At 28.9% G+C, this 57671-nt stretch carries 52 protein-coding genes and 1 other annotated feature (2 of these 53 only partly in view); of the genes, 3 read left to right on the forward strand and 49 right to left on the reverse strand.

Going from position 1 to position 57671, the window contains the following annotated elements; translation table 11 throughout:
- From ileS to IC173_RS07895, 7 genes are all read right to left on the reverse strand, one after another.
- Nucleotides 1–2178: the 5' portion of an isoleucine--tRNA ligase gene (ileS, locus tag IC173_RS07865; protein ID WP_227432448.1), read on the reverse strand. Its footprint begins 930 nt before the window's first position; 2178 of the gene's 3108 nt are visible here — the first part of the coding sequence; its start codon is at nucleotides 2176–2178; its stop codon lies off the left edge, out of view.
- A gap of 89 nt (nucleotides 2179–2267) precedes the next feature.
- Nucleotides 2268–2500: a binding site (T-box leader), on the reverse strand.
- Nucleotides 2501–2673: 173 nt separating this feature from the next.
- Nucleotides 2674–3201 carry a DivIVA domain-containing protein gene (locus tag IC173_RS07870; RefSeq protein WP_227432447.1) on the reverse strand — a complete coding sequence of 176 codons (528 nt, stop codon included), beginning with the start codon at nucleotides 3199–3201 and terminating at the stop codon, nucleotides 2674–2676.
- A 34-nt stretch (nucleotides 3202–3235) separates the two neighbouring features.
- Complete coding sequence (locus IC173_RS07875) at nucleotides 3236–4021, reverse strand: RNA-binding protein (protein WP_227482889.1); 786 nt, start codon at nucleotides 4019–4021, stop codon at nucleotides 3236–3238.
- 9 nt (nucleotides 4022–4030) lie between these two features.
- Nucleotides 4031–4288 carry a YggT family protein gene (locus IC173_RS07880; RefSeq protein ID WP_054274603.1) on the reverse strand — a complete coding sequence of 86 codons (258 nt, stop codon included), beginning with the start codon at nucleotides 4286–4288 and terminating at the stop codon, nucleotides 4031–4033.
- Between the two features lie 18 nt (nucleotides 4289–4306).
- Nucleotides 4307–4765, reverse strand: coding sequence for a cell division protein SepF (locus IC173_RS07885; protein WP_227432445.1), 459 nt, complete (start codon nucleotides 4763–4765; stop codon nucleotides 4307–4309).
- A gap of 39 nt (nucleotides 4766–4804) precedes the next feature.
- A complete protein-coding gene (locus IC173_RS07890; protein WP_227432444.1) occupies nucleotides 4805–5509 on the reverse strand; it encodes a YggS family pyridoxal phosphate-dependent enzyme in 705 nt (234 codons plus the stop codon).
- Nucleotides 5510–5518: 9 nt separating this feature from the next.
- Complete coding sequence (locus IC173_RS07895) at nucleotides 5519–6154, reverse strand: HlyD family efflux transporter periplasmic adaptor subunit (protein WP_227482890.1); 636 nt, start codon at nucleotides 6152–6154, stop codon at nucleotides 5519–5521.
- Nucleotides 6155–6513: 359 nt separating this feature from the next.
- Here IC173_RS07895 and IC173_RS07900 point away from each other — a divergent pair, with 359 nt between their 5' ends.
- The gene (locus IC173_RS07900; RefSeq protein WP_227432442.1) at nucleotides 6514–7554 is read left to right on the forward strand and encodes a PTS sugar transporter subunit IIC; all 1041 of its coding nucleotides are present in this window, start codon (nucleotides 6514–6516) and stop codon (nucleotides 7552–7554) included.
- Between the two features lie 464 nt (nucleotides 7555–8018).
- Here IC173_RS07900 and IC173_RS07905 read toward each other — a convergent pair whose 3' ends face one another.
- The 8 genes from IC173_RS07905 to IC173_RS07940 form a co-directional block, all read right to left on the reverse strand.
- Nucleotides 8019–9374 carry a PFL family protein gene (locus IC173_RS07905; protein ID WP_227432441.1) on the reverse strand — a complete coding sequence of 452 codons (1356 nt, stop codon included), beginning with the start codon at nucleotides 9372–9374 and terminating at the stop codon, nucleotides 8019–8021.
- A 25-nt stretch (nucleotides 9375–9399) separates the two neighbouring features.
- Complete coding sequence (locus IC173_RS07910; RefSeq protein ID WP_227432440.1) at nucleotides 9400–9669, reverse strand: ACT domain-containing protein; 270 nt, start codon at nucleotides 9667–9669, stop codon at nucleotides 9400–9402.
- A 291-nt stretch (nucleotides 9670–9960) separates the two neighbouring features.
- Nucleotides 9961–11937 carry an Ig-like domain-containing protein gene (locus IC173_RS07915; protein WP_227855388.1) on the reverse strand — a complete coding sequence of 659 codons (1977 nt, stop codon included), beginning with the start codon at nucleotides 11935–11937 and terminating at the stop codon, nucleotides 9961–9963.
- 57 nt (nucleotides 11938–11994) lie between these two features.
- Nucleotides 11995–13926, reverse strand: a complete 1932-nt coding sequence (locus IC173_RS07920; RefSeq protein WP_227855389.1) for a hypothetical protein — start codon at nucleotides 13924–13926, stop codon at nucleotides 11995–11997.
- 182 nt (nucleotides 13927–14108) lie between these two features.
- Entirely contained in the window at nucleotides 14109–15584 is a 1476-nt protein-coding gene (spoIVA, locus tag IC173_RS07925; RefSeq protein ID WP_227432437.1) for a stage IV sporulation protein A, read from the reverse strand.
- 170 nt (nucleotides 15585–15754) lie between these two features.
- On the reverse strand, nucleotides 15755–17050 hold the full coding sequence (locus IC173_RS07930) for an MFS transporter (RefSeq protein ID WP_227432436.1): 1296 nt from the start codon (nucleotides 17048–17050) through the stop codon (nucleotides 15755–15757).
- 162 nt (nucleotides 17051–17212) lie between these two features.
- Nucleotides 17213–18667 (reverse strand): amino acid permease, encoded by a 1455-nt coding sequence (locus IC173_RS07935; protein ID WP_255612845.1) that lies wholly within the window; start codon nucleotides 18665–18667, stop codon nucleotides 17213–17215.
- A gap of 14 nt (nucleotides 18668–18681) precedes the next feature.
- Nucleotides 18682–19821 (reverse strand): M24 family metallopeptidase, encoded by a 1140-nt coding sequence (locus tag IC173_RS07940; protein ID WP_227432434.1) that lies wholly within the window; start codon nucleotides 19819–19821, stop codon nucleotides 18682–18684.
- Nucleotides 19822–20139: 318 nt separating this feature from the next.
- Between IC173_RS07940 and IC173_RS07945 the strand changes: the two genes are divergently transcribed.
- Entirely contained in the window at nucleotides 20140–20790 is a 651-nt protein-coding gene (locus IC173_RS07945) for a TetR/AcrR family transcriptional regulator (RefSeq protein ID WP_227432433.1), read from the forward strand.
- Between the two features lie 74 nt (nucleotides 20791–20864).
- Here IC173_RS07945 and IC173_RS07950 read toward each other — a convergent pair whose 3' ends face one another.
- From IC173_RS07950 to yfmF, 33 genes are all read right to left on the reverse strand, one after another.
- Nucleotides 20865–21884 (reverse strand): NAD(P)H-dependent glycerol-3-phosphate dehydrogenase, encoded by a 1020-nt coding sequence (locus tag IC173_RS07950; protein WP_227432432.1) that lies wholly within the window; start codon nucleotides 21882–21884, stop codon nucleotides 20865–20867.
- A gap of 30 nt (nucleotides 21885–21914) precedes the next feature.
- Nucleotides 21915–22529 carry a glycerol-3-phosphate 1-O-acyltransferase PlsY gene (gene plsY, locus IC173_RS07955; RefSeq protein ID WP_227432431.1) on the reverse strand — a complete coding sequence of 205 codons (615 nt, stop codon included), beginning with the start codon at nucleotides 22527–22529 and terminating at the stop codon, nucleotides 21915–21917.
- A gap of 33 nt (nucleotides 22530–22562) precedes the next feature.
- A complete protein-coding gene (gene der / locus IC173_RS07960; protein WP_255612844.1) occupies nucleotides 22563–23888 on the reverse strand; it encodes a ribosome biogenesis GTPase Der in 1326 nt (441 codons plus the stop codon).
- Between the two features lie 27 nt (nucleotides 23889–23915).
- Complete coding sequence (locus IC173_RS07965; RefSeq protein WP_227482895.1) at nucleotides 23916–25244, reverse strand: DUF512 domain-containing protein; 1329 nt, start codon at nucleotides 25242–25244, stop codon at nucleotides 23916–23918.
- Between the two features lie 236 nt (nucleotides 25245–25480).
- Nucleotides 25481–25681 (reverse strand): capping complex subunit for YIEGIA, encoded by a 201-nt coding sequence (locus tag IC173_RS07970; RefSeq protein WP_227432429.1) that lies wholly within the window; start codon nucleotides 25679–25681, stop codon nucleotides 25481–25483.
- Nucleotide 25682: 1 nt separating this feature from the next.
- The gene (locus tag IC173_RS07975) at nucleotides 25683–26615 is read right to left on the reverse strand and encodes a YIEGIA family protein (RefSeq protein WP_227432428.1); all 933 of its coding nucleotides are present in this window, start codon (nucleotides 26613–26615) and stop codon (nucleotides 25683–25685) included.
- 45 nt (nucleotides 26616–26660) lie between these two features.
- Entirely contained in the window at nucleotides 26661–27593 is a 933-nt protein-coding gene (locus IC173_RS07980) for a YIEGIA family protein (protein WP_227830790.1), read from the reverse strand.
- 54 nt (nucleotides 27594–27647) lie between these two features.
- Nucleotides 27648–28937, reverse strand: coding sequence for a HAMP domain-containing sensor histidine kinase (locus tag IC173_RS07985; protein WP_227830791.1), 1290 nt, complete (start codon nucleotides 28935–28937; stop codon nucleotides 27648–27650).
- Nucleotides 28938–28966: 29 nt separating this feature from the next.
- A complete protein-coding gene (locus IC173_RS07990) occupies nucleotides 28967–29659 on the reverse strand; it encodes a winged helix-turn-helix domain-containing protein (protein ID WP_227432425.1) in 693 nt (230 codons plus the stop codon).
- A 14-nt stretch (nucleotides 29660–29673) separates the two neighbouring features.
- On the reverse strand, nucleotides 29674–30435 hold the full coding sequence (pgeF, locus tag IC173_RS07995) for a peptidoglycan editing factor PgeF (RefSeq protein WP_413926908.1): 762 nt from the start codon (nucleotides 30433–30435) through the stop codon (nucleotides 29674–29676).
- Nucleotides 30432–30893, reverse strand: coding sequence for a transcriptional regulator NrdR (gene nrdR, locus IC173_RS08000; RefSeq protein WP_227824212.1), 462 nt, complete (start codon nucleotides 30891–30893; stop codon nucleotides 30432–30434). Before nrdR ends, pgeF begins: the two co-directional genes overlap by 4 nt.
- A gap of 21 nt (nucleotides 30894–30914) precedes the next feature.
- Nucleotides 30915–31178, reverse strand: a complete 264-nt coding sequence (locus IC173_RS08005; protein ID WP_227432422.1) for a YlmC/YmxH family sporulation protein — start codon at nucleotides 31176–31178, stop codon at nucleotides 30915–30917.
- 104 nt (nucleotides 31179–31282) lie between these two features.
- Nucleotides 31283–32056, reverse strand: a complete 774-nt coding sequence (gene sigG, locus IC173_RS08010) for an RNA polymerase sporulation sigma factor SigG (protein WP_169468424.1) — start codon at nucleotides 32054–32056, stop codon at nucleotides 31283–31285.
- A 91-nt stretch (nucleotides 32057–32147) separates the two neighbouring features.
- Nucleotides 32148–32870, reverse strand: coding sequence for an RNA polymerase sporulation sigma factor SigE (gene sigE, locus IC173_RS08015; RefSeq protein WP_227432421.1), 723 nt, complete (start codon nucleotides 32868–32870; stop codon nucleotides 32148–32150).
- Nucleotides 32871–32894: 24 nt separating this feature from the next.
- Nucleotides 32895–33740, reverse strand: a complete 846-nt coding sequence (locus IC173_RS08020; RefSeq protein WP_227432420.1) for a sigma-E processing peptidase SpoIIGA — start codon at nucleotides 33738–33740, stop codon at nucleotides 32895–32897.
- Nucleotides 33741–34064: 324 nt separating this feature from the next.
- Nucleotides 34065–35339, reverse strand: a complete 1275-nt coding sequence (locus IC173_RS08025; protein ID WP_227432419.1) for an ABC transporter substrate-binding protein — start codon at nucleotides 35337–35339, stop codon at nucleotides 34065–34067.
- A 261-nt stretch (nucleotides 35340–35600) separates the two neighbouring features.
- Complete coding sequence (gene ftsZ / locus IC173_RS08030) at nucleotides 35601–36761, reverse strand: cell division protein FtsZ (RefSeq protein ID WP_227432418.1); 1161 nt, start codon at nucleotides 36759–36761, stop codon at nucleotides 35601–35603.
- A gap of 189 nt (nucleotides 36762–36950) precedes the next feature.
- Nucleotides 36951–37304, reverse strand: coding sequence for a small basic family protein (locus IC173_RS08035; RefSeq protein WP_227432417.1), 354 nt, complete (start codon nucleotides 37302–37304; stop codon nucleotides 36951–36953).
- Between the two features lie 98 nt (nucleotides 37305–37402).
- The gene (locus IC173_RS08040; RefSeq protein WP_227432416.1) at nucleotides 37403–38077 is read right to left on the reverse strand and encodes a DUF881 domain-containing protein; all 675 of its coding nucleotides are present in this window, start codon (nucleotides 38075–38077) and stop codon (nucleotides 37403–37405) included.
- Nucleotides 38078–38081: 4 nt separating this feature from the next.
- Nucleotides 38082–38780: a DUF881 domain-containing protein gene (locus IC173_RS08045; protein WP_227432415.1), complete on the reverse strand. Its 699-nt coding sequence runs from the start codon at nucleotides 38778–38780 to the stop codon at nucleotides 38082–38084.
- A 22-nt stretch (nucleotides 38781–38802) separates the two neighbouring features.
- Nucleotides 38803–39543: a cell division protein FtsQ/DivIB gene (locus IC173_RS08050; protein WP_227432414.1), complete on the reverse strand. Its 741-nt coding sequence runs from the start codon at nucleotides 39541–39543 to the stop codon at nucleotides 38803–38805.
- A 269-nt stretch (nucleotides 39544–39812) separates the two neighbouring features.
- Complete coding sequence (murG, locus tag IC173_RS08055) at nucleotides 39813–41030, reverse strand: undecaprenyldiphospho-muramoylpentapeptide beta-N-acetylglucosaminyltransferase (RefSeq protein WP_227830792.1); 1218 nt, start codon at nucleotides 41028–41030, stop codon at nucleotides 39813–39815.
- Nucleotides 41031–41047: 17 nt separating this feature from the next.
- Complete coding sequence (gene spoVE / locus IC173_RS08060) at nucleotides 41048–42178, reverse strand: stage V sporulation protein E (protein ID WP_227432412.1); 1131 nt, start codon at nucleotides 42176–42178, stop codon at nucleotides 41048–41050.
- 51 nt (nucleotides 42179–42229) lie between these two features.
- The gene (gene murD / locus IC173_RS08065; RefSeq protein WP_227824216.1) at nucleotides 42230–43585 is read right to left on the reverse strand and encodes a UDP-N-acetylmuramoyl-L-alanine--D-glutamate ligase; all 1356 of its coding nucleotides are present in this window, start codon (nucleotides 43583–43585) and stop codon (nucleotides 42230–42232) included.
- Between the two features lie 18 nt (nucleotides 43586–43603).
- Entirely contained in the window at nucleotides 43604–44572 is a 969-nt protein-coding gene (gene mraY / locus IC173_RS08070) for a phospho-N-acetylmuramoyl-pentapeptide-transferase (RefSeq protein ID WP_227432410.1), read from the reverse strand.
- Between the two features lie 40 nt (nucleotides 44573–44612).
- Nucleotides 44613–45986 (reverse strand): UDP-N-acetylmuramoyl-tripeptide--D-alanyl-D-alanine ligase, encoded by a 1374-nt coding sequence (locus IC173_RS08075; RefSeq protein WP_227432409.1) that lies wholly within the window; start codon nucleotides 45984–45986, stop codon nucleotides 44613–44615.
- Nucleotides 45987–46153: 167 nt separating this feature from the next.
- The gene (locus IC173_RS08080; RefSeq protein WP_227432408.1) at nucleotides 46154–48133 is read right to left on the reverse strand and encodes a stage V sporulation protein D; all 1980 of its coding nucleotides are present in this window, start codon (nucleotides 48131–48133) and stop codon (nucleotides 46154–46156) included.
- A gap of 11 nt (nucleotides 48134–48144) precedes the next feature.
- Nucleotides 48145–48492, reverse strand: a complete 348-nt coding sequence (locus IC173_RS08085) for a hypothetical protein (RefSeq protein WP_227432407.1) — start codon at nucleotides 48490–48492, stop codon at nucleotides 48145–48147.
- Nucleotides 48493–48688: 196 nt separating this feature from the next.
- Nucleotides 48689–49252, reverse strand: coding sequence for a TVP38/TMEM64 family protein (locus IC173_RS08090; RefSeq protein WP_413926658.1), 564 nt, complete (start codon nucleotides 49250–49252; stop codon nucleotides 48689–48691).
- 295 nt (nucleotides 49253–49547) lie between these two features.
- Entirely contained in the window at nucleotides 49548–50483 is a 936-nt protein-coding gene (rsmH, locus tag IC173_RS08095; protein WP_227432406.1) for a 16S rRNA (cytosine(1402)-N(4))-methyltransferase RsmH, read from the reverse strand.
- Between the two features lie 29 nt (nucleotides 50484–50512).
- A complete protein-coding gene (gene lgt / locus IC173_RS08100; protein ID WP_227482904.1) occupies nucleotides 50513–51259 on the reverse strand; it encodes a prolipoprotein diacylglyceryl transferase in 747 nt (248 codons plus the stop codon).
- A gap of 369 nt (nucleotides 51260–51628) precedes the next feature.
- Nucleotides 51629–52915 (reverse strand): EF-P 5-aminopentanol modification-associated protein YfmH, encoded by a 1287-nt coding sequence (yfmH, locus tag IC173_RS08105; RefSeq protein WP_227482905.1) that lies wholly within the window; start codon nucleotides 52913–52915, stop codon nucleotides 51629–51631.
- A 14-nt stretch (nucleotides 52916–52929) separates the two neighbouring features.
- On the reverse strand, nucleotides 52930–54195 hold the full coding sequence (yfmF, locus tag IC173_RS08110) for an EF-P 5-aminopentanol modification-associated protein YfmF (protein ID WP_227835296.1): 1266 nt from the start codon (nucleotides 54193–54195) through the stop codon (nucleotides 52930–52932).
- 315 nt (nucleotides 54196–54510) lie between these two features.
- Here yfmF and ychF point away from each other — a divergent pair, with 315 nt between their 5' ends.
- Entirely contained in the window at nucleotides 54511–55608 is a 1098-nt protein-coding gene (gene ychF, locus IC173_RS08115; RefSeq protein WP_227482907.1) for a redox-regulated ATPase YchF, read from the forward strand.
- Nucleotides 55609–56146: 538 nt separating this feature from the next.
- On the opposite strand, the gene IC173_RS08120 is transcribed toward ychF, so the two are convergent.
- A protein-coding gene (locus tag IC173_RS08120; protein ID WP_227835295.1) for an EAL domain-containing protein crosses the window boundary here: on the reverse strand, nucleotides 56147–57671 show its 3' portion. 743 nt of this gene lie beyond the right edge of the window; 1525 of the gene's 2268 nt are visible here — the last part of the coding sequence; its start codon lies off the right edge, out of view; the stop codon is at nucleotides 56147–56149.

Consider the following 57671-nt stretch of genomic DNA (forward strand, 5'->3'; position numbering starts at 1 on the left):
TCTTGAACGTCTTATATACCAGTTAGATAAATCATCATTTATGAAATCTTGTATCATTCTTAAAGTTTTATTTAATTCAAATATCTCTAAATTTTCTTCTACATCTTTCATTAAATTATTGAATTTAGATAGTATCCATCTGTCAAGTTCTGGTCTATCTTTGTATTCTACAAAGAATTCAGTTGGATTTATATCATCTGTATTTGCATATAAAGTAAAGAAGTTATATACATTTTTCATAGTACCTATAAATTTACTTTGGATTTCTTTTAATCCATCCATATCAAATTTAGTTGGAGTCCATGGTGGAGAAACATATAGTAAATACCATCTTAGCGCATCTGCTCCATATTGATCAAACAACTGCATAGGATTTACTGTATTTCCTCTTGATTTACTCATTTTCTTTCCATCTTTATCAAGTACAAGGTCTGGAACTAAGACACTCTTATACGGTGCTTTTCCTAATACAAATGTTGATACTGCAAGTAATGAGTAGAACCAACCTCTAGTTTGGTCTATACCTTCTGATATATAATCAGCTGGGAATAGCTCATCAAAGTTTTCTTTGTTTTCAAATGGATAGTGGTGTTGTGCAAATGGCATAGCTCCACTATCAAACCAGCAATCTATAACTTCTGTTACTCTTGTCATTGGTTTTCCACATTTTTCACACTTCAAGTGTATATCATCTACATATGGTCTATGAAGTTCTACAGTTTCTGGGTTTACATCTTCTATAGCTTTTTCAGCTAATTCTGCTCTTGAACCAACTGAATCTGTATGACCGCATTCACATCTCCATATAGGAAGTGGAGTTCCCCAATATCTAGTTCTTGATATTGCCCAGTCATTTAGATTTTCTAACCAGTTTCCAAATCTCTTTTCACCTACAAAGCCTGGGAACCATTTTACACCATTATTATTTTCTATTAATTTATCCTTAAGCTTAGTCATTTCTATATACCAGCTTGGTTTTGCATAGTACACAAGTGGAGTTTGGCATCTCCAACAATGTGGATAATTATGAACTACTTTTTCTTTACTATATAGTTTATTTTCAGAAGCTAGCCATTTTATTATTTCAACATCTAGCCCATCTTCCATTACAAATCTACCTTCCCAAGGAGTAGTTGTAAATTTACCAGTTTCATCTACTGGCTGTACAACTGGTAAATCGTATCTTTTACCTGTATTGTAGTCATCTTCACCAAATGCTGGTGCTGTATGAACTATTCCAGTACCATCTTCAGTAGTTACATAATCTCCTACTGTAATGAAAAATGCTTTTTTATCAACTTCTACAAAAGGCATTAATTGTTCATATTCTAAGCCTTCTAAATCTTTACCTTTCATTTCTTCTAAAACTTCATAGTCTTCACCTAGTACTTTATTAGCTAAAGGTTTAGATACATAATATACCTCATCACCTTTTTTAACTTTTAAGTAATCAACATCAGCATTCACTGTTAATGAAACATTTGATGGTAAAGTCCATGGAGTAGTTGTCCATGCTAAGAAATATTCATCAGCATCTTTTTTCTTAAATTTAGCTACAACTGTATTTGTCTTTACTTCTTTATATCCTTGTGCAACCTCATGACTAGCAAGACCAGTTCCACATCTTGGGCAATAAGGAAGTATTTTATGCCCTTCATATATATATCCTTCTTTATTGAACTTATTCAATATCCACCATACAGATTCTATATAGTTATTATCTAAAGTTATATATGGATTATCTAAGTCAACTTCATAAGCCATTCTCTCAGTCATTATTCTCCATTGTTTTTCAAATGAGAAAACTGACTCTCTACATTTTTGGTTAAATTCAGCTATTCCATATTCTTCTATTTGTTGCTTGCTAGTAAGACCTAATTCTTTTTCTACTTGTATTTCAACTGGCAATCCGTGTGTATCCCAACCAGCTTTTCTCTTTACTTGATAACCAGACATTGTTTTATATCTACAAACAGAATCTTTAAGTGTTCTAGATAAAACGTGATGTACTCCAGGATTTCCATTAGCTGTTGGAGGTCCTTCATAAAATACAAAACTTGGGTCGTCTTTACCTTTTTCTAGAGTTTTTTCAAGTATATCTATGTCTTTCCAATAGTCAAAAACTTGTGCTTCTGCTTGTTTCACAGAACTGTCCACCAATGGCTTAAATTTTGCCATGTAAATCACCCTTTCCTACAGTTATTATAATTCCAAAGTTTTTATTCTTTTACGTAAATTTGAATAATAAAAAACTCGTCCCCTTTAAACAAAGGGACGAGTTATCAATCGCGTTACCACCCTAATTCTATATGTGAACTTAACAATAGTCACATATAACACTCTAATAGTATAACGGCACTAACCGGCACAGCTTAATAAAGTTTAATCGTTCAGCCTGCAGCTCAAGAGTGATTCTCATCTTTATAAATTCCTTGGTTCTCAGCATACCCAATTCTCTGTAAAATTATCTAAAGATAATTGTCTCTATCAACGCTTTTAAAAATTTATCTGTGTTTATATGAAATTCTATAACAAATAATTTGAATAGTCAATATATTTTTGAAAAATATAATAATTTATATTTTTCTTACATATTTATCCTATTTTTTGTTTTTGTTATAGTATTCTCAAACTTAAACAATAATTCTACCTAAAATCCAGTAAAATTATTGTTTATTCTAAAGTTGTAGCAGCTTCATCATTACTATAATTATACACTGATGTACCTTCAAATGCATTTACACATTTTTCATCTACATCATAAAAAATCTCATCGACACTTCTTATTTCATCTTCTAACAATGATTTGAATTTATTTCTAAATATCTTAAATTCTTTAACTAAAGCATCGTACTCTTTTCTTATCTCTATAACACGATTATTAGCTTGTTCTATAATTTGTCTAGCCTTTAAATCTGCTTCTTCAACGATTATCTTAGCCTTTTTATTTGCTGCACTACAAGTGTCTTCTGCTGCACTTTGAGCAGTTATTAAAGTAGCTTTTAGTGTTTCTTCAATATTTTCATATTTATTTACTTGATCTTGATATAATCCTAATTTTTCTTTAAGAGCTGTATTTTCTCTACATAGAGATTCATAATCTTCTTTGATAATATCTAAAAACTCATCCACTTCTTCATCTCTATAACCTCTTAAACCCTTTTTAAACTCTTTATTTTCTATCTCAATTGGAGTTAGCATTACATTTCCTCCCAGCTATAATTTTAATTAGTCCTTATACAATTAATTTTGCTTGAACTTTTATTCTTCCTTTTTTAGTAATATCTCCTATTTGTGTTACTTTAGCTCTTCCTTTACCTCTAATAGAAATTAAATCATCATTTTTAATTATTTTAGAAGTTGAAGTTATCTTTTCATAATTGACATGGACTTTTTCTCCATTTATGTATTTTGCACTATCTTGCCTAGATATATTGTAAAGACTACTTATGATACAATCTAACCTATCTGAAGATACTGTAAATGATACTTCTTTATATTTTGAAGAACTATTAACAATATTTTCTCTGGAAATTTCCTTTACAATTACACTATTTCTTGAAACTTTCTCTAAATTTATGATTATAAAATCACAAATATCACTACTTACAACTACTTGACAAAAACTATCATGTATAATTATATCTCCAATTTTGTCTCTTTTTATACCTAGATTCAAAATTGCTCCTAAATAATCTTTATGAGATATACTTTTAAATTTAAAATTTCCTTCTATCTGTAAAAATCTAAGAGTATCTTCTATATCCTCATATTCCATGTAAAATGGATAAATAAATACAGTGCTTCTTTCAGCTTGTTCATAACCTCCATCCACACTGTATTTTATTTCATTAGTAGAATTTAATATATCTACAGCATTTCTCACTTCATATGGATTAAGAAACTCAGTAGACTTAACATCATAGTTTTTTATACAACTATTAGCCTTGTCTATTACTTTAAACATTTTATTTTTCAAGTCTACATCCTTTATGTGATTTGTCAATTTCAATTTGTCCATGTTATCACCTTAGAATATAACCAATACTAATTGTCTTAGGAACATCAATAATACTATTGCAATTAAAGGAGAAAAATCTATCGGCCCATTTGTGTATTTGTACATTATAGACCTGATTGGACCTTCTATTGGCTCTGTAAGATTTTCTAAAATCTCAAAAATTTTGCTTTGTCTTCCATTTGGAAACCAAGTCATCAAGCTTTTTATAACTATCATCCATGCTATTATGTCTAAAAGATAATATAGTGCAATTCTTATTGTTCCCATACATTAACCGCCTTTTTACTATTTATTTTGCCAAGGGAAGAATGCTTTGCTTTCTAATTCTTTTTTCATATTTGCATCTATATCTACATTATTAGGAGCTAGTATAAATATTGACTTAGAAACCTTTTGTATACTTCCATCTAAAACATAAACCGCTCCATTCATAAAATTAAATATAGATTTACGAACTTCAGAATTAGTCAATCCTTCCAAATTCACTATAACTGCCCTTCTTTGTTTTAGATGGTCTGCTATAGTTGCAGCTTCATCATAAACTTTAGGTTCAACTATTACAACTTTCATTTGAGAAGTTGTATGTAAATTTACAATTTTATTTGCTTTTGCAGCACTAAATCCTCCATTTATTTCTTCCTCTTGAACTATATCTTCCATACCACCTTCATATTCATCTTCAACATAATCTTCATCTTCATCAACTATCCAGTTCTTAAATTTAGATATTATTCCATTTGACATTATTAACTTCCTCCTTAGAATTTATTCAGATTTGAGTAATTATTTTTTATTGTAATTTCTTTCTCCAAAGATTGATGTTCCAACTCTAACAATGGTAGCCCCTTCCTCTATAGCAATTTCATAATCGTGACTCATTCCCATTGATAAAACATCCATACCTACATTAGATATGTTTAATTCTTTTATTTGTGTTGATAAATCTTTAAGACCTTTGAATACACCTCTTATTTCATCTTCATCTGCTACAAAAGGTGCCATTGTCATTAGACCTTTTATTTTTATATTTTTATATTTTTCTGACACTTCTTTGACAAAATCTATAACTTCTCCTTTGTCAAGTCCATGTTTAGATTCTTCTTTAGATATATTCACTTGTACTAAGCAATCTATTTCTCTATTTATTTGCTCAGCCCGTTTTTGAATTTCCTCGCATAATGCGACTCTATCTAAAGAATGTATCATACAAACTTTATCTATTATGTACTTAACTTTATTTGTTTGCAAAGTTCCTATTAAGTGCCAATTTAGTTTGTCACCTATAATATCATACTTTCTAGCTAATTCTTGAGGTTTATTTTCACCAACAGAAGTAATTCCTTCTTCCATTGCTTCATTAACTAAATCTACATCAACAGTTTTAGTAACTGCTAAAAGAGTAATTTCTTTACTATCTCTATTTACTTTTTTTGCAGCTTCATCAATTTTACTTCTTATTTCAGATAAATTCTCTTTAACAGAACCCATTATTATCACCTACTTTATCCTTATATTTGTGTTTATTTTGTTAGGTCTTAAAATTATTTTGTCATATAGATTAACACTTTTAACTCCATTTATGTCATTTTTATAATAATCCACAAATACAGAAGATTCATTTTCATAAGTTATCCCTTCTAGTATGACAAATTTTACACTTTGTGATTGTTCATCAATTACATATACACCACGTTTATTGTCTTTTGTTTTTATAGAAGTTTTAGGTATTTTTAAACATTCCATCTGATTATATATTATATCAAATTCTTCGACACTTGTATCCTGATTTCCAATAATTTGGTTACTTATTTTTAATTTTACCATTATTTTATTATTATTTTTATATATTTTGTAAACTTTTGCATCTATTTTTTGTTTGTCATATTCAATTACGACATCTTGATTTTTTTCAAATCTTTTATAATCTTCTTTATCAACATATATTGATAAATAACTACTCTGGTCATTAAAGTCTTTTTCTAGAGTACCTTCTGTACTAATTTTTGCATCGACTACTTCAGATTTTAATACTAATGTATCTACATTCTTACTAATAATCATTACTAAAATATTAAATACTAAATATATAAGAATACCAAGTATCACTAATCTGGTATATTTAACCTTTTTCAAAGACTCTCCCCCTATATAATTTCTTTCATTATAAATACTTCTTCTAAAAAAGGTTTATTCCTTTTTTATATGATAATAATTGTTTTTTTTCATATTAAATTTATTTTTTATCAATCTTCCTATACAAGATTGTATTATTTATATATAATTATATTGTAAAGTATAAGTTTAACTTAGATTTTAAACTTGCTTTATATACCTTTATAGTTATTTTTATTTTTAGATACAATATAAAACCAATTAAAATTTAAAATTACTTTTGTTCTGTTGTCATTAATTAGTTAATTATTTACACATTAGGATAACGTTATCATAAGCAAAAGTTTATGTCCTAAAAAAAATACAAGGAGGATTTTCTTATGTCAGAAATTTTATTAGGAACAGGTTTACTTTTATTGGTTCTATGTTGTTTCACAATTTTTAGTTACAAAGCTCCATATGGTATGAAAGCTATGGGAGCTCTTGCAAGTGCTGCTTGTGCTACTTTCTTAGTCGAGGCATTCAATCTTTCTTTACTTGGCGACGTTTTAGGTATGGAATTTTTTAGAAGTGTTGGAGCCGCTAATGGTAGCCTTGGTGGAGTTGCTGCTGCTATACTTGTGCCATTAGCTCTTGGTGTATCTCCAGTTTATGCTGTTTTAATAGGATTATCATGTTTAGATTTTTCTATATTATCTGGATTCGTTGCTGGATACTTTGTTTCTTTCTTAATTAAGTTTATAGAGAAAAAGGTACCACCTGGAGTGGATTTAGTAGTTGTAATCCTTCTATGTGCACCACTATCTCGTCTTATAGCATCAAATGTAGACCCATTAGTTAATAGTACACTACTACAAATCGGACAAGTTTTAATAGAGGCTACTAATATTAGTCCTATAGTAATGGGAATTATATTAGGAGGCTTAATAACAGTAGTTGGTACATCTCCACTTAGTTCAATGGCGCTTACGTCTATAATTGGTCTTACTGGTCTTCCTATGGCAATAGGAGCATTAGGTGCTTTTGGTTCAGCTTTTATGAACTCAACATTATTTGCAAGATTGAAGTTAGGATCTAAAAAAGATATTATATCTGTTGCTATTGAACCATTGACTCAATCAGACATAATTTCGGCAAATCCAATACCTATATATTGTACTAATTTCTTTGGAGGTGCTTTTTCTGGTATCATTGTAGCTTTGATGGGTCTTGTAAATATGACTCCAGGTACAGCTACACCTGTAGCTGGATTTGCTATAATGTTTGCCTATAATCCAGTTAATCAAGTACTCATAACAGCTGGCTTATGTGCCTTATTTAATGTAGCTGCAGGATTTTTAGGCTCGAAAATATTCAGTACTTTTAAAGTTCTTACTGCTGGTGAAATACGTGGTACTGATGTAGAAAAAGAAATTGCTTAAAAATAATAAGATTTATAAATTAATATTTTAAGTTAATATTTTAAATGATAAAGTTTTATATTGTAGGCAATTTTATTAATTGCAAGCGTTTTATTTTTATATTTATTTATGATTATTATGTGTGTTAAATATTTAGATAGTTTTTTATTTTTTTAATTTACTTTTTATTTAGTTTTTTATTTAGTTGATGTATTAAAAATAAATGTTAGTATAATTTATTACTATTAGATATCATAACTTTTAAGGTACATAAAAAGTTCTATTTAATAATTAGATAATATTAAAAAATAAAAGCGATACATGACCTTTTAAAAAGTCTATGTATCGCTTTGTTGTTATCACAATCTCAACAAAAATTTTAAAATTTATTATTTTAATTATAATCTTTCAATATATAGACTCACATAGACAACTTTAATTCTGTCATATAAATCTTTATTTGAATATTATTATATGTAATGTACTTAGTTTTTAAATGAATGTATAGGAGCTGGAATTCTTCCTCCTCTTTGAGTAAACAGTTCAGATGAATTTTTATTTATAGGCATTACTGGTGCTCGTCCTAAAAGACCTCCAAACTCGACCATATCACCTACATCACACCCTGGTGCTGGTATAATTCTAACTGCTGTAGTCTTATTATTAATCATACCTATTGCTGCTTCATCAGCTATCATAGCTCCAAGTGTACCTGCTGTAGTATCTCCTGGCACAGCTATCATATCAAGACCTACAGAACAAATTGCAGTCATAGCTTCAAGTTTATCTATACTTAAAGCACCCTTAATAACAGCATCAATCATACCTGCATCTTCAGATACTGGTATAAACGCTCCACTGAGTCCTCCAACATGTGAACATGCCATAACTCCACCCTTTTTAACTGCATCATTTAAAAGAGCTAGTGCTGCTGTAGTACCATGAGTACCAACAACTTCAAGTCCCATCTCTTCTAATATATTTGCTACTGAATCTCCAATTGCAGGTGTAGGGGCTAATGATAGGTCTATTATTCCAAATGGAACATCTAGTCTACTAGAAGCTTCTTTCGCTACAAGTTGTCCAACTCTTGTAATTTTAAATGCTGTCTTTTTAACAGTTTCTGCAACAACATCAAATGGCTCTCCTTTTACCTTTTCTAAAGCTCTCTTAACAACACCAGGACCACTTACACCAACATTGATAATTCTATCTGCTTCACCAACACCATGGAATGCTCCTGCCATAAATGGATTATCTTCTACTGCATTACAAAATACTACTAGTTTTGCACAACCAAATCCTTTTGCATCTTTTGTCATTTCTGCAGTTTCTTTTATAATTTCTCCCATTTCTTTTACTGCATCCATATTTATACCACATCGTGTAGAACCTACATTTACTGAAGCACATACCTTATTAGTACTTGCCAAAGCTCTTGGAATTGATTTAATTAATATCTTATCACCTTTTGTATATCCCTTTTGAACCAATGCTGAGAATCCACCAATAAAGTCTATTCCTAAATCCTCTGCTGCTTTATCTAATGTCTGTGCGAATTTCACATAATCTTCTTCATCTGTTGCACCTGCAATAATGGATATTGGAGTTACTGATACTCTTTTATTTACAATTGGAATACCAAATTCACGTTCTATATCCTTACCAACTTTTACTAAGTCTTTAGCAGAATTCATAATTTTATTATATATTTTTTCTCTCGCTTTATCTCCATCAGGGTCTATACAATCTAGTAATGAAATCCCCATAGTTATAGTTCTTATATCTAACTGTTCTTCATCTATCATCTTGATTGTTTCAAGTATATTTCCTACATTCACTGTTATCACCTCCCCTTACTATTTACTACAGATTATGCATTGAATTAAAGATTTCTTCTCTTTGAATTTTTACATCTACTGATAATTTCTTTCCTCTTTCAATTAAATCTTCAACCGTTTGCTCAAAAGAATTTAATGCTTTTTCTAAATCAACTACCATAATCATTGTAAAATATTCTTGAAGTATTTTTTGTGAAATATCTACTATATTAATATTTTGCTTGTATAGCTCATCACTAATTCCTGCTACTATACCTGGTTTATCCTTTCCAATCACTGTTAAAATTGCTCTCATAATAATATCCTCCCTTATTTTTTTATAAATCTTACATTTTTACAAATTGAACTAGTTGCTAACATATATTTCATTTATTTGTTGGTAAATCACTTTTTATGTATATATTTAATATATTTTAATACCTATATATTCATTTGTCAATTTTTTTTCAATATTCTATTATTTTTATACTATTTAACCAAACTGTATATTATATATCATTTTATTAATAGTTATATATAGTTTTCATAATAATGAAAGGCATTACTTAGTAGCTTTATAATTTACTAAATAATACCTTTTTAAAAATTATTTTTTTATTTGTATGAATTCTATTACATTTTTTCTTACACTTGGATTTACAGCTAATATAGAAACAATCATAGTTGGAGTTAATATACAAAGTAAAAAGAAAATCTCTCTATTTAAATTATATTTTTTAAATATAGATTTAAGATTCTCATTGTCATTTGCTATTTCATCATAATTATTTACTCCTGATTTTTCATTGTTTATTTCTTTATTTCCGTTTACAAAAGCCTCTCCATAAGAGAAATATTGATTATTATTGCTAAATACTGATTTCTGTTTTAAATTATAATTGCTATCATCTTCTATCATTAAATTTTTACTATTAAATTTATTTTTATACTCATAATCATTTTCTTTATCAGCATTTATATCAGTATTTTCTTTATTATTTTGATGATTTTTATTATCGACACCACCAGCACTTGGTCCTATGTTATCTTCTGAATCATTTGGTTTTCCTCCATTAGAATCATTATTTTCATTACTACCATTGTCAGTATTTTCTTTATTTTCATTATTATCTTCTTCTTTATTTTTATTGTTATTACCCTCATTTTCACTACTGCCATCTCTATCTGGGTCATCTCTACCACCACCTCCACGATCACCTCCATCTATAATAACGTCTCGGTCATCTTCTGGTGTCATCTGACCATTGCCTCCACCCATCACAAATCCTGGTTTTAAAAATATATTTGAATATCCGTCCCTTAATCCACCTTCTACATTTACTCTAAAACATCTCAATTTAAAATCTTCAAAATCAAGTATAATTTGGTTACTAATATAATTTAATTCTTTGCTTACCCAATTTATACCATCATCAGAATATTCTACAAATACCTTCTTGGCATTATATGGCATACTGTAATCTAAAATAGCTGAATAACCCTTTTTTGAGTTTATAAAAGATACTTCTAAATCGTTTATAGGTCCTTTATTTGTAACATGAACATATAAAATAGGCGCAACATTATGATTTAGCACTATATTATTTTCATTTAGATATTCTTCTTTAAATTTTCCTTTTATCACGAACTCTGCATTTTTATTTAAATCAGTATAGTAATTTGATAAATCCCAGTCCACATCTAACCTTTTAAACTTTCCACTAGAAGTTTTTAAAGTTACAGTTTGAGGAAATTTTAAATCTTCTATTTTATCTTCTTTTGTTATCATTATTTCCTCTTCAAAGACTCCAATACCTCTGCAATTACACCTTATAATATTATAATCATCATCTTGAGGTATATCTGGCATTATTGTATTTTGCTCTCCTATAATATAGACATTCTTGATCTCTGATACAATTGACCGTCCTTTTTTATTGTTACTTCTTAACCCTAAACTTTGCTGTTTATTATCATCATTGACAATTACTGAAGTATCCTCTATTTCGACTTCTCCCTTAGAATAAATTCCTATAGCATTTTCTCCATCAACTTCAATCGTTTTACAGTCTACTCTAACATTATTTTCCGAATAAATTCCTATAGCGTTTTCTCCACTTGCTTTTATGTTTCCAACCTCACCATAATATGTATCTATAATTAAATCAGCTTCTTCTTCTGCATACAAAGCAGTTCCATTTAAAGCAGTTATATTATCTATCCCTATCCTTAGCTTTCCTCCTCGTTCTACATGAATTACACCGTCTGTTTCACCTTCTCCAATTATATTTAATTCATTCCCATTGATAAAAAAGTTCCCTTTATCTTTTATGAGTATTTTATACTTATTGGTATCTATTGTAATCTTAGTTCCATATGGAATACTAAGTTCAAAATAACCATCTATTACCATATCACAAGAAAGAGTGTAAACTATTTTTTTATTATTATATTCATTTTTCAAAATCCAACTTTTAAAATCATTCAGACAATTATTTTCTTGGGAAAAACTCTTATTTGGAAAAAGTGCAAAAATCATAATTAACGAATTTATAAGAATAAAAGCTTTGTTTGTTTTGCTCATATTTTTCTCCTACTAATTCTCTTATCAAATAAAATTGAGTTATTTTAAACAATTTTACTATTTAAATTTTATAAATTTATTTATATGCTTTATGATACCAGGATTTACTGCTATTATTGAACATAGCATGCTTAAAACTACAATTCCAATTCCAATGATGATTCCACTATTAAAATTTTGAGTTTTATTCTGTGATTGAGAAGGAGAGTCTAATTTATCATTAAACTTACCTACTTCAGAAGTATCTTCTCGATTTAAGGCATTATCGTCATTAAATGTATTTTGAGGAGATTTATAATTTTCATTATGACTTTCTGTTAATATTTCCTTTAAACTACTTTCAATTTTATTTTTCATGATTAAATCATTGCTTTTAAAGTTTTTGTCTTGATTGTTAATGTTTTTATTTGTTTCATTCTCTGTCTTAATATCTTTTTCATCTGACTTATCTTTTTCTTCATCTTGCTGAAGTTTATTGTCTTTTTCTTCATCATTAGATTCTGTATCTTTATTAGAATCTTCAGGTCTTTGCTTATCAATAGCTTCATTCTCATTATTGTCATTTGTATCTCCAATAATCTCAGAATCTTCTCTATCTGGGTCATCTCTACCGCCACCACCACGGTCTCCATCAATATCATCATTTTCCCGTTCATCATCTGGTGTCTCTTGGCTATCACCACCTCCCATTATAAATCCTGGTTTAAAAACTATATTTGAATACCCTTCTTTTAATCCTCCTTCCACTCTTACTCTAAAACAACGCAGCTTAAAATCTTCAAAGAAAAGTATAGCTTGGTCTCTAATATCCTCCTGTTCTTCAGATATCCAATTTATTCCGTCACTTGAATATTCAACAAAAACTTTACTTGCACTATATGGCATGTCATAATACAAAGCAGCTACATATCCATTTCTTGTATTTTGAAATTCCAATTCCAAATTATCTATTGGTTTTTTCTCTATAACAGATATATTCAAAATAGGAACAACATCATCATTTATTATAATTTTTTCTTTATTTAATGTTTCTGTTTTAAACTTTCCTGTTATACTAAAATTTTCTTCTTTTTTTAGCTTTTCATAATAATCAGTAAAATCCCATTCTACATCTATATCTATTTGATTACTACTAGATGTTTCTAATACCATATCTTTGGGAAATTTTATATTTTCTATTTTATCATCTTTACTTACTTTTATTTCTTCACTAAATACATTAATTCCCCTATGACAACATTTTACAATATTATATCCAGAATCTTCAGATATGGCTGGTATAAACTCATTATAACTATCAATTATATAAATATTTTTACTTTTTGATACAATTGATTTAACAGTTTTATCTGAACTTCTTAATAATCTAGTTTTGTTGTCATTATCATAAGCTCTTACTGATGTACTTTCCAACTCAATATCACCTTTACAATATACTCCTACAGCATTTTTCCCTCTTACCTCTATATCTTTATATGGCACTCTAATGTCATTTTCAGAATAAATTCCTATAGCATTATTTCCATTTGCCCTTATATTTCCAATACTTTCATAGTATGAACTAAATCTTAAATAACCTCCTTCTTCAATATATAAAGCAGTTCCGTTGGTAGCAATTATATTATCTATACCTATATTTAATCTTCCTCCTTTTTCTACATGTATTACTCCATCTTCTCCACCCTCTCCTACTATATTCAATTCATTTTCTTGAATTATAAAATTCCCTTGGTCTTTTATTAAAATTTTATATTTATTAGTATCTATTGTGAGTTTAGCTTCATCTGGAGTGAAAAACCTATATTCTTCATCTATCACCATATCACAAGAAAGAGTGTAGACCATCTCTCCAGTATTGTTTTTATTTTCTTGATACCATATTTTAAAATCTTCAAGGCAATTATCCTCTTGTCCAAAGACTTTATGTGGAAAACTTATAAAACATAAAAATATTATATTTACAAAAATAAATATCTCATACTTTCTCATACTACACCTCTAGAATTTTTTTAGCTTAAAACAGCCTTGTCTAAAAATATACTTTACTCATTATAATTTTTCCACAATTATCAATTATTGTCAATTTATATAAAAACTTTTATTGATTTTTATAAATAAAAAGCTACTTGTTAAAGTAAACAAATATTTTACTTTAACAAGTAGCTATATTTTTATAACAAAATAGTTATGATATTAGAACTTCCTTCATTTACAATTTTTTGTAGAGTCTTTTGCATCTTGACTCTTATTTCCTCTGGCATAGTATACAATTTACTTTGAAGCTGTTCTTTTACTAAATCATGAAGTGACTTCCCAAACATATTTGATTCCCATAAATCTGCTGGTTGCTCTTCAAATACCTCCATAAGATATTTTATCATCTCCTCACCTTGATTTTGATTTCCAACTATAGGAGAAACTTCTGTAGATATATCTGCTTTTATAATGTGAAGTGATGGTGCATTAGCTTTTAACTTAATACCATACTGTTTTCCTTGTTTCATTATTTCTGGTTCTTCCAAGCTAAGTTCTTCTAAAGAAGGGGCTACTACTCCATATCCTTTTATCTTAGCATCTATTAAAGCGCTTTCTATCTTATCATACTCATTTTTAACTTTAGATAGTCTAGTTATCAGGCTAAGTAATTGATAATCCCCTTCAATTTTAAATCCACTTTTTTCTTCAAGGACATTATAGAATAAATCTTGCTTTGTTTGTAAGTCAATGTTTATGACACCTTCCCCTAACTCTACATGGTCAACACCTGTATCATCTAAAAAATCTAACTCAGAGAAACCTTGCATAATTCCTTCTATATCTCTTATTTTACCTATATCTATAATGCTCTGTTTTAATGTTGTTATTATACTACTTTTTATCCAGTGATTTCTCTCAAGACCTTCCACCCATTTAGGTAAGTTTATTCTTATTTCTGTAAGTGGGAAATCATATAGTACAGTTTCCATAACTTCTTCTATATCCTCATCTTCCATTTCAACTATATTCATTGGAAGGACTGGAACTTCATATTTTTCCTCTAATTCATTTCTAAGCAGACTTGTTTCTTCACTTCTAGGACTTAACGTATTTAAAACTACAGCAAATGGTTTTTTAAGATTTTTTAATTCTTGTATAACTCTCTCTTCTGGCTCTACATAGCTTTTTCTATCAATACCAGTAACTGAGCCATCTGTCAAGACAACTATTCCTATTGTAGAATGGTCTTTTATAACTTTTTTAGTCCCTATCTCTGCTGCTTTCTCAAATGTCATAGCTTCTTGTGACCAAGGAGTGGATACTAATCTTTGCTTTCCACCTTCCTCATGACCTAAAGCTCCTTCAACTATGTATCCAACACAATCTACCATTCTCACTTTTAAAGATACTGTGTCTTTTATTTTAATTTCTACACCATCTGCTGGTACAAATTTTGGCTCTACTGTCATTATAGTTTTGCCTGAACCACTTTGAGGTATCTCATCTCTTGTTCTATCTTTTTTGAACTCATTGTCTATATTTGGGATAACCAACTTTTCCATAAACTTTCTTATAAAAGTTGATTTTCCTGTTCTTACAGGCCCCACTACTCCAATATATATATCCCCCTGAGTCCTTTTGGATATATCTTCGTATATGTTATTATTCATATTATTCCTCCTATACATCTAATCTTATTAAATTATATTTAGATTTCGAGGTTAATATTCTTAAAATAGAAAAATAAAGACCAGCAATATTAATTTAGTTTACATATAGAAATTTGCAAATTTCAATGTAAATTAAATTATAATGCTAGCCTAAATAGTAATGTATTATATTAACTAACTTTAGTAGTATTTTCATTTGACTTACTATTCATTTCAATAAGCTCTTTACGTCTTTCTTTAGTCATATTCATCCATATAAATGTAAACACCAATCCAATTATGGCTACTATAGTAAGAACAATGAAGTAGTACTTATATCCAGTTACACCTGGAAATGCATCTAATATCTTTCCTGCTGCTAGAGGACAAAGTACTTCTGGAAGATATCCTAATGTAGCAACTATACCTATAGCAGTTCCTGATATTGATAGTGAATAATTACCTTCTTCAAGTAATGAATAATGTAAACCTTGAATTGCATACATAGATACATATATTGCAACACATCCAATCAATAGTACATAAATCATAGAAGATTTCGTTGGTGTAAAGATTACACCTAAAAGTCCTGCAATCATAAGTATAAATCCATAAGATATAATCTTTGATGAACCAACTTTATCTCCAAGCAATCCAGAAGCAGCTGATGCTACTGGTCTACAGTACTGAGCTAATATTGATATTGCAGATGCAAATACTACAGTAGCTCCAAATGCTTCAGTTGAATACGGCGTAAAATAATAAAATGACATATTAGCTGAATATGAGCAAAACATTATTATTGTTATTATCCATGTATGAGGCATTTTTATTACTGTAAAGAAAGCTTCTTTATCAAATTTGGCTGATACCTCTTTTTCATTATCTTTTAACTTAAAAAATACTAATAATCCAACTATTACATTTATAGCTGAATACAGTACTATAATAGCTGTAAGACCAGATTTATCACTTACTTTTGATGAAATATATCCAAATAATATTAAGACTATAGATAAATGAATTGCATTGGTAATTCCACGACCACTTTCCATAAATCCAAAAGCTTTTCCTTGTTCATTTTCAGATGCTAACATCCTGACAGCTTTTACAAGAGCTGGCCAAAAAGTAAGTATTGTTGTTATTCCCCATAAAGCATGGATTAAAAATACAACAATATATGGAGGATAAAGCGTTAATACAAGACCAGATACCCCTGTAATAATTAAAGAACCTGAAAGTAGTTTTCTGGCTGAAATACGGTCTGCTAAGAAACCACCAAAAAGGTATGATACCATTGCAAGTAGACCATAAATGCTTCCTAAACTCCCCATTTGTGTATTTGTAAGATTAAATGCTTGTGCAAAAGTGTCATAGTAATAATTCTTTAAATATGGTAAAGCATATATAAAGGCTCCTGCTACAAAGAGTATTATCAAGACTTTGAAATTTTTCCAAATGCTTGGTTTATTCACTTCAACTGACATATTTCCTCCTTATGTAAATACTCATAAATTTTTATGACAACTAATTATTGATTTTTTAACATTTCAATATATTATAGATTTATTGATATGTTAAGTTAATTTATCCATAATTTTTAGTGAACTAAAGAGATACGCTTTTAGTTCACTAAAATAATTATATTTTTATTTATAGGAATCTCCAGAATTATTAGATACCTTCTTTTCATAGTTCTTCCATATCATTAAACCTGTTATTATAACAAAAAGACCTCCACCTATCATTTCAATCTCATAGACTATATTATCCTTTAAAGTCTCCATAACTGGTGCTGTTGAGAAAAGTATCCCTACTACAGTCACTACAAGTACCATTCTGGCTATATTGATACAAACTGAATCACTTTTTGCAATTGAGTATGGTCTTTCTTCGTTTGGTCTTGTCTTTCTAAGTCTTATATATGACGTAAAAAGTAATACATATGGAAACAAGGCTGTTAATGCTGTCATAGTTACAAGGACATTATATATATTATCTACTGACGGCAGTAAATTTGTTCCTATAAGAAGTAGACTCACTATTATAGCTTGAATTACTACAGCATTTGATGGTATATTGTGTTTATTTGTAACAGTTAATTGCTTAGGAAATACACCTTCTTTTACATTGCCAAAAAGCATCTTTACTGGACCTGCTATATAAAGTATTAGTGCTCCAAGTACTGATAAAGTTATCCCAAATGCTACTACTCTTATAAACCAGCTTCCTATTCCTAAATCTTGTGCAACTTTAGCTAGCGCATCTAGTATTCCTGTTGATGCTGCAATTTCATCTGGAGGAAGTATCATTGTTATTGCTACTGAACCTAGGATATAGATTCCTCCTATTAAAACAGCTACTGTCAATATAGCTTTAGGGAAGTTTTTCTTAGCATTATCCATTTCGGTTATGAAATTAGCAGTTGTTTCAGCTCCTGATAGTGCAAATATTATAGCAGATATAGAAACTAGTGAATTAGCATCTATCTTTGGTATTATATTTTGGATTGTATATACAGATGCTGATGGAGCTTTTTTGAGAATAACTACAGACATAAATGCCATCACTATAAGTAATATAGCAGGAATTGTAGAACCTAATGCTCCTGTATTTGTAAAGAATTTTCCAAATGCCATTCCACGAGTACTTACTAAGGATAACATCCAGAATATTATGAGTGAAAGCACTAAAATAAACATCTTATTGTTTGATAGAGCTGGATTTCCAAGCATATAAGCAATATTTATAGCTAAGAATGTCAAGAATGAGGAATACCAAAATATCTTTGATGTCCAATTTAACCATGACACCATAAATCCCCACTTCTCTCCATAAGCCTGTTTAACCCATTCTCCAAGTCCACCATCTTTTGGATATGTTGCAGCCAACTCTGCACATATAAGTGATGCTGGAACAAAGAATATAAAAGCAAACAATAGCCAAACTGGTATCGAACCAAGACCCAACCCAAAACTAGAGGCAGTAGATTTAGCTATCCATCTAATCCCAAATAATGCTGATATATTCATAAATACTAAATCCCAAAATCCAATCTTCTTTTTCACTGTAATTCCTCCAATTTCAAATTTACTTAAATTCATACATATGTACTAATTTAAATATCAAGTATAAGCTCTTCAACACTTCTTGGATAATTAGTTATAATTGTAGCACTATTTTTACCTACTATTGCTGTATCTGAATGTCTAAATCCTCCAATTCCAGGTATATATATTCCTGGTTCCATAGAAAATACCATTCCTTCTTCTAATATTAATTCATTGTCAAATCTTAAATATGGTTCCTCATGTTCTGATAAACCTAAACCATGACCAATTCTGTGATTTGAATATAACTCTAGACCATGCTTTGCAACAACAGCTCTTGCTGCTTCATCCACCATTCTTGCTGGTATACCAGCTTTTATTGTATCTAATCCAGCTTGTTGAGCTTCTACTGCAATCTTAAATACTTCCTTTTGTCTTTCTGTTGGCTTACCTATAATAAAAGTTCTTTCATTTTCTGCTCTATAGTTTTCATACCAAACCTGTCTACTATGTATTACTATATCTCCTCTTTGAAGTATCCTAGTATTGGAGTCTAAATGTGGTTGTGCTGTTCTATCGATGCCTGAACAAGTCCAGTTTGCAAATCCGATATATGTATCAGGATAATTTTCAGATACATATTTTAGTAAAGCATTATCCCCTGCAACGTCAAATTCCAATTCACTCATCCCAACTCTAACATTTTCCAAAGAACCTTTTATTCCTATATCAGATAAGTAACCAGCTATCTTTAAAAATTCTATCTCTCTTGCATCTTTTACATATCTCATTTCAAATATTTTACTTCCAACATCTTTAATAGCAAATGATTTCTCAGTTATATATTCTGAAAAGCTTGCAGATACTATATCTTTTTCTATCCCAACAGTTATTCCTTTAGGATATCTATTTAAAATTATATCTAAGTAATGTTTATGTGATATTCCATGTTCTTTCATCTCTGGTATTTCATAATATACATATACATTATCAACTTTTGCAACTTCTTTAGCATGTAGCTCCTCTAATCCAGGTACTATTAATTCTATTTTATCTTGAGTTACTACTGTTACAATTGGTCTAGAGTAAGTTATTGCTTTAAATCCACTAATATAAAATTGGTTGTCTGGTTCAAATATTAGGGCAATTTCAATGTTTTTTTCATTCATATACTTTCTTAATCTTTCTAGTCTCATATTATTTGACATAGTGCACCTCTTTCTCAATATTTAGATAATTTATTCAACACAACAAAGATAAACATATTATTTTAAAATTATTAACATTTTTATTAATTGTTGTATTTGTATGTAAATTAAATTTATTTGTGATTATTTTATCATAATCATGATTATTTTGTCAATCATGATTTAATTTTAAAATATTTTTTATATTATTATGATTTTAAATTATCTAAAATATAACAAGTATACATTATATTTTGGAATATTATTCTTGATTTATGGTAAATTTAATGATAAAATCACGATTATATAAACTATATTGATTATTTGTAGGTGAATAAAATGACAAATAAAGAGTTACAAAAGAAAAGGATATTGATGTATTTCATAGAAGCTGCTCAAAACATTATGGAAAATGAAGGAATAGAAAATATTACACTTCGTAAGGTTGCAGATATGGCTGGCTATAACAGTTCAACCCTATACAACTACTTTAAAAATTTAGACCATCTAATATCATTTGCATCTATAAAATATTTTAAAGATTATAACTTGAATATTTCGAGGTGTATAGAGAATGTAAATGATGAATATAAGAAATATATAATTATGTGGAAATTATTTTGTAAACATTCTTTTGAAAATGCTCAAGCTTTTTATCAGGTATTTTTTAACTTGTCCAGTGATGAGCTTAGTTATATAACAAAACAATATTATGATATGTTTCCAGAAGATTTAGGTATTCATGACAGTGATATATCTTTAATGATTACAGGAAAAAGTATAAAAGAAAGAAATAAAATACTGTTGAACAATCTTGTAGATACTGGATATATACCAGCTAAAGATTTAGGCATAATCAATGATATAATTATTTCTTTTTATCAAAATCTATTATTCTTAAAAAAGAACACAGGAAAAAATTCTAATGATGATGAATTAACTATGAAAATGATTTCTTCTATTGAATACATAATAAAACATGCTAAGTAATATTAAAATAGCCCTCTTTATATAAAGAGGGCTAAAACACGTCTATTATTTTTTTATTTTATTATGCAATAAATTTATATATCATCACCTAAAACTACTTCTTCCATTTCGTGCTTTTTGCTTCTCATCATTAGCTCTATTCCAACTTCTTTAGGATTTGCACCTTTAGTTATCACAGAATATATAGCATTAGTTATTGGCATATCTATATTCAGCTTTTCAGCAACATCATGTGCTACTTCAGTAGCCGTTATTCCTTCTACAACCATCTTTACTTCTTTTAATGTATCTTCTAAGCTCATACCTTGTCCTATAAGTATACCCGCTCTTCTATTTCTACTATGCATGCTTGTACAAGTAACTATTAAATCTCCAATGCCTGAAAGGCCTGCAAATGTAGACATGTTAGCTCCCATAGCAGTACCAAGTCTACTCATTTCACTAATTCCTCTTGTCATAAGAGCTGCTTTTGCATTGTCACCATACCCTAAACCATCACATATACCAGCGCCAAAAGCTATAATATTTTTTAATGCTCCTCCAAGTTCAACTCCAACTATATCTGGATTTGTATAAACTCTAAGTTTAGGGCTCATAAATAAATCCTGTATACTCTGTGCTATTTTTAATTCTTTAGAGGCTACTACTACTGTAGTAGGTATATTTCTTGCTACTTCTTCAGCATGAGATGGGCCAGATAGTATTACATATGGATTTTGTGGCAATTCTTCTTCACATACCTGAGACAATCTAAGTCCAGTGCCTTTTTCAAGACCTTTTGCTACATTAACGATAATCTGTCCAGCTTTTACAAAGGGTTTTATTTTTTCACAAGTACTTCTTACTGCTTGAGATGGAACTGCTAAAACTATTACTTTGCAATTTTCTATAGTTTTTTCTATATCAGTACTTATAGTTATATTATGTGGAAATAATACTCCTGGTAAATAGTCTGTATTTTCTTTAGTCCTGTTTATTTTTTTAGCTTGTTCTTCTTTTCGAGTCCACATGCTAACATCATTACCTTTATTTGCAAGGCCTAAAGCTAATGCACTTCCCCAACTTCCAGTACCTAATACACATACTTTCTCCATGTTTAACACCACCTGAGTATAATATATTTACTATTCTTTCTTTTGACCAATTTTTCTTTCTGTCCCATTTAATAATCGCTTTATATTTGCTCTGTGATTATATATTACTGATATGGTTAAAAACAAAGCTACAACTAACCCTGCTTTATTTTTTGCTATAATCATAAATATTGGTGAACAACCTATACCAACAACAGAACCTAATGAGACATATTTTGTTATAATTACCACCAATATAAACACTGCCAAACACATTAATGTTATTGCTGGATTTACAGCAAGCATTGCACCTAGTGAAGTTGCAACACCTTTACCCCCTCTAAATCCTAAAACTGCTGGCCAATTATGACCTGCTACAACACATATAACTGCTAGATATCCAGCTAAAAGAGTATCTATACCAACCAACTTTGCTGCAATTTCCGATATCAAAACAGCAATTACACCTTTAAAAACATCACCTAAAAAAGTCATTGCTCCTGCTCTTTTCCCAAGTGTTCTAAGTACATTTGTCGAGCCTGCATTACCTGAACCTTGAGTCCTTATATCAACCCCAGCAATTCGCTTTGCAACTATATACGAAGTTGATATATTACCTAATAAGTATGCAATTACAGCAATAATTATATAACTAAATATTTCCACTGAACTTACCCCCTTTAGTTATATTTTAGATATTTACTTTTTATTTTTTTGTCTATACTCAAACTTTATAGAAGTTCCTTCAAATCCAAAGTTTTCTCTTATCTTATTTTCAAGGTATCTTTGATATGAGAAGTGAGTTAAGTTCTTGTCATTTATAAATAAAGTAATTTTAGGAGGTCTAATGTCTGTTTGAGTTCCATAGTAAATTTTTAATCTTCTACCTTTATCAGATGGTGGCTGATTTAACATTACAGCTTCTCCAATTACTTCATTTAATGCTGAAGTTGATATTCTCTTAGAATGCTCATTTGATACATATTCAACTGTGTCTAATATTTTATTCATTCTTTGATTAGTCTTTGCAGAAACAAATACTATTGGAGCATACATCATAAATGGGAATTTTTCTTTTATATCTTTTGTGTAATTACTCATTGTCTTATTATCTTTTTCTATTAAGTCCCATTTATTGACTACAAATATACATCCCTTGCCTTCATCATGTGCTATACCCGCAACTTTTGTATCCTGTTCTGTAACGCCTTCCAAAGCGTCTATAACTATTAACACAACATCTGCTCTATCTACAGCACTCATAGCTCTTATTACGCTGTATTTTTCTATCGTCTCATATATTTTGCTCTTTCTTCTAAGCCCTGCTGTATCTATAAGAAGAAACTTCTGTCCATTTTTTTCAAAATAAGTATCTATTGCATCCCTAGTAGTTCCTGCAATTGGACTTACAATTACTCTTTCTTCTCCTAATATCTTATTAAGTATAGAACTCTTTCCTGCATTTGGCTTACCTGTTATAGCTACTCTTATTATATCTTCTTCATACTCTGTATCTAATCCTGCTGGAAAATTTTGAACTATCTCATCTAATAAGTCTCCAAATCCCATACTATTGGCTCCTGACACTCCAAAAGGAGTTCCAAAACCTAATTCATAAAAATCGTATATATTGTCAAACTGACTTTGACTATCAATTTTATTAACCACTAAAATTACTGGTTTTTTTGTTTTTCTAAGTATCTGAGCAATTTCTTTATCAGCAGCTGTTATTCCAGCCTTGCCATCAACTATAAAAAGTATTACATGTGACATATCCATTGCAAGCATAGCTTGATTTCTCATTTGAGATAATATTATATCTTCGCTATCAGGCTCAATACCTCCTGTATCTACTAATGTAAAATATTTATCTAACCATTCTACTTCTGCAAATATTCTATCTCTTGTAACTCCTGGTGTATCTTCAACTATTGATATCCTTTTTCCTGCAAATTTATTAAATATTGTAGACTTACCAACATTTGGTCTCCCAACTACAGCTACAACTGGCCTACTTATACTCATGTTGTTTCTCCTTCCATCTTTTGTTTTCTATTTTAAAATTTTATCCACAAAATCTTTTCCTTCATTTAAACATGGGATAATTTTTATTTTCATAAGTTCTTCTAACTGATTTAGTTCAATATTATCTAAGAAAATTTCTTCATCTGCTTTTAACATACTTCTTGTTATATAAAGAGCTTCTCCCAATTCCTTATGCTCAAGTTGCTCTTTTAAATCTTTAGCTGTTAAAAGGCCTGATACTGTTATTGTTTCTCCAAAAAACTTGTTTTTTATTTCATAAACATCTATTTGAAGATTTTTAAACTTGTCCATCATAGCATCTGCCATACTTTGTATAAATTCATATGCAGAATGTCCAGTAGCTATTGATACCTTTTTATCTCTTTTGAGAATATTCTCAGACAATGTGTTTAGATACTCTTCAATATCTGTTTTTAACTTACGTATCATACCTACACCATCTTCAAACTGTAAAAATCCTTCATACTCTTCATATCCAGGCAATTCTCTACTAGATAATATATAAAATTCATCTGATAAAAATGCAAATCGAGTTCCTATTTTCTCAAGATATATCTGTTGTATTTCATGTATTTGCTCTATAGTTTTACTTGCACCCTTATTATCAAATATATTTAATTCTACTAAATTTTCTCTATGCTTTGTAATTCCAACTGGAACTATAGCAACACTATTTACATATGGATAAAGTTGAGCTAATTCTTTTATTGTTCTATCCAATTCCTTTCCATCATTTATACCTGGACATAAAACAATTTGACAGTTCATCTCTATATGAGCATCTGCCAATCTCTTCATTATACCATATAATTTTCCTGCAAATTTATTACTTATCATTTTTTGTCTTAATTCTGGATTAGTTGTGTGCACAGATATATTTATAGGACTTATTCTGTATTTAATTATATTATTTATATCTTCTTCGCTCATATTTGTAAGTGTAACAAAATTTCCTTGTAAAAAAGACAATCTTGAGTCATCATCTTTAAAATAAAGTGTTTCTCTCATTCCTTCTGGCAATTGGTCTATAAAACAAAACATACATTTATTTCTACAACTTTTAGCTTGGTCAATTATTGGATTTGTAAATTCAACACCCAAATCTTCATCATAGTCTTTTTCTATCTCATATATGTAGACTTCGCCATCTTTTTTTTGTATCTCTACCTCTAAATACTCATCACTTAGTAAGAATCTATACTCTATTATATCATGTATTGGCTGTTCATTTACAGATATAAGTAAATCTCCTACTTCTATACCTATTTCTTCTGCAATACTATCTTTGTAAACTTTACTTATAATATTATTTATTTTTTTTACATTTACTTCCATTTTTTTCACCACTCTTTTATATTCATCAATATTTATTATAATATATTTTCATATACAGTTTATTACTTTATTATATTTTACAATAGCATTTTTAAACATTTCATGTCATAATAACACATTTTAATTCTAATAGTCAATATAAGTAAATAGCTATAAAAAGATTAAAACAAATAATATTCAAATTTAAATATTTTATAAATTTGAACATTATTTGCCCTTAAAAGTATCTTATCGTTTTAATGCTTTACTATTATTAATGTTCCATTAGTCATATCGTGAACCATTCCACCTACACACTTTGACATGAGCATCGCCTTATTTTGCAAGTCTTTTTCATCATTTGCATAAAATATTGGACAACCTCCACCATTTCTCATATTTTTATCTAGTGTAACTATTGCTAGGGTATATTCATTTAGACCTATATCCATTCCCATTTTATGCACTTCCTTTCTTTCCTATTTTATAGTTTTTCAGTGATAAGTTTTTACCTTTAGAACTTGAAAGTATTGGACATGATTTTACAGCTTCCATTACCTTTTCAACATTCCTATCTATTGGTAAATAAGCAATCATTATACTTTCATCATCTTTATTTCGTCTAGGTAATGGTACAAATGCAGGTTCTTCATAATCTCCATATAAACCTAATCTTGAATATATATTGTATACTATAGCTTGTCTTTGACCCGAATCAAATAATATTCCTGCATTAGCATAATCTCTATTTTTAGGAATTATTTGTATTCCTACACCTCTATTAATATATACTTCTCTATCACTTTTTAGACCTATATTTGTTATTCCTTTTAAATCTCCCACCTTCAATATAGATTCATTTACGAAGCTAATATCAGCAGGCATTACATCAGCTATATCTCCAATACTTTTTCTAGTAAGAAGTTTTTTAAGTATGAAAGCTAATAATAAACCACAAATTGAACTTATTATCAAACTCATACCTTCACTTATTTTAGTTTCTTCAATAATTACATAATATAATCCTATTGTTAAAAAAGATGTAACTATGCACATATAATTTCTTACTTCATAAGTTCTAGCTATCTCTTCTATAAATGCAGCTCCTCTTTTTACAAGTTGAACTTCTTCTAAGTTTTGTAATGTATTCCTTCTATTTGCTCTTACTTGTCTAAACTGTTCTGCTGCCAAAGATAAAAATGTTATCGATGTATAAGAACGATTTATAAGAGCTGGAACTAGTAATGCTCCTAATGCCGAAGCAACAAAGGCTAATATGAGCTGAGATAGTAAAACATTTGGTTGTGTAGGGTACTGTTTTTGGTCTAAATTCAACATTATAACTCTTGATGTTATACCAATAATAACTGCAACAAAAAATACTCTATCCATTAAATCACTCCTAAAATATCTAATATAAAATGTTCACTTATAAATCTACAAAGTCTTTCTAGAAAAATCACTCTGTTTTCCTTTTGATGTCTCTATGATAGGAGTACTTTTTACTACATCTATCATTACATCTATATCCTTGATTATTGGTATATATGGTATAACCACAGTGCTTTTTTCTAAGTTAGTTTTAGATATAGCTACAATATCAACCTCATCTACATCTTTATCTATACCCATATGAATAAATAGATTATGTATTATAGCTTGTCTTTGTCCTATATCATTTACTATCCCAAATGCACCCAAATCTCTTGGTATAATTTCTATAGCTAAACATTCATTTTTATATTTTTCTCTTGTATTCTCTAAACCTATATTAGTTATTATTACACCATTTACTTTTAAAATAGGCCCTTCAAAACTTACTTCAGCAGGAACTATATCTGCTATATCTGCTATACTATTTCGTCTTAGAAACCTTCTAAAAATTAAACCAACCAAAGCTCCTGCTATAACAGCTAGTATTGTACAATAAATAAAGCTAAGGTCATATCGTTTTGAAACAGTAATATAAACTATAGAAGATACTAATGCAGAAAAAAGACTGATATAACTTCTAGATTCATACGTAGATGATATTTCTTCTACATAAGCATCTCCCTTTGGTACTAATTCTTCATTGTCGATATTTTTTAATGTTATTCTTTCCTGCTCTGCAAGGCCTTGAAATTGTTGTATCGCTACTGCAAAAAATGTTAATGCTGCAAACTCCTTATCTATAAGTGCAGGTAATGCTATTGCACCCAATGAAGCTGAAAGCCCTGATATTATTATTTGCTCTAAATAATCTTGTGGTCTCGATGGGTATTGCTTGTCTGTAACTCTTAAAACTAATCCTCTACATAATATTCCTATAATTACTGCTACTATAAAAGAGTGTCTAAATAAATTGGCACCTAATAAGCTTTCTTCCATTTTCTCAGCTCCTTCTCTTATATAGTTTGTGCAAAAAACAAAAAAAATTTCCTTCTATTTAAGGAAATTTTTTTGTAGTATTGTAACAATAAATTCGCTACCAATACCAAGTTCACTTTTTACTTTTATACATCCATTTAATGATTTGACTATATGCTTCGTTATAGCCAATCCTAAACCCGTTCCTCCTACATCTCTACTTCTTGCTTTATCTACTCTATAGAAGCGTTCAAAGATACGTTCTACATATTCTTTTGGTATTCCAACACCATTATCTATAACTTTGATTATTATTTTTTCTTCATCTTTTAAAACTACCACTTGTACAATACCATTATCTTGAGTATATTTTATAGCATTATCAACTAAATTTAAAAATACTTGTTTGATATAATCTCTATTAGAAAGTATGTTTATTGATTTATCATCACATTTATATAAAACTTCTATGTTTTTTTCACTAGCTGAACGTTGAGTTATTTCATATACTTCTCTAAATACATCATATATTACAACATCTTCCATTAGAAGAGTGTCTTTATTTTCTACAAATGATAATAATAATATGTCGTCAATCAATCTTTTTAATCTGTCTGATTCACTTTCTATTATTTCCAAAAACCTATTTCTAGTGTTTGCATCTATATTTTCATTGGATTTTAATGTTTCAACAAATCCACTTATAGATGTAAGTGGTGTTTTAAGTTCATGACTTACATTAGCAACAAAATCACTTCTCATATTTTCAAGCTTCACTTTTTTAGTAATATCTTCTATGTTTACTATTGAGCCAATTATTACATTATTGGTATTTTGAAGATAAACTGGATCCACTTTTATTTTGTATACTATATCATCTTTAGTAGTAATCTTTGCAGTTTCATTTTCTTTAGAACCTATAAATTGAAGTATCTGCTTTAATATTTCTTCTTCTTTTATTACAGCATTGATATTATGTCCTTCAACTAGTTTGTTTGGTTCACTCTTTATCATTTCTTTAGCTTCATCATTTATCAATAATATGTTTCCATTTACATCTATAGCTAAAATTCCATGAGATATACTCTTTAATATAGACCTTAATTGTAAATGTTTATATTGTACTTCTTCCAATGTATCATCCATATTTTTTATCATATGATTAAAATTTCTGGCTAATTCGCCTAATTCGCCTTTAGCTGATATATTCAACCTAGCATGAAATTCCTTGTTACTTACTTTTTTTGAAACGTATATAAACTCTTTTAAATATTTTCTTAGTGTTACTGTATATCTTACAGACAATATTACAATGGCTATAGACAACATAACAATAAAAAAATATATGCTATTTAATTCTTCCACAAGATAACACTCCTAAAATATAACTTTTTCTAATCTATTTTGTATCCTACACCTCTTATAGTTTCTATATATTTTTCTGATTTATCTTCATCTTCTATTTTTTTTCTTAAATATCTTATATGGACATCTACTGTTCTAGTTTCTCCATAGTATTCATAGCCCCATATTTTATCTAAAAGATAGTTTCTTGAAAGTACTTTACCTTTATTCTGAATTAATAATTTTAACAGTTCAAACTCTTTAAGTGTTAACTCTATCTTTTCAGAACCTTTAGTAACTTCATGTTTTGATAAATCTAGTTTTAAATTGCCTGTGGTAAGTATATTATTTTCTTCGCCTGTACTAGTTAAGTTATATCTTCTTAAAACAGAGCTAACCCTAGCTAACAATTCTTTTATACTAAATGGCTTGGTTATATAATCATCAGCACCTACTTCAAGCCCTTCAACCTTGTCATTTTCCATATTTTTAGCAGTAAGCATTATAACAGGAATATTTTTCAAGTCTTTATCACTTCTTATTTTTCTCAATACTTCTATTCCACTTATATTTGGTAGCATCCAATCTAAAAGTATTAAATCTGGTTTAACTTCCTTAGCTTTTATAAATCCATCAAATCCATCATATGAATAACTAACTTCGTAGTTTGACACCTCCAAATTGAATTTTAATAGCTCAACTATATGCATTTCATCGTCTATAACAAGCACTTTAGTATTCATTAAAAAGCTCCTCTCTATTTTATCTGTAGTACCGTTCCTATTCGCTCTGATGCCTTATTATGTTTTCTATAAGAGTGGAATTCATCTGCTCTACAACTAGTGCATAGATTTAAATTTATTATATTTTCTTTTTTGACTCCACTACATCTCAGCATATACTCATTAATTTTCCATAAATCTAAATAGTAACTTCCCTCTTTTATTATATAGAACTTTTCATCATTATTTGTAAGAATTGTGTTAAATTTTTCTACTAACTCCTCAGAAACTTCATAACAACAAGGTCCAATTGATGGTCCAATTATACATATCAAATCTTCAGGAGCTGTTTTATAAGTCTCAGACATCAATTTTATTGTTTTGTGACCTATATTACTAAAAGTACCTTTCCAGCCAGCATGTGCCAGTCCTATGGCTTTATTTTTAGCATCTATAATTGATATAGGTACGCAATCTGCTGTAAACAATAAAAGTGGTACTTTCTCTAAGTTTGTTATAAGTGCATCTCCTTCTATTCTTTGTCCTATATTCTCTCTACTAACTATGTTAACTATGTCTGAATGTATTTGAGAATTACTAGTTAAATTTTCAAACATTAAATCGCATTCCTTGCAAACCCTTAACATGTCTTCTTTACTTTTTGCATCTATATTTTTACAAGTTATAACTAGATTTATAGAATTTAATTTTTCATCAATTTCTTTACAATTGCTACTTAAGTTAACATACTCTTTAATATCTTCTACACTTTTTAGATTTATATAATCTTTCATCATTTGTCTCCTTTTTCTATTAGTATACTTTTAAGTTCATTTACAAAAGTATTTATATCTTTAAATTGTCTATACACAGAAGCAAATCTTACATAGGCAACTTCATCTAAATCTTTCAATTTATCCATTACCATTTCACCAATTTTTTTGGTTTCGATTTCTTCTATAAAGCATTTATTTATTTCATTTTCAATATGTACAACTATATTCTCAATATCTTCAACAGATACAGGTCTTTTTTCACATGCCTTTAATAGTCCATATTTTATTTTTTCTCTATCAAAATACTCTCTACTATTATCTTTTTTAATAACCATTAAAGGAGTAGTTTCTATTTTTTCATAAGTAGTAAATCTCTTTTTACATAATTCACATTCACGTCTTCTTCTAATAGATTTTAAATCTGTATGTCTAGAATCTATTACCTTTGATTCTTTATAATTGCAATAAGGACATTGCATCTGTATTCCTCCTTTGTTTAGCTATATATCAAATTCATCTAAGCTTAATTCTGAACCTATATTTACTATTATTGTATCACAACCTATTTTAAGTATATCATTCCAAAATATAACTTCTTCATCCCCTCCTCTTGAAAAAAAACTTCTACTTCCATCTCCAAAAATGGTAAATGATACTACTTTTCCCTCATGAATATCCATATCTATGTCGATTATGAAACCCATCCTTTTTCCATTTTTTACATTTATAATTTCTTTTTCCATTATATCAGAAACTCTAATCATATTATACTCACCCTTCCTTTAAAAATAAATATGTATTTGGATAAAAAAAAATGACCTATATAGGTCATTTAAATTTAAAATTATGTTTACATTCCATGAATTACTTATACATACTTTCTCATATTTTTTAAAGCATTTTTTTCAATTCTTGATACTTGTGCTTGAGATATACCGATTTCATCAGCAACTTCTATCTGAGTTCTTCCTTTGTAAAATCTTAAATCTAATACCAACTTTTCTCTACTATTTAATTTTTTAATAGCTTCCTTAAGTGATATTTCTTGCAACCAGTTTTCATCAGTATCTTTTTTGTCTTGAACCTGATCCATTACAAATATGGCATCTCCATTATCTTGATATACTGGGTCAAATAAAGATATTGGATCTTGTATAGCATCAAGTGCCATTACAACTGACTCTACTTCTAATTCTAATTCCTTTGCTATTTCTGATACTGTTGGTTCTTTTGAATTTGTTCTAATTAATCTTTCTCTGACTTGTAGTGCCTTATATGCTATATCTTTTAATGATCTACTCACTCTGATTGGATTATTGTCTCTTAAGTATCTTCTAATTTCTCCTATAATCATAGGAACAGCATAAGTTGAAAATCTGACATTTTGACTTAAATCAAAATTATCTATAGCTTTTATAAGACCAATACAACCTATTTGAAATAAATCGTCTATATTTTCTCCTCTGTTGTTAAATTTTTTTATTACACTCAAGACTAACCTTAAATTTCCTCTTACAAATTGTTGTCTGGCTTCTTCATCACCACTTTTTATTTGTAATAAAAGTTCCTTCATTTGCTTATTTTTAAGAACTGGAAGTTCAGATGTATTAACACCACATATTTCAACCTTATTAACTTGCATACATTTCAGTCCTCTCTCAAAAAGTATTCATCTATTGAAATTATTTACATTTCCAATTTTTTTATACTTTTTAAGAAGAATTAATTTAGCATTATACAAATTTTTTCATTTCTTTTTGTAATCTTGAAATTATTTTCTTTTCAAGTCTAGATATGTAGGATTGAGATATTCCAAGCATTCCAGCAACTTCCTTTTGTGTTTTTTCAATACCTTTATCTATAAGTCCAAACCTTAATTCCATAATTTGCTTTTCTCTGTCACTTAATCTGTCAAGTGCCATAACCAATAAATCTCTATCTATTTCTTCTTCGATTATTTTATATATTTCATCATTTTCTGTACCTAAAACATCTGATAATAGAAGTTCATTTCCATCTAAGTCTATATTTAAAGGCTCATCAAATGATACCTCCGTTTTCTTTTTATTATTTTTTCTTAGATACATTAGTATTTCATTTTCTATACATCTCGAAGCATAGGTTGCTAATTTTATATTTTTATTTAATTTAAAAGTATTGACTGCCTTTATCAAACCTATAGTCCCTATAGAAATTAAATCCTCTACATCTATCCCTGTATTTTCAAATTTTCTTGATATGTAGACTACTAATCTCAAATTTCTTTCTATTAAAATTGATTTTACGGTTTCATCAGTTTCTAGCTTTTGCAAAAGTTCCATTTCTTCTGCTGGTTTTAGTGGTGGAGGAAGAATATTGGCTCCACCCATATAGTATATTCCTTTTGGCTTTATTATTTTTAATTTAATACCTAACATCGTAATAAAGCTTATGATTCTTTCTTTTAATCGTAACATCCTTTGTCCCCCTTAAATTTTTAGCTAGAATCCAGGCAATATATTTGGATTCATTATTGCCCCATATTCTCTATCATTAAAATTTGAAATACCAAGTATTATATTTCCTATCTTTTGCTCATCTACCTCTACATAATCAGCTTTTAGACCAATTATTATGCTTGTCTTATTACTTCCAGCATGTTTATAAGGTATTATTCTAACTCTCCCTGAAGTTCTGTCATCTAAACTACATATAATTTCCTGAGCTTTTTTCATATCTATATCTTCATAGTTAATATTTAATAGATTTTCTGGAATCAATCCTTCTAATACACTTGATTTGACTATTATTACATCACTTTGACTTATTGGGTCTTTTAATAAATTTCCACTATCAACTAATGCCTTACAGCAAAAGCTTTTTTCTAATAAGTTTATATTTATGGTCTTCGTAAGCTCTTTGATGTATTTAAGCATCTTCAAGTCTTTGTAAATGTACTTTAATAGTTCACAACTTACATAAGTACATGCAATTAAAAAAGATATTTTTAAATGGCTTATTCCTGTAAAATAAATTACAAAATAAGTACTTCCAGAAATAAAAATATTTACTAAATAAAAAACTAATGCTACATGAGCATAATCTTTTTTGCTCTTAGTCCTAAATGAAATTAAAGTTATAATACTCATGATTATTATTTTAAATGGCACTGTAAATAGTATATCCATTGATGGGTATAAATAAGCAACAGAGTAGGCTCCTCCTAAACTAGCCCCCAGCAACTTATTTTTTCTAGGATTATATTTTTTAGTAAGAATAGAAGTACAACTTATAATAATATAATTTATTACTAGGTTTTCTATAACATAGTACTCAATATACACCATGTATCCCCCCTTAAAACCTTTAAACATATTATAAGATAGTATGTACAAAATTTTATGTCACTTTTGACAGTCGAATCCAAAACAAATTCTATTTAAAAATAACAATGATATATGTCTTATACTTTATGTCGTCAAAAGATATTTTTTTAGCATCAAAGAAATAGACTTTTTTGTAGAATTCAATATATCTAGGTAGAAGTTATTCAACTCTACCTTTGGAATATTTCCATAAAAAAAGACTATGCGACTTAATAATATAGCAAGTAAATCGTTTACTTGTATAAAATTAAATTGCATAGTCTATAAATCAAATATAAAATTAAATTATTGTGCTAACAATTCATTTGCATATTTTGCAGATTCATTTAGTGCTTGTTCTGGAGTTTTGTCTCCAGCTATCATCATTTGAAGTTGTTTCCATAAGTGTTCATATATTTCTACTCCATGAGGTCCAACTGTTAATGGTCTGTACATATTTTTATCTTTTGTTACCATTTCTTCAAATCTTGGATCTCCTTGATATTTTTCACCTTTAGCAACTGGTGCTCTTGGTATCTCTTTATGGAAAGCTTCCATTGAGTCTTTGCTTAACATATATTCAAGAAGTTTAAATCCAAGTTCTTTGTTTTTACACGCTGACATTAAAGTTAAATCATCTACTGAGGCAAAACTACCAACTGTTTTATCTTCTAATGAAGTTACATATCCCCAGTTTAAGTCTGGGAATGATTTATCAAAAGTACTTGTAGCAGCAGAAGACAGCATTATAGTAAATGCAGCTTTTCCTGGTCCAAATACACTTTCAACCATCTCATTACTGTCTTTTGATAAAGCATTATCTGGTATATATTTTTTCATATCATTTATAAAGTTTGCAGCTTTTAATCCTTCTTTATTGTTAAATTTAACTGATTTTAAATCATCATTATATATATCTCCACCAGCTTGCCATAGATATGGATACCAGTTCCAGTTCAAACTACCAAACACTTTAGAACCCCAACCTTGTGCAAGACCCCATTGGTCTATTTTTCCATCTCCATCAGTATCTTTTGTTGCTTTTTCACATATTCTTTTAAAATCTTCCCACGTTTTAGGAGGTTTTTCTCCCAATTTTTCTAGTATATCTTTATTATAGTATAATACACCTGGATTAGCAGCTTCTATAGGTAAACCGTAAATTCCACCCATCATTTTTGCATTATCTAAGTATAAATAATTATCTGAAGTTCCTGATTTTTCTAAATAAGGAGTTAAATCTTCAACTGCTCCCATTTCTATAAATTGAGGAAACATTTCTGCATACATATACCCTATATCTGGCCCCTCACCTGCACTGATTGCAGTAGCATATTTTTCTGCATAATTATCCCATGGTACTATTTGGAATTCAATTTCACAGTTATTTTCCTTTTCAAATTTCTCAAGTATTGGTTTCCATGCATCTGCATCATGATCTGTTAACGGTGCAGACCATACAACTAATTTTTCTTTGCCATCTTTGCCTTTAGATTCTTCTTTTTTTGTACATCCAGCAAGAAGTGATGTTGACAAAATAGCAACCATGGCTAAAGAAAGAATTTTTTTTAGCTTAATCATACTTAATCCCCTTTCAGACTTTAATTTCTCTTTTTCCTCAAATTTTTACAATTCAATTCAGGTTTAATATTACCAAATAAAAATGTCATTGTCTAATTATAAAAAACTATAACCATTTATATAACTATCATTTTTTTCTATACTCAGTAGAAAAAACTTTACTTTTTTATTTTTTTTGATATTAAAATATGTTAAAAAAAATAGGAGATTAAAGTACAAAAAATAAAAAGAAGTCTATTGACTTCTTTATAAGTTTACATATTATCTTCTTCTTCTTAAAAATGTAGGTATTTCCATGCTCTCATCATCATCTTCTTCTATTATACTTGCCTTTTTAGGAGCTTCTATCTTTTCTTCAACCACAATTTCTTCTTCTTCTATTTCTTTTACAACTTGTTTTACAGTTGTATTCAGAGAAGACCTTATACTTGATTTAGGCTTAGTATCCAAATCTAAAATCCCACCTTGTAAACCTTCAAATCCTGTTGCGATTACTGTAATCATTATTTCATCGCCTAAATCTTCTTTTATAGAAGCACCAAATATAACATTTGCTTCTGGGTCACAAGATTCCATAACTAAAGTAGATGCTTCATTAACTTCAAATAATCCTAAGTTAGGACCACCTGTAACATTAAGAAGTACTCCTTTTGCTCCTTGTATTGATGTTTCTAAAAGTGGTGATTGGATAGCTTGTCTAGCAGCATCTATAGCTCTAGTTTCTCCACTAGCACTACCTATACCCATATGAGCAAGACCTTTATCTTTCATTATAGTAGTAACATCTGCAAAGTCTAAGTTTATTAATCCTTCAACTGCTATAAGGTCAGAAATTGATTGTATACCTTGTTTTAACACATCGTCTGCAACTGCAAAAGCATCCAGCATTGAAGTATTCTTTTGTACTATTTGTAAAAGTCTATCATTTGGTATTGTTATAAGAGTATCTACCTTTGACTTAAGCTCAGCTATTCCACCTTCAGCATTTTTCATTCTTATCTTACCTTCAAATGCAAAAGGTTTTGTAACTACACCTACTGTGAGGATACCCATTTCTTTAGCTAGGCCTGCAACTACTGGGGCAGCTCCTGTACCAGTACCACCACCCATTCCAGCTGTAACAAATACCATATCAGCTCCTTGAAGTAGTTTTACTATTTCATCTTTACTTTCTTCTGCAGCTCTTTTTCCTACTTCTGGATTAGCTCCTGCACCAAGTCCTCTAGTTAATTTTTCTCCTATTTGAACTTTATATTCAGCCTTTGATGTATATAAAGCTTGTTTATCTGTATTTACTGATATAAATTCAACGCCTTTAAGTTGAGCTTCTACCATTCTATTGACAGCATTGTTTCCACCGCCACCTACACCTATTACTTTAATTTGTGCACATTCTTCTAATTCTACGTCAAAGTTTAGCATCATAAACCCCCTTATCTCATGATTCAAAGTTATCGTATGTATTAATTATATCATTTTCTTCTTTTATTTTGTTAACCTTTAAGTAACATATTCCACAAAAACGTAAATTTTCCTTTTTAATTTTCTTACTTATATTGTCAAATATTACTCTTTAAGTATAAAATATTTTATGTATATCTCAAAAGTTCTTTAATTTTTATGTTTTTTATTCATAATATTGGCAATGATATAACGTCTAATTATAGATAAATTATTAAATAGTCTCATCCCAAAAACTAATACTGCCACATAGTAAAGTGAAATTCCCAACTTTTCTCCTATATAAGTCAATAATATAGCCAAGATAGCATTACCTATGAAACCAGTAACAAAAATTACATTATCATAGTTATCTTCAAAACTGGATTTTATAGCTCCAAATATAGAATCCATTATTGCAAGAATAGCTACTGACATATATATCGAATAATCCATAGAATATGTAAATGGAATGTAGTAACCTACTACCACACCAAATGCCAATCCTCCTAAAATCCATATCATAAATCCTCACCTCTTTATTTTACTTTGAAACACAACTATATTACAATCCTTTTTATTAATTTTTTTTATTTTTTCTTTATTTTTTTGTATTTTTCGTTTTATTTTGCAAATAAATTCACTCTATTTCCATTATTTTCCTCTATTTTTATATTAATCCCATATATATCCTTTAGAGATTTAGCATATGATTCTGGAGAATTTATAGCTGCACTCAATAAATCTATATCTCCTATAGCTTTTATTATAAATGGTTGTCCATATGTAGTATCATTTACTGTAATAGTTGCTCCTGAACATTTTATCTTACTTGTTGACAATACTCTTTCTCCATTTATAGATATTGCTTTTGCACCTGCTTTTTTCAAATCATTTAAAACTCTTAGAATGTCAATATCATGTATAATCAGGTCGTTTGGATTTTGTCCATCTTTTAATTCTCTTTCACTATCCTTCATAGTAATAGTTATTCCTGGACCTGTGACAGCTGAATAACCACTTAACTCTTTAACTTCTTCAAGTTCTTTTTTCATCAATGTTTGAATAGATTCATTTCCATTATTTTCTGCTTGCTTATATTCATCTAAAGTCTTTTTGTTACTTTTAAGAGCTTCTTTTAGATTTTTTATTTCCTTATTTGTATTTTCTATCTCACTTTCAATATTTTTAGTCTGGCTCAATGTTATATACACTTTATTTGGGTTCAGTGATTTTATATAAGTTGATATGAAAATGCCTAATATGAATGCTCCTAATATAATCATTTTCTTTTTCATACTATTATTTCCTCTCTACTTTATCTGTATCACCATGTCCATTTATTTTTACATTATCTTCTTTAATTACTTTTACCTTTGCATTATAATACGTTTCTATTTCCCAGACAATACCATACTTTATATTGAGCGCAGAAGCTAATGTATCAGAATCACCAATTGCCTTTATTGTAATTGGCTCCTTTATAACAGTGTCATTCATATAAAGTTTATCTTCTTTCAAATACATATATGTATTTGAAACTACTCTTTGATTATTTATAGATATGGCACTTGCTTGTGCTGAATTTAATTTATTTATCATTGACAGTAATAAATCATAATTATATAGTATACTGTCATTTTTATCAAAGCTTCCTAAAGTTTTTGTAGAATTTATTTCAACTTCAATACCTTTTCCTTCTACATCTGTATATCCAGCTAAAGTTTCATATTTTTCTATTTCTGATTTAAGTATATCTTGCTCTCCTTTTTCACTTTTACCTCTATATGTCTCTATATCTTTTTTTACACTATTAATTTCTGATTGAAGATTTTCTTTTTCTTTTTTTAGAGATTTAAGTTCTTCTGTAAGTTGCTCGCCTCTCTTAAAAGTCGTCATTCCTCTATTTTCTATATTAATAATTTTTAGTTGTAAACTAACGAGAACTCCCAATACAATACTTCCTATAATTATACTCTTATTTATAAACCTTTTTTTCAAAATATCACTTCCTTACAATTGTCTATCCTTCTGGACTATATACAGCTAGCTTTCCATAATTTAGATTTATAGTCCCACCATTGGTATTTTTATTTTGCAGGTCAATCAAAATTTTATTTACCCTAGATATATTATAATCTAAGTTATCATCATTAGAAAGTAAGATTTTTATATTGCTTCTCGTAAGCATATCTACATTCCCTTCTTTTTTAAAGTTTACATAATTTATTTTTCTATAAATACCTTCTTCTTTTAAATAATTTAAAGTCTTAAATACACTCTCTTTAGTTTTATAATTTTTAAATTTTATTGATTTTGTATCATTAATACTATAATCTACTTCCACTATCAAATCATTTTTACTTTCATTAGTGCCTTTTAATTCCTCTAATAAGTTCCCTTTTTTATCTATATAACAATAGTTATCTTCATCCTTTAATACCGCAAAAATTTCTTTTTCTTTTAAGCTTATAATTATCTTATTTGGAAGTTTCCTTTTTATTTCTACATCTTCTATATACGGATTTTTCATAAGCTTACTTTTCATGTCTTTAAAATTGTATGCAAATATATTTTCATGTGAACTTACATTTAACGATTTCATTATATTTGACTTGGTGACTCTTTTATTTCCAATCACATCTATCCTATTTACATCAAATAAATCACTCCCTACAATAATACATATCCCAAAAGATAGCATAAGTATAAAAACTAAAACTATCATAACATTATTCGTATTTAGCTTCTTTCTCCTCTTCAAATACAATCAACCCCTTTGGTTAATAAATACACCTTTCGAGTTTATATTCCCTACAAAAAAAATATAATATTTAAAGTCAAATTTTCTCATTTTCTTACAAAACAATCTAATAAAACATTAAAAAAGAGGATTAAATTGATATTTCATCAAAATAAATATAAAATACTATATGTATTTTATAACTTAAAACTTATATACACATAAATAAACCCCTAATTTAGAATAATTTAGAAAATCTAATATATTATAAATTAGGGGTAAATATTTATTTATCGTTTCTTTATTCCTATTACTTTAGCCTGACCTTCTATACTTGGAGCTGCTTCTTTCTTTACTTCCTCAATAGCTTTTTCTTTTTTTGGTTTCTTAGCTGTTGATTTTTGTGTTGAGTTATATACCTTTATTATCTCATCATATATAAGGTCTATAGCCTCAGGTCTACCTATAGTTTTACTTGCATTTGCCATATCAACTAGAAGTTCTCTATCTCCTAAAAGTTTAAATACGGCTGTATTCAGGCTTTCTGGAGTTAAGTTTTTTTCCAAGATTGCAACCCCTGCCCCTTGCTTCTCTATACTCTTAGCATTGTACTCTTGATGATTTTCAGCAGTATATGCTTTAGGTATTATTATAGAAGGTTTGCCAAGAGCTGTTATTTCAGCTAATGAAATTGCTCCTGCACTACCTATAACTAAATCACTTGCTGCAAGTGCATTTGCCATATCTTCTAAATAAGGTACTACTTTTTGGTATGGTTTAAGATTTATATTACTGATACTTTCCATAAATTCTTCATAATAGCTTTTTCCTGTTGCAAATATAAAAGCTATATCTTCATTTACCATATTTTTAATGACAAGTCTCATTGCATCATTTATTTTTCTTGAACCTCCACTACCACCGTAGCAAAGTACCATTTTTTTCTCTTCACTTATTCCTAAATTTTTTCTTGCGATATTTTTTCTTGATAACAAAATTTCTTTTCTAACTGGATTTCCTGTAAAAACTAATTTTTCTTCTGCTGCCTCAGGGAATCTTTTATGTGAATCTTCAAAACTTGTAAGTACCTTTGTAACTGTTTTAGATAAAATCTTATTAGTTACCCCAGGAAAAGAATTTTGCTCATGTATTATAGCTGGTATTTTTCCCATAGACGCATTAAATAAAACAGGTCCACTGACATATCCACCAGTTCCTATGACTACATCTGGCTTAAATTTTTTAACAATTTTTCTTGATTGTTCCAATCCTTTAAAAAGCTTAAAAACTCTTTTTACATTATCGAAGTCTATTTTTCTCTTAAATCCTTGTACTGTTACAGTTTTCAATTCAAATCCATACTTAGGAACTATTTCTGATTCTATTCCTTTTTCCGTCCCAACAAACATTATCTCGGCGTCTGGATGTTCATCTCTTATTTTGTTAGCAATAGCTATAGCTGGATATACGTGTCCTCCAGTTCCACCGCCTGATAATAAAACTTTCATCAAATCATCATCTCCTGTTAATTAATTTTGACATGCTTTGAGATGTTCAACACTATACCTACAGCCCCCATAAAGATGGTGAGTGAGGTACCTCCATAACTTATAAATGGTAGTGCTACACCTGTAGCTGGCATTGATGATGTTGCAACTGCTATATTTAAAGCTGCTTGTATTCCAATTTGTGCCCCTATACCTATGACAACCATACAAGCAAATACATTAGAAGTCTTCAAAGCTATTCTTACACATCTGTAGACTAAGGCTACAAATAGCATTATAACTATTATACAACCAATTAATCCTAACTCTTCTCCTATTATAGCAAATATAAAGTCATTTTGTGGCTCTGGTATATAAAAATACTTTTGCTTACTCTTTCCTAAGCCTAAACCAAACAGTCCTCCTGAACCTAATGCATATAAACCTTGTATTACCTGATACCCCTTACCAAGTGGGTCTTGAAATGGGTCTAAAAAAGATGTAACACGACTAAGTCTATACGGTTCAGCAATTACTAATGCAGCAAATAAAGCAGCCCCACTTCCTATCATAGCAAATACAATTTTCATATCCATTCCAGCAACAAATATCATTACAAATGTAACTAGAATTACAGTACCTGCTGTTGACAAATTTGGTTGAAGTATTATCAACGCAAAAAATATTCCTGGAACTACGAGAAGTGGTACAACACCTTTTGTCAAAGATTTTATTTTATCATAATTTTTCTCAATCAATTTTGCAGTTAATATTATTGTAGCAAACTTTGCAATTTCTGCAGGCTGAAATGTTAAAGCACCTATCCCTAACCATCTTTTTGCTCCGTTTGCTTCTATTCCCAAAGGAGTTAAAACCAACAATAATAATACTACTGCTATAGCTCCAATTGCTGTAGCATTTTTCTTCCAAAAATTATAGTCTATTCTAGATGTAATAATCATAACTATAAATCCTAGTATAGCATATATTACATTTTTCTTTAGAAAATAGTATGCATCATTGTGTTTAAATGAAGATTGTATAAAACTTGCACTAAACACCATAACTATTCCTACAAATACTAAAAGCATAGTAGTATAAAATACTACTCCATCAAATTCAGTCTTCATCCTTATGTCAATTTGTTTTTTCAAATTTTCTTTAGGCATCCAACTAATCTACCTCCATTCTTCCATCTAAGTAAGTTTAGAGGTAAGAGATTATTTTAAATTGTTTACATTATCTTTGAAGTCTTTTCCTCTTACTTCAAAACTTTCATACATATCCCAACTTGCACAAGCTGGTGAAAGAAGCACTATATCTCCATTTTTTGAAATCTCATGAGAAGTCTTAACTGCTTCCTCCATATCTTTTACTATATGTATGTCATTAAATCCTTTATTTTTAGCACAATTTTCTATCTTTGGTGCAGTTTCTCCTAATAAGATTAATGATTTAACATATGATTTTGCAATTTCAAGAAGTTCATCAAAGTTGCTTCCCTTATCCATTCCTCCTGCTATAAGCACTATTGGTCTATTATAAGACTGTACAGCTTTTATAGTAGAATCTGGATTAGTTCCCTTTGAGTCATTTACATATATTACATTATCTAAGTTTCTTACAAACTCTTGTCTGTGTTCAACTCCTTTAAATGTCATCAATACATCTTTTATTACTTCTAAATCTACTTTACAAACATATGCTATTGCTATTGCTGCCATACAATTTTCTAAATTATGGCCTCCAGGCAAACTTACATCATCTTTATTTAGAAACTTAATCTTATCCTCTATATCTATTATTATGTCATTATTTTCTAAATATACTCCTCCATTTACTCTATGAGTTCTTGAAAAGTAAATTACTTTGGCATTACATTTATCAGCTAGGCCTCTCACTATTTCATCATCATAATTTAATATACAAAAATCTTCATCATTTTGATTCATAAATATTTTTGATTTAGCTTCTATGTACTTTTCCATAGTATGATGTCTATTTAAATGATCTTCTGTAATATTTAATATTGCACTTACTTTAGGTCTAAATTCATCCACACTTTCAAGTTGGAAACTACTCAGTTCAGTTACAAGTATAGATTCTTCATTTGAAGTTTCTATAGTATCTATTACAGGATTCCCTATATTACCAACTACATATGTATCTTTTTTGGCACTTGAAAAAATTTCTCCTACTAAGCTAGTTGTAGTTGTCTTACCATTTGTACCTGTAATCCCTATAAAAGTTGGATTATTTGACAATTTAAAAGCTAATTCTACCTCACCAATTATATACTTGCCTGAATTTTTTAGCTTCAAAATAAATGGCAAGTCTAATGGTACTCCTGGAGATACTACAACCATATCTACATCGTCTACAGCCTCTGGATGGCATCCTAATATGTATTCTATGTCATTTATAGATTTTAATTCATCAAGTATGTTTTTTAATTTATTTTCATCTTTAATATCATTTACAATTATACTTGCTCCTAATTTATCTAAATGTTTAATTGTAGATATACCAGTTTTTGCAAGCCCTACTAATAAAACTTTTTTTCCATTTAAGTCCATTTTTTATTCCCCCTAGGCCTAAAATACTGCTATTATACTTATCCAAGCTAAAACAACTGTAATAATCCAAAAAACAAATACAACTCTTGTTTCTGGCCAACCACATTGTTCAAAATGATGGTGTATTGGAGCCATCTTAAAGAATCTCTTTCTAGTTACTTTAAAATATCCAACTTGAATTAAAACTGATAGAGCTTCTGCAAAATAAATGCCTCCAATTATAGGTATTATAAGCACTGAATTAGTTAAAACTGAAAATGCTACAACCGCACCACCTAATGCCATTGAACCTGTATCTCCCATAAACACTCTAGCTGGATATGAATTAAATCCTAAAAAGCCTAGACATGCTCCAACAGTTGCTGCTGCTAAAACTGCAACTTCTGTATTGCCTGCAACTGAACTTGCAAACAACATAAAAAATACAGAAACAACTAAAGTCACTCCTGATGCTAGACCATCTAGACCATCAGTTAAATTTACAGCATTTACTATTGCTACTATTATAAACATCATTATTGGTATATATAGTATTCCAACATTTATTACAAAATCTGTAAATGGTATCATAAGTTGCGAAGCACTTGATGACGATGTATACTGATAAAAAGCAACATAAAAAGATAATGCAACTTGAAGGATTATTTTTTGATATGCTTTTAGTCCAAGTGACCTTTTTAGCTTTATTTTTATAAAGTCATCTAAAAAACCAATAAAACCAAAACCAGCAATACATATAAGACCTACTGCCATGTCATGACTAACTTTTACTCTTGTAAGTCCAGTTATTAGAATTGCAACAATCATTATAATTCCACCCATAGTAGGTGTTCCATTCTTAGCTAGATGTGTTTGAGGTCCATCATCTCTAACTGTCTGACCAAATTTAAATTTCCTAAGCATTGGTATAAATATTGGTCCTATTATAATTACTATCAAAAACGCAATCAATGCGGTGTACGTAAGCTCTGTTATTCCTAACATCATAAAACTCCTCTCCCTTGTCAATCAACTCATTAGTTTAAGCTTATTTATTTAGATATTCAACTATTTTTTCTAATTTCATGCCTCTTGAGCCTTTCACTAAAATAGTGTCTCCTGTTTTTATTAATTCATCTAATCGATTAAATACATCGTCTCTATTTTTAAAGTGATATATATTGGATGAATCGAATCCTAATCGTTTTGCTTCGTCTCCAATAAACACTGAGTTTTCACCTATAGTTATTATGATATCAGTATTATTCATAGATGATTTTCCAACTAATCTATGACCATACTCTGAAATTTCACCCATCTCAAGCATATCTCCAAGTATTGCTACTTTTCTACCTTTATATCTACCAAGTATTTTCAAGGCTGCTTCCATAGAATCTGGACTGGCATTATATGAGTCATTAATTATTGTTAATCTTTCATTTTTTATTATATCTAATCTCATTTTTGTCCCTTTGAAGTTTTTTAAACCTGTTTTTATACAATCCAAAGAAATATTTAAACTCATGCCAACTAATATCGCCGACATAGCATTATATATATTATGCTCTCCTATTGTTGGTATAAATATTTCCTCTTTTTTTCCATTTATGACACACGTAAATGTCAAACTATCTTCTTCCATAGTATAATCTTCACAATAAATGTCATTATCTTTCTTAAATCCAAATGTTTTTAACTTATATACATGCTCTTTTTCTTTTAATGTAGATAAAAATTTATCATCGCCATTTACAATCAAAGTATTTGTATCATCAAAATTTGAAGCAATCTCCAGCTTTGCCTTTAAAATCCCTTCCTGTGAACCTAGGTTTTCTATGTGTGACAATCCTATATTTGATATAACTGCAATTTTAGGATTTACTATGTCCACCAAATACTTTATTTCATTAAATCCAGACATTCCCATTTCTATTACAGCACACTCATGTTCTTTATTTAAATTAAACAAAGTCAAAGGAACCCCAAAATGATTATTTAGGTTCTTTTCATTTTTCAAGATGTTTAATTTTGCAGAAATAGCTGCATATATCATATCTCTAGTAGTTGTTTTTCCTACACTACCTGTAACACCTATAAATGGAATGTCAAATTTTTCTTTATAATATCTGGAAATATTTCCTAGAGCCAAAGTTGTATCTTTTACCTCTATTAAATTTATATCCGAACTTTCTAATTTTATTCCATTACTTTCATTTTTTATAAAAGTTTTGCATCCACTATCATATGCAGACTTTATAAAGGTATGCCCATCTAAATTTTCTCCAACTATGGCTACAAATGCATTTTGTGCATTTGCTTCCCTGCTATCTATAACTATATCACTTACACAGTCATTATAATCTCCATATATTAACTTTCCATTAGTTGCAAGTACTAACTCCTTTATTGTTAAGCACTCCATTCTCAAACTCCTCCTTATAAAACATTAGCTATATTATCTTAGCAACAAAAGGCAATGTATACCGTTACATATACATTGCCTACGATAACTCTTAACTTTATAATTATATACTATATTTCTGTTTTTTTGAAGATGTTTATGGATATATGTTAATTATCTGTTACTTTTTAGTTTTCAAAATATAGTGTTATACTTGAATCTTCATTAACTTTTATTCCAGGTTTTGGAAAAACATCCTTTACTTTTGTATCCTTTGGAATTTCTATATCTGTATCTAAATTTGGTTTTAACTTCGCATCTTCTAATGCTTTCACTGCATCCCCAATTTTTAAATTTCTTACATCTGGTACTTTGACTTGTTTCTTTTCATATTCAGCTTTTTCTTCTTCTTTATATACTGGTTTGACCCCTAAATATTTTAGAGAATCATTCATTATTTCTTTTACTATAGGTCCTGCTGTAGTACTACCAAATGCACTTACTCCTGTTGGCTCATCAACAATAGCAAGAACTACAATTTGTGGGTCATCACAAGGTGCTATTCCCACGAATGAACATATATATTTTCCTTGAGCATATTTACCATCTATAACCTTTTGAGCTGTACCTGTTTTCCCACCTAGTCTATATCCTGGTATATATGCAATTTTTCCTCCACCATCAGTTACAACTGACTCTGCAATTTCTAACATTTTTTTAGATGTTTCTTTAGATATAACATTTCTTACTTTTTTTGGTTTTACTGTCTCAGTTATATTACCTTTGTTATCAGTATAAGATTTTACTACTCTTGGTTGCATTAAATCTCCACCATTTGCTATTGATGATATAGCTGTTATAAGTTGTATTGGAGTTACTGATATTGATTGACCAAATGATATTGTAGCTAACTCAACTGGACCTACATTTTTTTCATTATACAATATTCCTTTAGCTTCTCCTGGTAAATCTATACCTGTCTTATTCATAAGACCAAAAGATTCTATATAATCATACATTTTACCAACACCTAATCTACTTCCTAATTCAACAAACACAGGGTTACAAGAATTTTGTACTGCTTGTTTAAACTCTTGTGTTCCATGAGGTCTATAGTGTCTCCAACATTTAATCTTTCTTCCTCCTACAGTTACACTACCTGTACATGTGAATTTCTCACCATCTTTTATTACTCCTTCTTCAAGAGCACTGGAAGATGTAATAAGTTTAAATGTAGAACCTGGTTCATATGTATCACTTACTGCTGGATTTCTCCACATTTGATAATAACCCTTTATTTTGTCTTTATCGCTATATTTTTCAAGTTCTTCTTGATAATATGGATATATTGGTGTTCTTGAGTCGTTAGGGTCATAATCTGGTTTTGATGCTAGAGCAAGTATATCGCCAGTTTTAGGATTCATTGCTATTGCAGTGACTTTCTTTGCATTATTTATTTCATAAGCCTTTTGTACTGCTTTTTCAGTATAATGTTGGATTACTTCATCTATAGACAATACAAGACCATTCCCCTGAACAGGTTCATAATATTTTTCCATACCTTGTGGAATTTCTCTACCTGAAGCATCAGTACTTACTATTAATTTTCCAGCTTTTCCTTTTAATTTTTTATCATATTGCATCTCTATACCAGATATCCCTGTTGCATCTGAGGAAGTATGACCTATTACATATGGTGCAAAATTTCCATAAGGATAATATCTTTGATTGTCTTCTGCTACCCATATTCCACCTAATTTAGCATCTCTTATTTTACTTGCCTTATCATCATCTATCCATCTTTTGACCTTTACAAGAGCCATATTTTTTTTGCTTATTAAAGCATAAATATCTTTATAATCTTCATCCAAAATTTCAGCCACTTTTTCAGCCGCTTCTTTTTTATCTTCAACTTCTACAGGTTTGCACCAAACTGTATATTTAGTTACACTTACTGCCAATTCTTTCATGTTTCTATCATATATAGTTCCTCTTTTAGGCTCTATAGGTATATCTCTTGTTTGTTGTTCTAATGCTTTTGTACTCAACCAATTACCTTTCATAAGTTGTAGGTATCCAGTCCTAATAACAAGGCAAAAAAACAGTGCACATGCTAAAACAAGAACAAGTACCAGTCTTTTTTTGCTTATCCTTTTTACTTTTCTCAAACCTATTCCCCCTAGTTATCCACATTTATATACTTTATTTGTCCATCTTTTGGATAGTCCATATTGAGCAATTCCTTTGCTTTTAACTCAATTTCTTTTATTGATGTTTTTTCAGTTTCTTTTGCCTTTAGTTCCTCTAGTACTATCTCTTTTTTTCTTAAATCCTTTTGTAAATAATGAATATCATATTTCATTTCTGAAATTTTTGAATAACCACATAGATTCAATATTATTACTACGAAAGTTGTAATCAATAAAATACATTTAGCCCCTATTTTTTTATTAATTCTCTTTTTATAATTATTCTTTTTTTTATTTTTATATTCATTTAGATTATGTATTTTATAATTTTTTTTCAAATTATCACCCCGATAATATAGATTTTTAGATTTTCCTCTATACTATATTTGTTATTAATCATATCTCTTCCTTTAAAATTTCATCGCTAAATTAATACACTGTTACACAATCTATTTGTAATTTTTTCTATACACAACAAAAAATCTATAGATTCACTAATTCTTGAATTCGAACCTATAGATTTTACACTAATTTTTATTTATTTTTATCACTATATATTTTCTTTAACATATAAATCAATACACTTAAAGCAAATAATATTAAAAGTCCTGTCATCATGACTTTAGCTCCACCAGTCAACATACCACCAACATAAGAATATACAATGGTTGCTGGTAATTGTCCTACTCCAGTAGCTATAAAGAAAGATATAAAACTCATGGATGTTAGACCTGCTGCATAGCTCACAAGGTCAAAAGATATAAAAGGAAGCAATCTTGCAATTAAAATCGTATGTTTTCCATACTTATCAAAAAAACCATCTATACTTTCTAGTGCAAATTTGCTTGTAAGTTTTACAACTACATCTCTACCTAAAAATCTTCCAATTACAAAACAAATTGCAGCACCTGCCATTGCACTAATCCATGACAGTATAGCACCATTTACCCATCCAAATAAGGCTGCATTTGCAAAAGTAATTAAAAATGCAGGAAGAGGTGCAGCTATTGATTGTAATATCATAAGTGCAAATGATATTATCGGTGCCCAAACTCCAAATGATAATATGTACTCCTTAATTGCATCTAGATTTAACATACTCAGATAAAATATCATCTGATTTACCATTTTTTTAACAGGAGGTATAAAAAAGTAAATACCAAATACCCCCAATATAATACAAATTTTTATTAATAATTTTTTATGCTTATTCTCTATTTTTCTCCACTCCTAATATCTACTTTAGTTATATTATAACAGAAAATATTTTTCTATATTGTCGATTATATCATAGTTGTTTTCTATTCTAATAAAAACTATAATAGGTTTTAACTATAATTAAGAAGTTTATTATTTTATTACATCGCTAGTCCTTACTCTCAAACTATATAAATTATATTTTTTCCGCTACTCTCAATTTAGCACTTCTTGAACGTGGATTTACTTCTATTTCTTCAGCACTAGGTAATATTGGTTTTCTAGTTATTATTTTTACTTCAGATTCTTTATCACATTGACATATTGGTAAATGCTGTGGGCATATACAATCTGATGCGAGATATTTAAATGCATTCTTTACTATTCTATCTTCTAACGAATGAAATGTTATTATACAAATTCTACCATCTTCATTCATTATAGAAGAGGCATCATTTATCATTTTTGTAATTACTCCAAGTTCATTATTTACTTCTATTCGTATAGCTTGAAAAGTCCTTTTAGCTGGATGAGGCCCATCTATTCTAGCTTTTTTAGGAATAGCTTTTTTAATTATATCAACCAATTCACCTGTAGTTTCTATTGGTTTGTTCACTCTTTCCTCAACTATAAATTTAGCTATACGTTTAGCCCAGTTATCTTCACCATAATCTTTAATTATCTTAGCTAGCTCATCTTCTGCATAAGTGTTTACAACATCATATGCTGAAAATTCACACCTAACATCCATCCTCATATCAAGTGGTGCATCTTGCATATAAGAAAATCCTCTCTCAGCTTCATCAAGTTGATGAGATGAAACTCCTAAATCTGCTAATACACCATCTATCTTATAAACTCCGATTTTTTCCAATTCTTCTTTTATATTTTCAAAATTGCTATGAACAAATTTTACTCTGCTTTCATATTCACTTAATCTTTCTCTTGCTGTATTTATAGCATTTTTATCTTGGTCAAACCCTATAAATAATCCTTTATCTGATAATTTTTTTACTATTTCTTTGGAATGTCCTGCACCACCCATAGTACAGTCAACATATACTCCATCTGGTTTTATCTTTAAATTTTCTATACATTCATTTAAAAGAACTGATACATGATGAAATTCCATAACTACCTCCTTCAAACTTACTATTTAAATTATTCTTCAATACTGTTGCTTTTATTTCTCTTTGATAAATAAATATGTGCTATTATACCACCAATAACACCAACTAAACTTATCACTTGAGCCATTCTAAGTGGTCCTAACATTAAACTATCTGTTCTTAGTCCTTCTATAAAAAATCTTCCTATTGAATAAAGGGTTATATAAGTCACTATAACTTGTCCTTCGTATTTTTTATTTTTTCTAAACAATAATAAAACTATAAATATTCCAAAATCCCATATAGACTCATATAGAAAAGTTGGATGAACCTTTACTCCATCAACCATTATTCCCCATGGTAAATTAGTTGTACCTCCATGAGCTTCTCCGTTAATAAAGTTCCCCCATCTTCCTATAGCTTGTGCTAAAGGCATTCCAAGTATGACAGTATCAGCCATTTTTAAGAAATTAATATTTTTAACCTTAGTGTATATATAGCCAGCTAAGATTCCACCTATTAACCCTCCATGTATAGCAAGTCCACCACCTCTGAAATTAAGTATTTGAAATAGATTTTGAGCATAATAACTCCAATTAAATATAACATAATATATTCTTGCACATATTAATCCAACAGGAATTGCTATGATAGCTATATTTAATACATCATCTTCTTTAAGCCCAACTCTTTTCGACTCTTTTATTGCTATTAAAGTTCCCAAAATCATGCCACTAGCCATAAGTATTCCATACCACATTATGTCTATCCCAAACAGTGTAAATGCGACTCTATCCATAACTCCACCTCTTTATCTTAATTAAAATATTTCCAAAGCAATACACCATGTTTACAATTAATTGTAATTATACTAAATTATGATAACATATTAATGTTAATTCTACAAAACATATTGATGTTGATTCTACAAATACTTAAAATATATTATACATGCTGTCTCAACAAAATTATGCATAAATTATTTACAAGCAAAGAAATTGGTGTATATTATACACCAATCTCTCTACAAATTTTTATTAATAATATTTAATTTTTACTAACTTAATTTGTATAAGTATATTCAACAAAATCACTTGCTACCTAAATAAAACAAGTATCAAAATTAACTATTTGGCCTTTAGCTACTTATTTGTAATATTCAAACGTTCTACTTAGGTTCTACAATAGAAATAACACAATACTCTTCTTTAAAGTGTTCTTTTAATCTCTCTTCAACTTCCTCAAAAGCAACATCCTTAATAATATCTAAATAATCCAATATATTTATATCTTTAAAGATATAAGATATAAAACTATTTCCTATAAAGTTTATAGAATCAAAACATTTAATAAATGAACCAATTTTTTTCTTTTTAGTTCTTTCAAACTCCTCTTTAGATAATCCTTCTTTTTTAGCTCTTTCTATATATTCAAGAATTATCTCTTTTACTTTTTTAGGTTCCTTAGAATCTCCAGCAATTACGCTAAAAGCATAGTCTACTTGAGATGAAAATCCAGCTCCAAAATTTTCATTTATTAGACCTTGCATATACAAATCTTCATAAAGTTTACTGCCCTTTTTAAATAACATACCTATAAGTATATCAGTTACAATTTCTTTACGTAAAAGTTCTTTTCCTTTTACACCTACATTATTATCTTTAAAACCTATGTTAAACATAGGTATAGATATAGGAAACTTTTCTATAACTTCTTTTTCCTTTACATTTGCTGGTTCTTCAGGATAAAATCTTTCTATATTCTTAGAAAGTTTATCCACATCATAATTGTTTGCTTTTTTAGTTACATCTATTACCTTTTCTACATCCAAATCACCTACAACAAACAAAGCCATATTTCCTGGATTATAGAAAGTATTGTAACACTTATATAGTTCTTCCTTAGTTATCTTATATATACTATCTACTGTACCAGCTATATCAATTCTAGCAGGATAATTTACATACATAGCCTTTAGACAATTAAAATACACATTCCAGTCTGGATCATCATTGTACATTTTTATCTCTTGTGCTATTATACCTTTTTCCTTTTCAACATTTTCATCTGTAAAATAAGGTGTTTGAACATAATCAATTAAGTGCTCTAAACTTTCATAAAAATTTTCCGTAGCTGAAAATAAGTATGCTGTCATTGTAAAGTTAGTAAATGCATTTGCACTTACACCTAATTTAGAAAATTTTTCAAAAGCATCTCCTCCATCAGGTTGTTCAAACATCTTATGTTCTAAAAAATGTGCAATTCCTTCATTTACTCTAATCTTTTTATCTTCTCCTATTGGAATAAATTCTAAGTCATTTGAACCATAATTAGTAGCTAAAATAGCATATTTTTTTGTAAAGCCTCTCTTTGGCATAAAATATACATCTAAGCCATTTTGTAATTTTTCATAATAAACTTCTTCTCTTAATATATCATTAACTATTTTTTCCATAGACATCTCCTCCATTAATTTCTTAAAAAGTATACAGTATCAAGTTCTATATCTTTTACAGCCTCAACTATATCTTTTTTAGTAACTTTCTCTATGCTAGATATTATGTCTTCTACTTCAGAATTTGTCTTTGCCATAGACTGAGAAAAAGCAAAATCAGACATTCCACCTATATTATCTGTTATAGATTTCATAGAGTTAACTAAAGCAAGCTTACTATTTTCTAACTCTTCATCAGATATATCTCCTGCTTTTAAACTTTCTAATTGTTCTTTTATTAATTTTACAGCTTTATCATAATCTTTAGTTTCTATTCCAGATGATATAAGCATAATACTTTTATACTTCTCTATTGAAGAGAAAATATAATAGCATAAGCTTTCCTTTTCTCTTACATTCACAAATAGTTTAGAGTGTGGACCACCACCTAATACATTACTTCCGACCACAAGGGCATAATATTTATCATTATCTACATAATCTACATTTGCTCTATACCCCATAACTAATTTACCTTGAGTTATTTCCATTTTTTCGTCTATTACTTTTACTTCATCTACATGTTTTATGAAATCTTCTTTTGGTATATCTATAATATCTTCTCTTTCGAATTTTAAATTCTTACTTATTATGTCTACAACCTTATCTTCATCAAAATTACCTTCTACAACTATATCTATTGGAGATGTTTTAAGTATATTTCTATAATGCTCATATAGCTCTTTTGAAGTTATGTTATCTATTTCATCTTCGTAACCAAACTCACTTATACTGTATCTTTCATTTCCACACATAGCTTCTATACATTTATCTTGTGCATATTCTTTTTTATCATTTATTATTGATTGTATCTTATCTCTTAAATTTTCTTTTTCAATATTTAAATATTCTTCTTTAAATCCACCATCTACAACAAGTGTATTATTTATTACTTCATTAAAAAATTCTACTACTTCTTCAAATATATTTTCATCTAAATACTTTTCACTTATATTAATTATTTTAAAACTTAGTACTTGACGCTCTCCACGTTTTACAGCATCAGCTCCCATAGACGAACCATATAAATCATCTAGTTTATTGGATATTGCTCTGGCACTAGGATATTTTTCACTTCCACTTGCTATTATTGATGGTATCAAAGCATTTTTTGTAGTTTCTTTTTTATCCAACAATCTCTGAACATACAAACTTATAAGATTTGATTTAAACTTTTCTGTTTTTATCAAAGTCAAATTAATATTATTACCTAAATTTATTATTTTCTTAGTATTAACCATATGTACCTCCTATTTTTTATTTAAACATCAATTTTAAAATTGAAATTTATTCATTTTTTGATTGTATATACTTATATATAAAAACCTTCTATTTAATTATATCCTTTTTATTATTTTCTAAAAGTAATATTTTTATTTAAATTTAAATAAAAAGTTATTTAGAGCAGTCTGCTTTAAAGTCTAGTTTACAAGCTTCATATATATGATGTATAATCAATATGTATGTCTATAATTAAAACAATTTTACAATCCCATAGATTGATTGTTTAAAGTTATATAAAGAATATAAAAAGAATAAGAGAGAGGACGATTAATATGAAATTAGGTATAGTTGGTTTACCAAATGTAGGTAAAAGCACACTATTTAACGCAATAACTCAAGCAGGCGCAGAATCTGCAAATTACCCTTTTTGTACAATAGACCCAAACGTTGGAGTTGTATCTGTTCCAGATGAAAGATTAGATAAACTAAAAGAATTGTACAACTCTGAAAAAATAGTTCCTACTGCTATAGAATTTTGTGACATAGCTGGTTTAGTTAGAGGTGCTTCTAAAGGAGAAGGCTTAGGAAATAAATTTTTATCACATATAAGAGAAGTTGATGCAATCGTACATGTTGTCAGATGTTTTGAAGATGAAAATGTTATACATGTAGATGGTTCTGTTGAACCACTTCGCGATATAGAAACTATAAATTTAGAATTAATTTTCTCTGATATAGAGATTCTTGAAAGAAGAATTCATAAAACTCAAAAAGCCGCTAAAGCTGATAAAACTTTAGTTTCTGAGCTTGATTTGTTAAATTCAATCATGTCTACTTTAGAAAATAGTAAGTGTGTAAGAACTATGCAATTTACAGAAGATGAACAAAGCTTTGTAAATTCATTAGATTTACTTACATCTAAACCTGTAATATACGCTGCAAATGTATCAGAAGATGATTTGGCAGATGATGGAGAAAGTAATAAGTATGTTCAACAAGTTAAAGTATTTGCAGAAACAGAAGATGCTGAAGTTGTTGTTGTATGTGCACAAATAGAAGCAGAAATTTCTGAACTTGATTCTGCTGAAGAAAAGAAAGAATTTTTAGAAACATTAGGGCTTGAACAATCAGGGCTTGATAAACTTATAAAATCATCTTATGCCTTACTTGGTCTAATTTCATTCTTAACAGCTGGTCCAAAAGAAGTCAGAGCATGGACTATAAAGATTGGAAGTAAAGCACCTCAAGCAGGAGGAAAGATACATTCTGACATAGAAAGAGGATTTATCAGGGCTGAAACAATTGCTTTTAATGATTTAGTTGAACATGGTACTATGGCAGCTGCAAAAGAAAAAGGATTAGTTAAATTAGAAGGTAAAGAATACATAGTTAAAGATGGAGATGTAATATTATTTAGATTTAATGTTTAAAATGCTTATTTATCTACAATCTTAACTATTGTATTACAATAAGAAAATTAGAATAATAGAAACTTCTATTATATTATAATAGCTATTTAGATTTTATAAAAAAGAGAGTTTTTCTAAATGATTTTTAAAAATCATAATAGAAGCTCTCTTTTTTATAGTATTCCCACAGAAATTATGATTGTCAACAATGACAGTACTTTACTGTAATCCCAAATACGCTTTCCACCAAAACAAGCTTTCTTTCATCACTTACCATTTCCCTAATTGTTATATTACTCAAAAATTTTCCTCCCTTAAGTACTTACATAATTGCTGATATTCTTATATTCACAAACTGCTACACTCAAATTAAAAACTTCTAGCCATGGAAAAATTATATCTCTTTTAGAAAATATTATATGCTCCATATAATGTAAAGTAATACTCTAAACCTAATTCATATTTTTATACCAAAGTATTTTTACATAAATAAAGTGAACTTTGACTATACAAAGTTCACTCTTCTTACAAATCTTTATTTCATTTTGTACTAAGTTTTTTAGTTTGTACTCATACCTTCAATATCATTCCTATTTAATATCAACTTTTCGTATTCTTCTATTGGCATTGGTTTCGCAAATAAAAATCCTTGAGCCATATCACATCCTATAAATCTTAAAAACTCTGCTTGCTCTAAGGTTTCAACTCCCTCTGAAACAACTTTTATATCAAGTTGCTTTGCCATCTGAACAATGCTTGAAACCACAATTTGACTCTTTTTTGTATCTTCTACTGTTATAAAAAACTGTCTATCTAATTTCAATACATCAATTGGCATATCTTTAAGCATATTTAAAGAAGAATACCCTGAGCCAAAGTCATCCATAGATATTTTAAATCCGACAGATTTTAAATTCTGCATTATTTTAAATAACATTTTTGTATTATCAAATATTGCACTCTCTGTTAGTTCAATTTCAATTAAATTTGGTTCAATATCATATTCTTTTGCAATGTTTTCAAACTTTTCTATAAAGTCTGGATTTTCAAGATGTACTCTTGATAAATTTACTGATATAGGAAATCTAGGTAAGCCTTCATTTTCCCAACGTTTAAAGTTTTTACAAACTTGAATAAATACAAACATATCCAATTCTGTTATAAAACCATTCTTTTCAAAAATAGGAATAAACACACCTGGACTTATTAATCCCTTTTTGGGATGTTGCCAACGTACAAGAGCTTCAGAACCTACTATTTTACCTGTAGATAATTCAATTTTAGGTTGCAAATACACCTTAAATTGTTCATTTTTTAAAGCATCGTGCATCTCTTGCTCAATATCACGTTCTTCTATAAGAGTTTCCTTTAAATTCTCAGCATAAATTTCATACACTTTTAAGTATTTTCTTTTTACTGTAGTCTTTGCAATCATAGCCTTATCAAGACAAGTAGATATATTTGTTTCTCCCTCTTCAATAAAATACACTCCTATAGATGGTATCAGATTAAGTTCTACATCTAAGCTAGTTTTTATCATAGATAATTTTTTACGCATAATTTCACATATCTCTATAACTGATTCTTTATCCTTCTTTTTTTCAAATATTATAGCAAAATTATCATTTGAAATTCTTGAAAATACAGACTCTTCTTTAAACATATTTTCAATCATCTCTGCAATTTTTCTTAATACTCTATCTCCCTCTTCATATCCAAATCTATCATTTACTAACTTAAATTTATCTATATCAAAATAAATTAAAACTAGATTTTTTTTCTCATGAGTGGATAAAAATTTACCACCTTCCAGATTAAATTTATTTGAATTTCCAATTCCTGTAATACTGTCTTTAAACGCAAATTCTTCTAACCTTTCCTTACTCTTTTTTTGCATAATCAAGATATAAATTATTAATGATGTAAATATCACAATTAAAACTATACATGCTGATAGTGTAAGTTTTATAATAGCATATGATTTTTCAGATACAGCAGTTCTAGGAACTTCAGAAAAAAGATACCAATCATTAATTCCTATTGGAGCATAACTTAAATAATATCCTTTTCCAGACATATTATAA

The sequence above is a fragment of the Clostridioides sp. ES-S-0048-02 genome, from assembly GCF_020658495.1.
In the GTDB taxonomy this organism is placed as follows: Bacteria; Bacillota; Clostridia; order Peptostreptococcales; family Peptostreptococcaceae; genus Clostridioides.

Coding starts and splice junctions, on each gene's coding strand:
- IC173_RS08005 (WP_227432422.1), bottom strand. CDS start 31,178: ATGATTAGAGTTTCTGATATAATGGAAAAAGAAATTATAAATGTAAAA.
- spoVE (WP_227432412.1), bottom strand. CDS start 42,178: ATGCCTAAAGAAAATTTGAAAAAACAAATTGACATAAGGATGAAGACT.
- IC173_RS07910 (WP_227432440.1), bottom strand. CDS start 9,669: ATGAGAGCAATTTTAACAGTGATTGGAAAGGATAAACCAGGTATAGTA.
- lgt (WP_227482904.1), bottom strand. CDS start 51,259: ATGGATAGAGTCGCATTTACACTGTTTGGGATAGACATAATGTGGTAT.
- IC173_RS07870 (WP_227432447.1), bottom strand. CDS start 3,201: ATGCTAACTCCAATTGAGATAGAAAATAAAGAGTTTAAAAAGGGTTTA.
- IC173_RS07930 (WP_227432436.1), bottom strand. CDS start 17,050: ATGTCAGTTGAAGTGAATAAACCAAGCATTTGGAAAAATTTCAAAGTC.
- sigG (WP_169468424.1), bottom strand. CDS start 32,056: ATGCAAGTTAATAAGGTTGAAATATGTGGTGTTAATACATCTGAACTT.
- IC173_RS08090 (WP_413926658.1), bottom strand. CDS start 49,252: ATGTTAAATCTAGATGCAATTAAGGAGTACATATTATCATTTGGAGTT.
- yfmF (WP_227835296.1), bottom strand. CDS start 54,195: ATGGTTAATACTAAGAAAATAATAAATTTAGGTAATAATATTAATTTG.
- nrdR (WP_227824212.1), bottom strand. CDS start 30,893: ATGCAATGTCCTTATTGCAATTATAAAGAATCAAAGGTAATAGATTCT.
- IC173_RS07965 (WP_227482895.1), bottom strand. CDS start 25,244: ATGGAAGTAAATGTAAAAAAAATAAATAATATTATAAGTAAAGTTTAC.
- spoIVA (WP_227432437.1), bottom strand. CDS start 15,584: ATGAATAATAACATATACGAAGATATATCCAAAAGGACTCAGGGGGAT.
- der (WP_255612844.1), bottom strand. CDS start 23,888: ATGAGTATAAGTAGGCCAGTTGTAGCTGTAGTTGGGAGACCAAATGTT.
- murG (WP_227830792.1), bottom strand. CDS start 41,030: ATGAAAGTTTTATTATCAGGCGGTGGAACTGGAGGACACGTATATCCA.
- IC173_RS07990 (WP_227432425.1), bottom strand. CDS start 29,659: ATGAATACTAAAGTGCTTGTTATAGACGATGAAATGCATATAGTTGAG.
- IC173_RS07945 (WP_227432433.1), top strand. CDS start 20,140: ATGACAAATAAAGAGTTACAAAAGAAAAGGATATTGATGTATTTCATA.
- yfmH (WP_227482905.1), bottom strand. CDS start 52,915: ATGGAAAAAATAGTTAATGATATATTAAGAGAAGAAGTTTATTATGAA.
- murD (WP_227824216.1), bottom strand. CDS start 43,585: ATGGACTTAAATGGAAAAAAAGTTTTATTAGTAGGGCTTGCAAAAACT.
- IC173_RS07940 (WP_227432434.1), bottom strand. CDS start 19,821: ATGTCAAATAATATGAGACTAGAAAGATTAAGAAAGTATATGAATGAA.
- IC173_RS07970 (WP_227432429.1), bottom strand. CDS start 25,681: ATGGGAATGGATATAGGTCTAAATGAATATACCCTAGCAATAGTTACA.
- mraY (WP_227432410.1), bottom strand. CDS start 44,572: ATGATGTTAGGAATAACAGAGCTTACGTACACCGCATTGATTGCGTTT.
- ftsZ (WP_227432418.1), bottom strand. CDS start 36,761: ATGCTAAACTTTGACGTAGAATTAGAAGAATGTGCACAAATTAAAGTA.
- IC173_RS07890 (WP_227432444.1), bottom strand. CDS start 5,509: ATGGGTTCTGTTAAAGAGAATTTATCTGAAATAAGAAGTAAAATTGAT.
- IC173_RS07900 (WP_227432442.1), top strand. CDS start 6,514: ATGTCAGAAATTTTATTAGGAACAGGTTTACTTTTATTGGTTCTATGT.
- IC173_RS07880 (WP_054274603.1), bottom strand. CDS start 4,288: ATGGGAACAATAAGAATTGCACTATATTATCTTTTAGACATAATAGCA.
- pgeF (WP_413926908.1), bottom strand. CDS start 30,435: ATGATGAAAGATTATATAAATCTAAAAAGTGTAGAAGATATTAAAGAG.
- IC173_RS08040 (WP_227432416.1), bottom strand. CDS start 38,077: ATGAAAAAGAAAATGATTATATTAGGAGCATTCATATTAGGCATTTTC.
- IC173_RS08035 (WP_227432417.1), bottom strand. CDS start 37,304: ATGATATGGATTTTAGGAGGATTGGCATTTGGTGTGGTAGTAGGTTAC.
- IC173_RS07920 (WP_227855389.1), bottom strand. CDS start 13,926: ATGAGAAAGTATGAGATATTTATTTTTGTAAATATAATATTTTTATGT.
- IC173_RS07885 (WP_227432445.1), bottom strand. CDS start 4,765: ATGTCAAATGGAATAATATCTAAATTTAAGAACTGGATAGTTGATGAA.
- IC173_RS07875 (WP_227482889.1), bottom strand. CDS start 4,021: ATGGACAAATTGAAATTGACAAATCACATAAAGGATGTAGACTTGAAA.
- rsmH (WP_227432406.1), bottom strand. CDS start 50,483: ATGGAATTTCATCATGTATCAGTTCTTTTAAATGAATGTATAGAAAAT.
- IC173_RS07915 (WP_227855388.1), bottom strand. CDS start 11,937: ATGAGCAAAACAAACAAAGCTTTTATTCTTATAAATTCGTTAATTATG.
- IC173_RS08075 (WP_227432409.1), bottom strand. CDS start 45,986: ATGGAGTGCTTAACAATAAAGGAGTTAGTACTTGCAACTAATGGAAAG.
- IC173_RS08025 (WP_227432419.1), bottom strand. CDS start 35,339: ATGATTAAGCTAAAAAAAATTCTTTCTTTAGCCATGGTTGCTATTTTG.
- sigE (WP_227432421.1), bottom strand. CDS start 32,870: ATGTTACGATTAAAAGAAAGAATCATAAGCTTTATTACGATGTTAGGT.
- IC173_RS07935 (WP_255612845.1), bottom strand. CDS start 18,667: ATGAATTTAAGTAAATTTGAAATTGGAGGAATTACAGTGAAAAAGAAG.
- ychF (WP_227482907.1), top strand. CDS start 54,511: ATGAAATTAGGTATAGTTGGTTTACCAAATGTAGGTAAAAGCACACTA.
- IC173_RS07975 (WP_227432428.1), bottom strand. CDS start 26,615: ATGGATAGAGTATTTTTTGTTGCAGTTATTATTGGTATAACATCAAGA.
- IC173_RS07980 (WP_227830790.1), bottom strand. CDS start 27,593: ATGGAAGAAAGCTTATTAGGTGCCAATTTATTTAGACACTCTTTTATA.
- IC173_RS08020 (WP_227432420.1), bottom strand. CDS start 33,740: ATGGTGTATATTGAGTACTATGTTATAGAAAACCTAGTAATAAATTAT.
- IC173_RS07950 (WP_227432432.1), bottom strand. CDS start 21,884: ATGGAGAAAGTATGTGTATTAGGTACTGGAAGTTGGGGAAGTGCATTA.